Source organism: Limnohabitans sp. (genome assembly GCF_040400975.1).
Classification (GTDB): domain Bacteria; phylum Pseudomonadota; class Gammaproteobacteria; order Burkholderiales; family Burkholderiaceae_C; genus Limnohabitans_A.
Map to the genome: position 1 here is coordinate 57,077 of NZ_JBBAPF010000012.1, position 41,544 is coordinate 98,620.

At 58.7% G+C, this 41,544-nt stretch carries 40 protein-coding genes (1 of these 40 running past the window's edge); 21 read left to right on the forward strand and 19 right to left on the reverse strand.

Annotation, left to right across the window (positions count from 1 at the left end):
* The 6 genes from ABWQ00_RS08975 to ABWQ00_RS09000 form a co-directional block, all read right to left on the reverse strand.
* Positions 1-582, reverse strand: the beginning of a protein-coding gene (locus ABWQ00_RS08975; RefSeq protein ID WP_353238328.1) for a phosphoglycerate kinase. The gene continues 612 nt to the left of window position 1, outside the view; the window shows 582 of its 1,194 coding nt (coding positions 1-582); the start codon lies at positions 580-582; its stop codon lies beyond the left edge, outside the window.
* A gap of 129 nt (positions 583-711) precedes the next feature.
* Positions 712-1,047, reverse strand: a complete 336-nt coding sequence (locus tag ABWQ00_RS08980; protein WP_353238329.1) for an AzlD domain-containing protein — start codon at positions 1,045-1,047, stop codon at positions 712-714.
* Positions 1,044-1,775, reverse strand: coding sequence for an AzlC family ABC transporter permease (locus ABWQ00_RS08985; RefSeq protein ID WP_353238330.1), 732 nt, complete (start codon positions 1,773-1,775; stop codon positions 1,044-1,046). The genes ABWQ00_RS08980 and ABWQ00_RS08985 overlap by 4 nt, the downstream gene beginning before the upstream one ends.
* On the reverse strand, positions 1,775-2,746 hold the full coding sequence (gene fmt, locus ABWQ00_RS08990) for a methionyl-tRNA formyltransferase (RefSeq protein ID WP_353238331.1): 972 nt from the start codon (positions 2,744-2,746) through the stop codon (positions 1,775-1,777). The genes ABWQ00_RS08985 and fmt overlap by 1 nt, the downstream gene beginning before the upstream one ends.
* Positions 2,747-2,767: 21 nt before the next feature.
* Positions 2,768-3,274, reverse strand: coding sequence for a peptide deformylase (def, locus tag ABWQ00_RS08995; protein WP_353238332.1), 507 nt, complete (start codon positions 3,272-3,274; stop codon positions 2,768-2,770).
* Positions 3,275-3,285: 11 nt separating this feature from the next.
* On the reverse strand, positions 3,286-4,092 hold the full coding sequence (locus tag ABWQ00_RS09000; RefSeq protein ID WP_353238333.1) for a glutamine amidotransferase-related protein: 807 nt from the start codon (positions 4,090-4,092) through the stop codon (positions 3,286-3,288).
* Between the two features lie 95 nt (positions 4,093-4,187).
* On the opposite strand from ABWQ00_RS09000, the gene dprA reads away from it, so the two are divergent.
* Positions 4,188-5,357: a DNA-processing protein DprA gene (gene dprA / locus ABWQ00_RS09005; protein ID WP_353238334.1), complete on the forward strand. Its 1,170-nt coding sequence runs from the start codon at positions 4,188-4,190 to the stop codon at positions 5,355-5,357.
* A gap of 95 nt (positions 5,358-5,452) precedes the next feature.
* Here the strand turns inward: dprA and secF are convergent, their stop codons facing one another.
* The 3 genes from secF to yajC are packed head-to-tail and all read right to left on the reverse strand — an operon-like array spanning position 5,453 to position 8,666.
* A complete protein-coding gene (secF, locus tag ABWQ00_RS09010; protein ID WP_353238335.1) occupies positions 5,453-6,403 on the reverse strand; it encodes a protein translocase subunit SecF in 951 nt (316 codons plus the stop codon).
* Between the two features lie 12 nt (positions 6,404-6,415).
* The gene (secD, locus tag ABWQ00_RS09015; protein ID WP_353238336.1) at positions 6,416-8,293 is read right to left on the reverse strand and encodes a protein translocase subunit SecD; all 1,878 of its coding nucleotides are present in this window, start codon (positions 8,291-8,293) and stop codon (positions 6,416-6,418) included.
* Between the two features lie 40 nt (positions 8,294-8,333).
* Complete coding sequence (yajC, locus tag ABWQ00_RS09020) at positions 8,334-8,666, reverse strand: preprotein translocase subunit YajC (protein ID WP_353238337.1); 333 nt, start codon at positions 8,664-8,666, stop codon at positions 8,334-8,336.
* 179 nt (positions 8,667-8,845) lie between these two features.
* Here yajC and nthA point away from each other — a divergent pair, with 179 nt between their 5' ends.
* The 4 genes from nthA to ABWQ00_RS09040 are packed head-to-tail and all read left to right on the forward strand — an operon-like array spanning position 8,846 to position 11,449.
* A complete protein-coding gene (nthA, locus tag ABWQ00_RS09025) occupies positions 8,846-9,511 on the forward strand; it encodes a nitrile hydratase subunit alpha (RefSeq protein ID WP_353238338.1) in 666 nt (221 codons plus the stop codon).
* Positions 9,508-10,185, forward strand: coding sequence for a nitrile hydratase subunit beta (gene nthB, locus ABWQ00_RS09030; protein WP_353238339.1), 678 nt, complete (start codon positions 9,508-9,510; stop codon positions 10,183-10,185). The genes nthA and nthB overlap by 4 nt, the downstream gene beginning before the upstream one ends.
* 11 nt (positions 10,186-10,196) lie before the next feature.
* Positions 10,197-10,583, forward strand: a complete 387-nt coding sequence (locus tag ABWQ00_RS09035) for a nitrile hydratase accessory protein (RefSeq protein ID WP_353238340.1) — start codon at positions 10,197-10,199, stop codon at positions 10,581-10,583.
* A 32-nt stretch (positions 10,584-10,615) separates the two neighbouring features.
* On the forward strand, positions 10,616-11,449 hold the full coding sequence (locus ABWQ00_RS09040) for an EamA family transporter (RefSeq protein ID WP_353238365.1): 834 nt from the start codon (positions 10,616-10,618) through the stop codon (positions 11,447-11,449).
* A 23-nt stretch (positions 11,450-11,472) separates the two neighbouring features.
* Here ABWQ00_RS09040 and ABWQ00_RS09045 read toward each other — a convergent pair whose 3' ends face one another.
* From ABWQ00_RS09045 to ABWQ00_RS09055, 3 genes are all read right to left on the reverse strand, one after another.
* Positions 11,473-12,690 (reverse strand): hypothetical protein, encoded by a 1,218-nt coding sequence (locus ABWQ00_RS09045; protein ID WP_353238341.1) that lies wholly within the window; start codon positions 12,688-12,690, stop codon positions 11,473-11,475.
* Positions 12,691-12,760: 70 nt separating this feature from the next.
* Entirely contained in the window at positions 12,761-13,549 is a 789-nt protein-coding gene (locus ABWQ00_RS09050; RefSeq protein ID WP_353238342.1) for an enoyl-CoA hydratase/isomerase family protein, read from the reverse strand.
* 97 nt (positions 13,550-13,646) lie between these two features.
* Positions 13,647-14,204 (reverse strand): phasin family protein, encoded by a 558-nt coding sequence (locus tag ABWQ00_RS09055; RefSeq protein ID WP_353238343.1) that lies wholly within the window; start codon positions 14,202-14,204, stop codon positions 13,647-13,649.
* Between the two features lie 240 nt (positions 14,205-14,444).
* On the opposite strand from ABWQ00_RS09055, the gene ABWQ00_RS09060 reads away from it, so the two are divergent.
* Positions 14,445-15,050 (forward strand): hypothetical protein, encoded by a 606-nt coding sequence (locus ABWQ00_RS09060; RefSeq protein ID WP_353238344.1) that lies wholly within the window; start codon positions 14,445-14,447, stop codon positions 15,048-15,050.
* A 5-nt stretch (positions 15,051-15,055) separates the two neighbouring features.
* On the opposite strand, the gene ABWQ00_RS09065 is transcribed toward ABWQ00_RS09060, so the two are convergent.
* Entirely contained in the window at positions 15,056-15,577 is a 522-nt protein-coding gene (locus ABWQ00_RS09065) for a Spy/CpxP family protein refolding chaperone (RefSeq protein ID WP_353238345.1), read from the reverse strand.
* A gap of 186 nt (positions 15,578-15,763) precedes the next feature.
* Between ABWQ00_RS09065 and ABWQ00_RS09070 the strand changes: the two genes are divergently transcribed.
* Positions 15,764-16,501 carry a response regulator gene (locus ABWQ00_RS09070; protein ID WP_353238346.1) on the forward strand — a complete coding sequence of 246 codons (738 nt, stop codon included), beginning with the start codon at positions 15,764-15,766 and terminating at the stop codon, positions 16,499-16,501.
* Positions 16,498-17,910: an ATP-binding protein gene (locus ABWQ00_RS09075; protein WP_353238347.1), complete on the forward strand. Its 1,413-nt coding sequence runs from the start codon at positions 16,498-16,500 to the stop codon at positions 17,908-17,910. Before ABWQ00_RS09070 ends, ABWQ00_RS09075 begins: the two co-directional genes overlap by 4 nt.
* A gap of 4 nt (positions 17,911-17,914) precedes the next feature.
* Here ABWQ00_RS09075 and mdeB read toward each other — a convergent pair whose 3' ends face one another.
* Positions 17,915-20,521 (reverse strand): alpha-ketoglutarate dehydrogenase, encoded by a 2,607-nt coding sequence (mdeB, locus tag ABWQ00_RS09080; protein ID WP_353238348.1) that lies wholly within the window; start codon positions 20,519-20,521, stop codon positions 17,915-17,917.
* 102 nt (positions 20,522-20,623) lie between these two features.
* Here mdeB and ABWQ00_RS09085 point away from each other — a divergent pair, with 102 nt between their 5' ends.
* The gene (locus ABWQ00_RS09085) at positions 20,624-21,091 is read left to right on the forward strand and encodes an Lrp/AsnC family transcriptional regulator (protein WP_026039502.1); all 468 of its coding nucleotides are present in this window, start codon (positions 20,624-20,626) and stop codon (positions 21,089-21,091) included.
* Positions 21,092-21,233: 142 nt separating this feature from the next.
* On the opposite strand, the gene ABWQ00_RS09090 is transcribed toward ABWQ00_RS09085, so the two are convergent.
* Positions 21,234-21,845, reverse strand: coding sequence for a 3'-5' exonuclease (locus ABWQ00_RS09090; protein ID WP_353238349.1), 612 nt, complete (start codon positions 21,843-21,845; stop codon positions 21,234-21,236).
* A 101-nt stretch (positions 21,846-21,946) separates the two neighbouring features.
* Here ABWQ00_RS09090 and ABWQ00_RS09095 point away from each other — a divergent pair, with 101 nt between their 5' ends.
* The 4 genes from ABWQ00_RS09095 to ABWQ00_RS09110 all read left to right on the forward strand — a co-directional run bounded on the left by ABWQ00_RS09095 (position 21,947) and on the right by ABWQ00_RS09110 (position 24,781).
* Positions 21,947-23,128 carry an ATP-binding protein gene (locus ABWQ00_RS09095; protein WP_353238350.1) on the forward strand — a complete coding sequence of 394 codons (1,182 nt, stop codon included), beginning with the start codon at positions 21,947-21,949 and terminating at the stop codon, positions 23,126-23,128.
* 230 nt (positions 23,129-23,358) lie between these two features.
* Complete coding sequence (locus tag ABWQ00_RS09100) at positions 23,359-23,643, forward strand: antitoxin (RefSeq protein WP_353238351.1); 285 nt, start codon at positions 23,359-23,361, stop codon at positions 23,641-23,643.
* Between the two features lie 15 nt (positions 23,644-23,658).
* On the forward strand, positions 23,659-24,057 hold the full coding sequence (locus tag ABWQ00_RS09105; RefSeq protein ID WP_353238352.1) for a type II toxin-antitoxin system VapC family toxin: 399 nt from the start codon (positions 23,659-23,661) through the stop codon (positions 24,055-24,057).
* Between the two features lie 46 nt (positions 24,058-24,103).
* Positions 24,104-24,781: a metallophosphoesterase family protein gene (locus ABWQ00_RS09110; RefSeq protein ID WP_353238353.1), complete on the forward strand. Its 678-nt coding sequence runs from the start codon at positions 24,104-24,106 to the stop codon at positions 24,779-24,781.
* A gap of 27 nt (positions 24,782-24,808) precedes the next feature.
* Here ABWQ00_RS09110 and ABWQ00_RS09115 read toward each other — a convergent pair whose 3' ends face one another.
* From ABWQ00_RS09115 to ABWQ00_RS09125, 3 genes are all read right to left on the reverse strand, one after another.
* Positions 24,809-25,141 (reverse strand): type II toxin-antitoxin system RelE/ParE family toxin, encoded by a 333-nt coding sequence (locus ABWQ00_RS09115; protein WP_353238354.1) that lies wholly within the window; start codon positions 25,139-25,141, stop codon positions 24,809-24,811.
* Complete coding sequence (locus ABWQ00_RS09120) at positions 25,138-25,419, reverse strand: type II toxin-antitoxin system ParD family antitoxin (RefSeq protein ID WP_108312397.1); 282 nt, start codon at positions 25,417-25,419, stop codon at positions 25,138-25,140. The genes ABWQ00_RS09115 and ABWQ00_RS09120 overlap by 4 nt, the downstream gene beginning before the upstream one ends.
* Positions 25,420-25,506: 87 nt before the next feature.
* Positions 25,507-25,707: a hypothetical protein gene (locus tag ABWQ00_RS09125; RefSeq protein ID WP_353238355.1), complete on the reverse strand. Its 201-nt coding sequence runs from the start codon at positions 25,705-25,707 to the stop codon at positions 25,507-25,509.
* Positions 25,708-25,868: 161 nt separating this feature from the next.
* Here ABWQ00_RS09125 and ABWQ00_RS09130 point away from each other — a divergent pair, with 161 nt between their 5' ends.
* Positions 25,869-26,153 carry a hypothetical protein gene (locus tag ABWQ00_RS09130; RefSeq protein ID WP_353238356.1) on the forward strand — a complete coding sequence of 95 codons (285 nt, stop codon included), beginning with the start codon at positions 25,869-25,871 and terminating at the stop codon, positions 26,151-26,153.
* 269 nt (positions 26,154-26,422) lie between these two features.
* Entirely contained in the window at positions 26,423-27,955 is a 1,533-nt protein-coding gene (locus ABWQ00_RS09135; RefSeq protein WP_353238357.1) for a DNA cytosine methyltransferase, read from the forward strand.
* Positions 27,956-28,062: 107 nt separating this feature from the next.
* Here ABWQ00_RS09135 and ABWQ00_RS09140 read toward each other — a convergent pair whose 3' ends face one another.
* Complete coding sequence (locus ABWQ00_RS09140; protein WP_353238358.1) at positions 28,063-30,132, reverse strand: AIPR family protein; 2,070 nt, start codon at positions 30,130-30,132, stop codon at positions 28,063-28,065.
* Positions 30,133-30,310: 178 nt separating this feature from the next.
* Here ABWQ00_RS09140 and ABWQ00_RS09145 point away from each other — a divergent pair, with 178 nt between their 5' ends.
* The 6 genes from ABWQ00_RS09145 (at position 30,311) to ABWQ00_RS09170 (ending at position 41,384) form a co-directional block, all read left to right on the forward strand.
* Entirely contained in the window at positions 30,311-31,267 is a 957-nt protein-coding gene (locus ABWQ00_RS09145) for a hypothetical protein (protein WP_353238359.1), read from the forward strand.
* Between the two features lie 467 nt (positions 31,268-31,734).
* A complete protein-coding gene (locus ABWQ00_RS09150; protein ID WP_353238360.1) occupies positions 31,735-32,952 on the forward strand; it encodes a DISARM anti-phage system protein DrmE domain-containing protein in 1,218 nt (405 codons plus the stop codon).
* Positions 32,949-34,721, forward strand: a complete 1,773-nt coding sequence (locus tag ABWQ00_RS09155) for a nuclease-related domain-containing DEAD/DEAH box helicase (protein WP_353238366.1) — start codon at positions 32,949-32,951, stop codon at positions 34,719-34,721. The genes ABWQ00_RS09150 and ABWQ00_RS09155 overlap by 4 nt, the downstream gene beginning before the upstream one ends.
* Positions 34,721-38,407, forward strand: a complete 3,687-nt coding sequence (locus tag ABWQ00_RS09160; protein ID WP_353238361.1) for a helicase-related protein — start codon at positions 34,721-34,723, stop codon at positions 38,405-38,407. Before ABWQ00_RS09155 ends, ABWQ00_RS09160 begins: the two co-directional genes overlap by 1 nt.
* The gene (drmB, locus tag ABWQ00_RS09165; protein ID WP_502908105.1) at positions 38,404-40,521 is read left to right on the forward strand and encodes a DrmB family protein; all 2,118 of its coding nucleotides are present in this window, start codon (positions 38,404-38,406) and stop codon (positions 40,519-40,521) included. The genes ABWQ00_RS09160 and drmB overlap by 4 nt, the downstream gene beginning before the upstream one ends.
* A 236-nt stretch (positions 40,522-40,757) precedes the next feature.
* Positions 40,758-41,384: a DUF3427 domain-containing protein gene (locus ABWQ00_RS09170; RefSeq protein WP_353238363.1), complete on the forward strand. Its 627-nt coding sequence runs from the start codon at positions 40,758-40,760 to the stop codon at positions 41,382-41,384.
* The last annotated feature ends 160 nt before the right edge of the window (positions 41,385-41,544 follow it).

Consider the following 41,544-nt stretch of genomic DNA (forward strand, 5'->3'; position numbering starts at 1 on the left):
CACGATGGCCACCAAGGGCCTTTGCGGGGCCTCCAGGGCTTGGCCAATCGCGTCAATTTCTGCGGCCAACAAGGGGCCTGCACAGGCAATGGGCGCGAACTGGGCGATGCCATAGGTCGTGCCCTCAGCGCGGTGCGCGGTGCCAAAGGCATCGTTCACGTAGATGTCGCACAAGGCGGCCATTTTGCGAGCCAGCGCCTCGTTGTTTTTCTTCTCACCCTTGTTGACGCGACAGTTTTCCAGCAAGACGACCTGACCGGGTTCGACCTTCACGCCATCAACCCAGTTGGACAACAGCGGCACATCACGGCCCAGCAACTCGCCCAGACGTTGGGCCACTGGGGCCAAAGAATCTTCGGCTCTGAAGGCCCCCTCGATCGGGCGACCCAAATGCGAGGTGACCATCACCGCCGCGCCCGCCTCCAAGGCCATCTGAATGCAAGGAACGCTGGCACGAATGCGCGTGTCTTCGGTGATGCTGCCGTCATGGGCTTGCGGCACATTCAGATCGGCGCGAATGAACACACGTTGTCCAGCCACTTGACCTCTGGCGCACAGATCTGAAAAACGAATGACATTCATGGGAAAACTTGACCTCTACCTGTTAATTCGGGAGACATTTTAAAAGCAGCGCCTGACAAGGACTGACAGCGCCGCCGCCAGCGGCAATCGCAGACATCCAAAAGCATGTGCAAAGCATTTGATGGCGGCCTACCAGCCAAGGCCCAAACGCAATGGCAGGTACACCGCCATGCCTGCGAGGATGGTGATCAGCACATCACGCCGCCAAAAGTAAGCAGCCACACCCACCACAGCCGCGTACAACCGGGCATCTTGCCAAGTACTGACCAACTCACCTTGGACGGTGATGACTTCGGGAATGACCACCGCCGAGAGCGCTGCAATCGGGGCGTACTGCAAACCGCGTTGCGCCCAGTTGGGCAATTGCCAAGACTGGCTGGAGATGAAAAAGAAACTTCGAGCCACCACCGTCACCACGGCCAAACCCACGATGACAGCCAAGGTCCACAGGTCGGTTTCGTTCATGCCGCCGCCTTGGGTGTTGGTCGGATTTTTTCGACCGTCAAGCACAGGATCACCGCCACGGCGATCGCCACCACGATGTTGAGTTTCAAAGGCAAGTGGTAGGCCACCACCGCCGCTACACCTGCCACCGCCGCTGACAAAATGCGCATGCGCGAACTGGCCAGCGAACATTGGATGCCCAGCAGACACAAAATACCCGCAAAGCCCAAGCCCCATTCGGGTGGGATCAGGTTGGCCAAGCCAACACCCAACAGGCTGGCCACGATCCAACTGCTCCAGTTCAAAAAGTAGTTGCCCGCCAAATAAGCCTCTTGCGCTGTGCGCTCGGCGTCGGTGTCACCGGGCTGCGCGTAGCGCCGGGTGAACAACACATAGCTGATGTCAGCGGTGAAGTAGCCGTGGCACATGCGCTGCCAGCGCGGCAAGTGCATGAGATAAGGCCGCAAATGCAGGCTGAACACCACAAAACGCAGGTTCACGCAAAAACCGGTGGCCAAAATCACCCAAGCCGGAGCGCCTGCGACCAACAGCGGAATGGCCGCCAGCTGCGAGCTGCCCGCAAACACCAGCAGGGTCATGGCCACCGCCTCGAACACACTCATGCCCGACTTGACCATGGCCACACCCGTCATCAGGCCCCAAGCGGCCACGCCCGGTGCTTGCGGGGCCAGGTCGCGCAGGCCTTGCCAAAACTCGGCATGCCGGTAAAGCGTGGGCCGAAAAAACATCAGGCCACCAGCCGTTGACCGGGCTGCAAGGGGCAGCCGCGCAAAAAGTCGGCTGCCGTCAAGCGTTTGCCACCAGGGCGCTGCAATTGCGTCAGGCACAGCAGGCCCTCACCACAGGCCACGCGCACGCCCGTCGCATCGGCGCTGATCACGGTGCCCGGCGCGGTGGCTTGAGCATCGTGTGCCGCAGGTTCGACCGCCGCTTGCCAGATCTTCAAGCTTTCCACACCCGTGGCGGTGGCCAGCGGCGCGGTCATGCCCGGAAAGGGGTCAAAGGCCCGAATACGCCGCGCCAGCACTTCCGCGCTCAAGGCCCAGTCCAGTGCGGCCTCGGCTTTGTCGATCTTGTGCGCGTAGGTCACGCCTTCGGCGGGCTGGGGCTGGTGCGGCAAGGCATCGAGTTTGGCCAGCGCCTGCACGATGGCCTGTCCGCCCAGCTCGGCCAAGCGGTCGTGCAGAACGGCGGTGGTGTCACTGGGCGCAATGGCGCAGGGCAAGACCAGCAACATGTCGCCGGTGTCCAAGCCTGCGTCCATCTGCATGATGGTGATGCCGGTTTGCGCATCGCCCGCCTCGATGGCGCGGTGGATCGGCGCTGCCCCGCGCCAGCGTGGCAACAAAGAAGCGTGGATGTTGAGGCACCCTTTGGGCGGCAAGTCCAGCACCCATTGCGGCAGGATCAGGCCGTAAGCGGCCACGATCATGGCGTCGGCATTTGCGTCCATGAGGGTCTGGCGGGCAGCGGCTGCGTCTTCGGGGTATTTGCCGTCGAGTCGCAAACTGCGCGGCTGGGCCACTGGGACCGCATGGTCCAAAGCCCACTGCTTGACGGGCGACGCCTGGAGTTTCATGCCACGACCAGCAGGGCGGTCGGGTTGGGTCAGGACCAACACCACGTCATGGCCAGCGGCGTGCAGGGCCGCCAGGGCCACCTGGGCAAATTCGGGCGTGCCCGCAAAAATCAGACGCATGGGGGAGATTTCAAAAGCGCTTCAGCGCTCAGCTTTTTGGGCTTTGACCAGTTTGGTCTTGATGCGGCCTTGTTTGAGAGGGGACAGGTATTCGACAAATACCTTGCCCATCAGGTGGTCCATCTCATGCTGGATGCAAATGGCCAACATGCCCTCGGCCTCGATGCTGCGACTTTGGCCATCGCGGTCCAACGCAGTGACCTTCACTTTGGTCGCGCGCTCCACACCGTCGTAGATGCCGGGCACCGACAAACAACCCTCTTCGCCCTTGACCCGCTCATCGCCCATCCAGTTGATTTCGGGGTTGATCAGCACCATGGGCTGGTTGCGCTCTTCTGAGGTGTCGATCACCACCAAGCGCTCGTGCACATCGATTTGCGTGGCCGCCAGGCCAATGCCACCGGCCTCGTACATGGTTTCGACCATGTCATCGATCAGGGCGTGGATGCGGGCGTCCACCGCTTGCACAGGCTTGGCCACTTTGTGCAGGCGAGGGTCGGGGTAGCAAAGGATGGGAAGCAGGGCCATGGTTCTCAAACTCAAATGGAATGCGGGTATTTTCTGTCATTTCGGCCCGAAGCTTGCGCGGCTTGGCCCGAGAGACCGTATTGCACAAAACGGATCATGAACCGTGCCAAGGCCAAGCCATCGTGGGGCTCAGCCAAACTGCCCATGCTTTGCTCGTAAAGCGGCTCCCCCATCAAGGCCCTGCGCTTGCTCAACAAAAAGGCCGACACCTCGGGCGTGAACTCCGGATGGGGCTGAATGCAAAACACCTGGTCACCCAGCGCATAGGCTGCCACCGGACAATCGGGCTGTGTCGCCAACAAGGACGCGCCATGCGGCAAAGCCAACACCTGGTCCTGGTGGCTGGCCAGCAAGGCCATGCGGACGGCCTGGCCTGGCGCCAGCCCCAAGTGCTCGGACTGACCCAGCCAGTCATAGGCCTGCCGTCCGACCCGCCACCCTCGGGGTGCCCGCTGCACGGGCGCACCCAAACAATGCGCGATCAACTGGTGGCCAAAGCAAACCCCCAGCAACTTGTGTTGGTCCTGCAGCAAACGCGTGACGCACTCACGCAAGGCCACCACCCACGGCTCATCCGAAAAAGAATCGGCCCGGCTGCCGGTCAAGAGCACCGCGTCGTAGCCCTCAAAAGTGGCCGGGTATTCCCCGTGCCGGGCACTGAAGGTGTCGATCCGCCCCTCGTAACCCACCTGTGCAAAAAGCCGCTCAAACATCGTCGCCACCCGCGTGTATTGCGGCACCAAGGGGGGATCCAAGTCGTCGTTTTCGAGGATGCACAGGTGCATGTGCGCGGTTGGCTCTTGAATGAAGAACGTCATGGGGTGATTTTATGGACTTGGCGTCTTCTTGGCTTTCAACCACAATGCCAAGCAACAAGCCATCGACAGCCATCAAGGCTGCACAGGGAGACCGCATGACACACACACCCCACGAATTGGGCGCTTGGTTGCGCCTGAGCCTCACACCCGGCGTTGGCCCCGAAAGCGCCCGGCGACTGCTCGCGGCCTTTGGCGAGCCCCAAGCCATTTTTGCGCAAACCGAAACCGCCTTGAGCCAAGTGGTCAGTGCCAACCAAGCACGCGCGCTGGGCTCTGAGCCCGATGGCTGCGCCGCCCTCACGCAAGAGACCTTGGACTGGCTGCAAGCCCATGCCCCGATGGGTTGCTGCGTGCTCACCCTCGGGGACAGTGATTACCCAGCCCCCTTGCTGGACATTCCCGACCCACCGCTGATGCTCTACGCCATGGGGCAAACAGCGCACTTGGCGACACAGCAAGCCGAACAAGCCTTGGCCATCGTGGGCAGCCGCAACCCCACACCCCAAGGCGCAGACAATGCGCGTGAATTTGCCCGCAGTCTGGCGGCCAATGGGCTCACGATCGTCTCAGGCCTGGCCCTGGGTGTGGACGGTGCGGCGCATGAAGGCGCCTTGCTGGGCCACGCCGGAAAAGGCCTGGCCACCATCGCCATCGTGGGCACCGGACTGGACCGGGTGTATCCACGCCAGCACCGCGACTTGGCGCACCGAATCACCCAAAACGGTTTGATCCTGAGCGAGTACCCGCTGGGCACACCGCCCTTGGCCCCCAACTTCCCGCGCCGCAACCGCCTGATCTCAGGCCTGTCGCAGGCCACGCTGGTGGTCGAAGCCGCCTTGCAATCGGGCTCCCTCATCACCGCCAAGCAAGCCCTTGAACAAGGCCGTGATGTGATGGCCATTCCCGGCTCGATCCACGCCACCCAATCCAAGGGCTGTCACGCGCTCATCAAACAGGGGGCCAAACTGGTGGAGTCGGCGCAGGATGTGCTCGAAGAACTGCGCATGCCTTCCGCGATGACGCAACAGGCGCTGGACCTGTCGACCGACACGAATGCAGACAGCAAGCCGCCAACAGGCCAAGAGGACGATCCAGAGCGGGCCTTGCTGCGCGCCCTGGGGCACGACCCTGTGGGCTTGGACGCCCTGCAAGCGCGCTGCGGTTGGCCCACAGCACAACTCCAGGCCCAACTGCTGGAGCTGGAGCTGATGGGGCAAGTGAGTCGTTTGCCGGGCGGGCTGTTCCAGCGCATCGGTTCAGCTTAGGCCAACGCCAAAGCGGTGGCCTACAACCAAGTGTCAACCTCAAAGCAAAGGGCACCCGAAGGTGCCCTTGTGCAACAACCAAGCCTGGTGATCTGTCAGACCACGGCGCCCGAATTTTCGTCGTTCGGGTCGTGGTCTTTCTTGACCGGCTTGACCATGTCTTCGCGGCTGATGCCCAGCCACATGGCCACGGCAGCACCCACAAACACCGACGAGTAAATGCCAAAGCAAATGCCAATCGTCAGCGCCAAGGCAAAGTAGTACAGCGTCTCACCCCCAAACAGCAGCATGGACAGCACCATGATCTGCGTCGAGCCGTGGGTGATGATGGTGCGGCTGATGGTCGAGGTGATTGCGTTGTCGATGATCTCTACCGTGTTCATCTTGCGGTAACGGCGGAAATTCTCGCGAATCCGGTCAAAGATCACCACCGACTCGTTCACCGAATAACCCAGCACCGCCAACACCGCGGCCAACACCGCCAGCGAAAACTCCCACTGGAAGAACGCAAAAAAACCCAAGATGATGATCACATCGTGCAAGTTGGCAATGATGGCCGAGACGGCAAACTTCCACTCGAAACGGATGGCCAAATAAATCATGATGCCGCCCACCACAAAGGCCAGCGCCATCAGCCCGTCCTTGACCAGCTCATCCCCCACCTGCGGGCCCACAAACTCGGTGCGGCGCAGGGTCACATCGGGGTTGGCCGCTTTCAGGGCGTTGAGCACGGTCTCGCTTTGCTGGGCGGTGGTCACGCCTTTTTGCACCGGCAGGCGGATCAGCACTTCACGCGCCGAGCCAAAGTTCTGCACCTGCACCTCGGCATAACCCAAGCCTGAAATCACGCCGCGCACTTTGGGCAAATCAGCCGGTTGGCTGTAACTCACTTCCATCAGGGTGCCGCCGGTGAATTCCACCGACAAATGCAAGCCCCTGCTGAACAAAAAGAACACGGCCAAGAAGAACGTGATGAATGACACCGCGTTCAGCACCAAGGCATGGCGCATGAAGGGGATATCTTTTCTGATTTTGAACAATTCCATGGTCTTTTCCCCTTAGTCGGCTTTCACCGCAGTGCCAGCCTCTGGGCGCCAAACGGTACCAATGGACACCGATTTGAGTTTCTTCTTGCCGCCATACCAAAGATTGACCAAGCCGCGCGAAAAGAGAACCGCTGAAAACATGCTCGTCAAAATGCCGATGCAATGCACCACGGCAAAACCACGCACCGGACCAGAACCAAAGGCCAGCAAGGCCACGCCCGCGATCAAGGTGGTGATGTTGGAGTCCAAAATCGTGGACCAGGCGCGGTCATAGCCCGCGTGGATGGCCGCTTGCGGGCTGGCGCCGTTGCGCAGCTCTTCGCGCACACGCTCATTGATCAGCACGTTCGAGTCAATCGCCATGCCCAAAGCCAGTGCCATGGCGGCCATGCCGGGCAAAGTGAGCGTGGCTTGCAGCAAGGACAGCACGGCCACCAACAACAGCAAGTTGACCCCCAGTGCGATGCCGGAGAACACGCCGAACATGGCGTAATAAATCGCCATGAAAGCCACGATCACCACAAAGCCCCAGGTCACGCTGTTGAAGCCCTTGGCGATGTTCTCTGCACCCAGGCTCGGGCCAATGGTGCGCTCTTCGATGATCTCCATCGGCGCTGCCAGCGAGCCTGCACGCAACAGCAGCGCGGTGTCGTTGGCTTCGGCCGTGGTCATGCGGCCCGAAATCTGCACCCGACCGCCACCGATTTCGGCACGGATCACGGGGGCAGTGACCACTTCGCCCTTGCCCTTTTCGAACAAGATGATGGCCATGCGCTTGCCCACGTTGTCACGCGTCACATCCTTGAAGATGCGGGCGCCCTTACCGTCCAAGGTCAGATTGACCACGGGCTCTTGCGTCTGACTGTCAAATCCAGGCTGGGCATCGGTCAGGTTGTCACCCGTGAGCACCACTTGCTTTTTGACAATCAAAGGGCGGCCATCGCGCTCCAGATAGCGCTCAGCACCAAAAGGCACCATGCCGCCTTGTTCGGCAGCACGGGCTTCGGTGCTTTCGTCCACCATGCGCACCTCTAGGGTGGCGGTACGGCCCAAAATGTCTTTGGCCTTGGCCGTGTCTTGCACGCCGGGCAGCTGCACCACAATGCGGTCCAGGCCTTGCTGCTGAATCACCGGCTCGGCCACACCCAACTCGTTGATGCGGTTGTGCAAGGTGGTGATGTTTTGCTTGAGGGCCTGCGCCTGCACCAAGCGAGCCGCCTCGGGTTTGATGGTGGCCGTCAAACGGAACTCATTGCCATCGGCCACTGAATTGATTTGCAAGTCTGCAAACTGAGCGGCGATCAGGTCTTGGGCTGCCTGCAACTGCTTGGCGTCGCGCAAACGCATCTCGATGGTTTGGCCGCTTCGGCTCATGCCGCCATGGCGCAAGTCTTTCTCACGGAAGGTGGTGCGCAAGTCACCCACCAAGGCTTCGACACGCTGGGTCAAAGCCGCCTGCATGTCCACTTGCAGCATGAAGTGCACGCCACCACGCAAGTCCAGGCCCAAATACATGGGCGCCGCACCCAGCGAAGTCAACCAAGCCGGGGACCTTGTCACCAGGTTCAAAGCCACCACAAAAGAAGGGTTGCTCGCGTCTGGAATCAAGGCCTTTTCAATCGCGTCTTTGGCCTTGATCTGGTTGTCGGTGGTGTCAAAGCGGGCGCGGATCGAGGCACCATCCAGCGCCAAGGTCTGCGGGCTCAGGCCTGCCGTCTTGAGGGCCTCTTCGACGCGCTGCAAAGTGGTGTTGTCCACCTTGACCGTGGCCTTGCCCGAAGACACCTGCACCGCAGGGGCCTCACCAAAAAAGTTGGGCAGCGTGTACACCGTCCCCAACAACAAGGCAATCACAAGGATCGCGTACTTCCAGATCGGGTAACGGTTCATGGTGACTCGCGTGCAGGCAGGGTATCAGTGGGAAGGCAGATTACTTGATCGTGCCTTTGGGCAGCACTTGAATCACGGCGCTGCGCTGCATTTGCACTTCAACGCCAGTGGCCATCTCGATGCCGATGTAGGCATCACCGATCTTGCTGACTTTGCCCAGCAAACCACCCGCAGTCACCACCTCATCGCCCTTGGCCAAGGCATCGATCATGGCGCGGTGTTCTTTTTGCTTCTTCATCTGGGGGCGGATCATGACGAAGTAAAGGACCACAAACATCAGCAACAAAGGCAGCATGCTCATCAAAGTGGACTGAAAGTCACCACCCGAGGCGGCGGCAGGAGCAGTTTGGGCAAAAGCTGAAGAGATGAACATGGGGTCTCCAAAAATCAAATTCGGTTTGAAACAGTTGTCGCCAGCGTCTGCCGCAGGCGAAGCCGCCATTGTATGCGGCGCTATGATCACCTCTAAAAGCCCGGCCCACACAGGGCCAGCCCTTCAAAGACCGCTGAAGCCAGCCCATGAGTGCGGCTCAAATCAGCCAGGAGACACGCATGCAACCCGCTCACGGACATTCGCCCGAGCCCCAGCCAGGCCACCCCCACGGTCACTCACATGACCACGCGCACAGCACCTTGGGCGAAATGGACCTGCGGGTGCGGGCCCTGGAGACCCTGCTGACGCAAAAAGGCTACTTGGACCCGGCCGCCGTGGACCGCATCATCGAAACCTACGAGGTGCATGTGGGTCCGCACAACGGCGCCAAAGTGGTGGCCCGCGCTTGGGCTGACCCCAGTTTTAGAGACTGGCTGCTCCAAGACGCCACCGCCGCCATCGCCTCGATGGACTACACCGGCCGCCAAGGCGAGCACATGGTGGCCGTGCCCAACACCCCCGAAACGCACAACATGGTGGTCTGCACCCTGTGCAGCTGCTACCCCTGGCCCGTGTTGGGCCTGCCCCCAGTTTGGTACAAAAGCGCCGCTTACCGTTCGCGCGCCGTGATCGAGCCGCGTGCCGTTCTGGCCGACTTTGGCGTCACCCTGCCGCCGGGCCAAAACATCCGTGTCTGGGACTCCACCGCCGAAGTGCGCTACTTGGTGCTGCCGGAGCGCCCCGCAGGCACCGAGGGCTGGAGCGAAGAACAACTGGCCCAACTGGTGACCCGCGACGCCATGATCGGCACCGGCCTGGCCTTAAACCCAAAGGAACTGGCATGAACGGCCTGCACGACATGGGCGGCCTGCAAGGCTTCGGCCCGGTTCAGATTGAGGCCAACGAGCCGCTGTTCCATGGGGAGTGGGAGCGCAGAGCCTTGGGCGTGACGGTGGCCATGGGCGCCAGCGGCCTGTGGAACATCGACCTGGCCCGCTCGGCCCGCGAATCTTTGCCCCCGCTGGACTATGTGCAAGGTCCTTACTACGCCATCTGGATCAAGGCGCTGCAAAAGTTGTTGGTCGAGCGCGGCCTGATCACTGAACAAGAACTGACCCAGGGCCAACCGATCACGCCGACTTTGGCGGGCGTGCGGGTGCTCCAAGCCGCCGAGGTCGATGCGGCACTGGCCAAAGGCAGCCCGGCAGACCGTCCCAGCACCCAAGCCCCCCGCTTTGCCGTGGGCCAGCGCGTGCGCGCCCTGAACCTCAACCCCCAAGGCCACACCCGGCTGCCGCGGTATGTGCGTGGCCATGTGGGCACGGTGGTGCTGCACCACGGCAGCCACGTCTTGCCCGATCAGCATGTGAACCAGATGCTGCCGCCTTTTGACGGAACAGCCGAGCACCTCTACACCGTGGTGTTTGACGGCACCGAACTGTGGGGTCAGCAAGCCGAGGCCGGGCACCAAGTGAGCGTGGACGCCTGGGAGTCTTATCTGGAAGCAGTCCCCTCGTGATCGCCGCCCCCATGAACAACGCCATCCAAGACCTGAACGACCTGGCCCGGGCTTGCGGCGACGGCTTTCCCATGCCCGCCACCGCCAACAACGGCGCGGTGTTTGAAGAACCCTGGCAGGCCCACGCCTTTGCCATGACCTTGCAGTTGCACGAAAAAGGCGTCTTCACTTGGCCGCAGTGGGCCGATGCCCTGACCCGCGAGATCCGCGCGGGCCAAACCCGCGGCGAAGCCAGCGACGGCAGCCTCTACTACACCCACTGGCTCAACGCGCTGGAGCAACTGGTCATCGAGCGCCAACTGGGCACGCCCGATGAAATCCATGATTTGGAACACGCCTGGGAAGCGGCAGCCAAGCGCACGCCGCATGGCCAGCCCATCGTTCTGAACGCCGAATAAAGAGGCCTTGTTTGAATCTTCGTTTGTGGGCCATGCTGGCCTTGATGGGCAGTTTGTTGTCCTTGGCATTTGGCACTTCGTTTGCCAAGAGCTTGTTCCCGGCCTTGGGCGCTGAGGGCACCACCGCCTACCGCATCGTGTTTGCCACGTTGATCCTGATGGCGGTGTTCCGACCTTGGCGCAGAAAATGGGTCTGGGCCGATGCCTTGCCACTGGGCCTTTATGGCGTCACGCTGGGTGTGATGAACCTGCTGTTTTACAGCGCGATCAAGACCATTCCCTTTGGCGTGGCCATTGCCATCGAATTCACCGGGCCCTTGGCCGTGGCGGTCTGGACCTCCAAAAAAGCCAGCGACTGGCTCTGGGTGGCGCTGGCCATCGCGGGCCTGGCCTTGCTGCTGCCCCTGCCCGGGGGCGATGCAGCCACAGCGCTCGACCCCATGGGCATGTTTTTCGCCTTCACGGCGGGCATTTGCTGGGCGCTTTACATCGTGTTTGGCCAACGCGTGGCACTGCGCTATGGCAGCATGGCGACCCCCATGGGCATGCTGGCCGCCGCCATCGTGGTGGCCCCCATCGGTGTTTTCCATGCGGGCACAGCCATGCTGGACCCGCAATGGCTGGTGGCAGGCTTGGCCGTGGCCTTGCTGTCCAGCGCCATTCCTTATGCGCTGGAAATGTTCTCGCTCAACCACCTGCCCAAAAACACCTTCAGCATCCTGCTCAGCCTGGAGCCCGCTGTCGGGGCGCTGGCGGGCTGGCTGGTGTTGGCCGAACACCTGAGCCTGTCTCAAGGGCTGGCCATTGCACTCGTCATGGCGGCCTCGATGGGCACGGCTTGGTCAGCAGGACGCACCAAGCCCTGATCACCCAAGGCTTGACCGAGGCCTTACTTCGTTGGTGCGGTCGCAGGGGCCGGAGCCGGAGCGGCAGCAGCGGCACTGGTAGGAGCAGGCGCCGGTACCGGGGTCGGGACAGGGACTGCGACAGGCGCCACGACAGGCGCGGCTGCAGGCGCGGCTGCAGGCGCGGCTGCAGGCGCGGCTGCAGGTGCCACGGCGGGCGCTGCAGCACCCGCGGGTGGGCTTGGCTTGGCTTCTTCGGTGGGTGCGGGTTGGTTTTTGCCCGTCAGCTTGTCCACCTGTTTGAGCAACCAATTGCGGTTTTCAATCCGCTCTTTCTCTTTGCGGATTTTTTCTTCCGCAATTTGCGCCTTCAGCGCGTCGATCTTGTCTTGGATGGCGCGCTGCTCGGCCAACTTGGCCTCTTCGGCCTGCTTTTCTGCCAACAGGCGCGCGTCTTCAATGGCTTTGATCTTAGCCGCCTCTTCGGCTTCCAAGCGCGCCACCCGCTCTTTCTCCAGTTGGATGCGCTTGTTTTTGGCGCCCGCGATCTCTCGCACACCCGTTGTCCAAGGCTGGTTGCTCATTTGTCTTTGAATGGCCACCTCTTGGGTAATGACTTGGGTCTTGCCGTTGATCTGTGCGCTGAAGAAACCCTCGCAACGGGTTTGGATGCCGCCAGCCAATGTGCAAGCATGACCCGCAGGGTTCTGCGCCCCCCAAGCTTTGGGTCGGGCCAAGAAGGCATCGCATTGGCTGAACACCTGCTGAATCCGAAGGTCTTCCGCGCTGGGTCTGGCGTCATTGAAGTCAAACCACTCAGGACGCACTTTTTCATGGGCCATGCCCACGCGCACGCACTCGGCTTTGGCGGGCGACAGCTGGGCCAACATGGCCGACCACACGGCCTGCGTCAAGGCATTGTCACGGACCACCTTGAAAGCCAAATCACCTTGTGTGGGGCAGGCGTTGATCACCCCTTCTGGCGTTCGACGCGACAGGCCACGCCATTGAACAAGCACAGAGGTTTCATTGCCGGGTGTGATCGCGATGCGGGTGTCAAAAAAGGGCGCACGCACGACACGCTCAAAAGGGGGCTGACCGGGGACGGTGATTTCCAGGTTGCACACCTGCTCGCCATTGAGCACCCGCGCTGACACGGGCACGGTGTTGGCCTGGCCAGCCACCAGCACATATTGACCCGCCCACGCCACAGGCGCGAGCCACAGGCTCAGCAGCACCCCATACCAACGACTTGCACCCATTGCGCACCCATTCCAAGAAAGAAGCATCCACCAACAGTATCGGCAGCAGTGGGCTTGACTTGATAGCGGGTCAGCGCCCCACAAAAACAGGCTGGCGGCGCTGGGCAAATGCCGCGCGGCCCTCGGCAAAGTCCAGGCTTTGGCTGCTGGTTTGCTCGCGTTCGCGTAAAACGGTCTCGTCGGCCTGCCCGGCTTCGATTTCGCGCAAAGACTTTTTGGTCTCTTGCACCGCCACAGGGGCCAAGGCCAACACATCGTCGACCAGCGTCTGCAGTGTTGGCGCCCAGTCTTCGGGCCCCACCAGCGCCTCCAACAAGCCCATGGCATCGAGTTGCTGGGCTGTGAAAGGCCGCGCCGTCAGAAAAGCCCTTTTGGCACCGGCCAAGCCAAATCTGCTCACATAGCGCTGCAAACCACTCGGGTAGTAATGCAGGCCCAGGGCTGTGGCGGGCATGCGCCACTCGATGCCCTGCAAGCCCATACGCAAGTCACACGCCAGCACCACATCGGTGGCCCCGCCATACACACTGCCGTTCAATGCGCCAATGGTCACCGGGCGCAGGGCCGCCAGCGTATCCGGAATTTCTTCGAAAAAAGTGGACCCGTGGCCCGGCTCGTCAAAGCCCCCAATGTCATAACCCGAGCAAAACACCGGCTTGGGCTGGCCCGCCGTGTTGGCGGTCAACACCAACACGCGCACCTCGGGATCGCGGTTGACGGTGTCAAAGTGCAGCAACAAAGCCTTGAGGTCGGCATTTTCCAAGCGGTTGCGCTGGGCCGGGCGGTTCAAGGTGATGGTGGCCACACCGCCTTCGGTGTGCAAAACGGGGACCGAAGGCTGGGCAAATGCTGCGTGCATGGGGGGCGTCCAAAACAAAAAGGGTGTCCGAAGACACCCTGATTGTAGGAAGCAGGCGACCAGCGCCCGCTGTTTGAGCGGAGGTTTAAGCGGCGGATCAGGCCTTGGCTTTGGCCTTGGACATGGCAGCCTTGACCGAAGCTTCGGCTTGGGCTTGAGCGGCTTTGATGCTGGACTCAGCGCTGTCGGCGGCTTGCTTGGCCACTTTTTTCAGGGTTTCAGCAGCCGTCTGGCTGGCTTCGAAAGCAGTCTTGATGGCGGCTACAGCGGCGTCGGAGCCAGCAGGTGCGTTCTTCAGGCTGTTCTCGACCAAGCTTTTGACAGCCTTTTCGGACTCGGCCATCTTGCCTTCGACGGCTTTGGTGAACACGGCGCTGGTGCTGTTGGCGATGTCAGCGATGTGACGGCCATAAGACACCGACTTTTCGATGGCGGGCTGAACCAAAGCAGCTTGCACAGCCATCAGGTCTTGTGGGCTCTTGGCAGCCATCAGGGCTTGCATGTTGGCGAAAGACTCACCCACAGCGGCTTTGCCAGCGGCCATGTTCAGTTCAACCAAACGCTCGAAACCGGCAAATGCGGTTTGCGACAGGTCTGCAGCGGCAGCGATGTTGGCTTTTTGTGTGGCGGCGAATTGATCGACGTTGAAGTTCATGGTGTGTTCCTTGAAAGGTTTTGTTGCAATGCAGCAATTTGAACACCACCCAGAGACCAGAGCAAGGGAAAACCCGCTCTTTAGAGTCCGCTCTCCAATTGGACAAATGGTTGTTCCAAGTCGCAGAAAGTCAGGCCTCAGCCCTGAGCCATCTCTTGCGCAGGGCCATTGCCACTGTGGGCGCATCCACTCACTACACTTGGCGCTCCAGCAAATCAGGCCGACAACTTTTTTATCTTTATGGAATTCATCAGTCTTTTGTTCATTTCGGCCATGGGCATTCACTGGCTCAATCTGCAGAGTCAGCGCAAACGCACCGCTTTGTTGGCCGAACAGCTGCGTCCCTTCCAGATTGAAAAGCTCATGTCGCAGCTGACCACCGCCTATATGCGGGCCTTGGGAGAAAGCGACCCAGAGCGCCAACGGCACATTTTTCAACTGCAAGAACAAGCCGAACAACAATTGGCCGCTGATTTTCTGCTCTTGGCCCGCGAATTTGCCAAACTGCCCGCCCCTGTGTCGCGCGGTCTCAAGCTGGCCCTGCCTTTCATTGACCAGCTCTCGCCCAAGGTCTGTTTTGACATGCGCCGCCTGCTCGAGGTGCACGCACAAGGCATCGAGCGCGCCGTGGACAACCGTGAAGGCCTGTCCGACAAGGCGCGCTCATTTCGCATGATGGGCGAGATGTTTTTGATGCAGCACAGCTGCCACTGGTTTTGCCGCTCCAAAACCATCGCCTCGGCCCGCATGCTGGCCCAGCACCAAACACGATACGAGCAAGCGCTCGACGCTGTCAGCCCCGAAACGCGGCAGGCCTACTTGGCAGTGGTACAGGCCACAAGCTGAAGAACTCAGCTTTTGCAGGCTTCTCGCTGGTCTCTTTTGCCGGCATGGCCATGGTGTTGACGGCCGTAGTGTCCGACCGCGTCTGACCACTCGGCATTGAAAACGGTTTGTTGCGCCGTGTTGAGCTGAGGCAACAGGGTTTGTGTGATCTGTTTCATTTTGGCCAATTGCGCTTGTTGGACCTGCATCATTTGACCCATCGCCTCCATGCGCTCGGTCGCACCCATGGTCTTATCGTCCTTGGCTTTTCTCATGGCATCGTGCATTGCGCCGCGCTGCTTCGCACGAGCCTCGGACAATTCTTTCATGCCATTGGCAAAGGCGTTCCAAGCGGGGCGCTGTGCATCCTCTAATTTCAAAGCCCCTTCTAGCTTGGCCAATCGGGCCTCGAGGTGATGGCCACCTGAGCGTTTGCCAAGGCTGCGGTGCTCATGGTGTTTGTCCATGCCGTGGTGAGAGGCCATGGCCGTCATGCTGGCGCCGCCGAGCAGCGCAGCCGACAAAATCCAGATCCATTGCTTTTTCATTTCAAACTCCTTGAAGGTGTGAATCCGCTCTTGGCGGTCTCTGACGAACGTCAGATCGGTGTATTGAAAGGCGTTTGGACCCCAAAGAAATGTCTCAGGCACAACATTTTGCAAGCGCATGTGTCTGCGAGGTCTCCAGACATCTTTTGATACAAAAAACCTTCAGGGCGCCCGTATCATGACCACATGACACCCACCCCAGACCATGTTTTGCTGGTTGATGACGACCCCGAAATCCGGCAATTGACAGCGAAATACCTGGAGCAAAACAGCATCCAGTGCAGCACCGCGGCCAACAGCCATGAGATGCGCCGCATGCTGCAGATGCAGCGTGTGGATCTGTTGGTCCTCGATGTGATGATGCCCGGCGAAGACGGCCTGACGATTTGCCGCAACTTGCGCGCCGACGGCAGCGCATATGCACAGCTGCCCATCCTCATGCTCACTGCACGCACCGACGACGCCGACCGCATTTTGGGCTTGGAAATGGGCGCCGACGATTACTTGGGCAAGCCGTTTGTCCCGCGCGAATTGTTGGCTCGCATTCGTGCCATCTTGCGTCGCTCGCGCGCTTTACCCGCCAATTTACAAACCACTAACAGCCCCAACCGATGGCGTTTTTCGGGTTACACACTCGATGCCTTGTCACGCCAGGTGCGCAACCCCGATGGGATTTTGTTGGTGCTGACTTCGGGCGAATACCGTGTGTTGCACGTCTTGCTCAACCATGCCAACAAGGTGCTGTCTCGAGAGCAGCTGCTTGAACTGACCCAAGGGCGATCGGGCGATGCGTTTGACCGCTCCATCGACCTGCTCATCAGCCGCCTCCGCTTGCGCTTGGGCGAGCCCGCACGCAGATTGGGCTTGATCAAAACTGTACGCAGCGAAGGGTATGTGCTGGCCACCGAGGTGCACGTCGAATGATGGCGGTGCTGAAAAAAATCTGGCCGCAAAGCCTGTTTGCCCGCTTGTTGTGGGTGTGGCTGATGGGTTTGACTCTGGTGCTGGCTGCGGCAGCTTGGCTCGCGCTGGACGAACGCACGACTCGTGGACAAGTCGTGTTGCATGCGAAGCTCACGCAAGAGCTGGCCGCATCGGCCGATTGGCTCGACACCTTGAGCCCTGGCCAACGAGAACAGTGGCTAGAAGACAAGGATCAGGGCAAGCGCCGCGAGCGTTGGCGTCTTGAACCACCCAAGGCGTGGTCACCAAACGCCAACCCACTGCCGCCCCATATTCGACCTTTGGCGATTTATTTGGCCAGCGAATTGGCGCCGCGCCAGCCACTTGTGCAGCACTTCACGCCACTGCACGATAGACAAAGACATGGCGATGCTGATGGCCACCACCCAGAACGTTCGCGCGGACAAACCTGGGTGTCGCTGCTGTTGGCCGATGGCGCACAGGTTTATGTCCGATTGCCCGCAACTTACCCCCCACATGGGGCCATGGGCAGGCCAGGCTTTGGCAGCGACACGCACTGGGGCTTGGTGGCGCTGACCGTGCTGGTGGGTCTGGCGCTGTTGACTTGGCTGGCGGTGGTGTACGCCACGCGCCCGCTCAAGCGCATGACACAAGCTGCCAAGGACTTGGCCGATCACCCCAACCAAGCCCCATTGCCCGAAGACGGACCCTTGGAGGTGCGCCAAGCCGCGCAGGCCTTCAACCACATGCAAGCCCAATTGCAGCGGCACATGGCGCAGCAAACCCAGGTGCTCGCGGCGATCGCCCACGACTTGCAAACACCGCTGACGCGCTTGCGCCTGAAAACCGAATGGGTCAGCGATGAGGCGCTGCGCCAACGCATGCAAGCCGACCTGAGCGAAATGCAAGATTTGGTGCAAGACGGCTTGGCGCTGGCCCGCAGCTGGCATGCCCAGCCACAGCGCCAGCCGGTGCACCTGAACCAGCTGTTGCAAACCCAGCTCAACGAATGGGAAGACCTGGGCTGGGCGGTGCAAATACAGGGCGCTGACAGCGATTGTTTGGTCAACACCGATGTGGCCGCCCTGCGCCGGGTGTTGGGCAATGTGGTGCACAACGCCATCACCTACGGCCACCGCGCCACGGTCACCTTGTTGTGCAAAGACCCCAGCCAGCCCGATCACTGGTGCATCGTGGTGGAGGACGAGGGGCCAGGCCTGCCCGAGCCCGACTTGCAAACGGTGTTGCAACCGTTTGTGCGCCAAGAAAGCTCGCGCAACCGACAAACCGGCGGCACGGGCTTGGGTTTGTCGATCGCGCTGAACCTGATGACCGCCTTGGGCGGGCGCTTGGTCTTGGCCAACCGAGCGCAAGGTGGCTTGCGCGTCACCCTCAGCGCACCGCGTTAAGCCTTCACTTCAGCGCCCGCAGCGCCGCTTGCGCGATGCTGTCCGCGTCCACCGCAAAGAAGCGGCGCAGCGCGGCGCGGGTGTCGCTTCGGCCGAAGCCATCGGTGCCCAGCGTGCGGTAGCGGCGGCCTTTGGGTACGAAGGCGCGCACGCTCTCGGGCACGGCGCGCACATAGTCGGTGGCGGCGATCACGGGGCCTTGGGTGGCGTTCAGCAGTTGCGCCAGGTGCCCAGCGCCCACAACGCCACTAGCTTCTTGCGCCATGCCATCGCGCGCCAGTTCGCTCCAGCTGGTGATGCTCAACACCTCCACGCCCACGCCTTGTGCGGCCAGTTGCTGCGCGGCTTTGACCACTTCGGTCAGGATCGCGCCGGAGCCGAGCAAGGTCACGCGCTGGGAGGCATCGCTCGGGCCGTACACGCCAAATCGGTAGCCCCCGCGCAGCACATCGGCCTCCACGCCCGCAGGCAAGTCGGGCTGGGCGTAGTTCTCGTTCATCAGGGTCACGTAATAAAAAACATCGGCCTGCTGCTCGACCATCTCGCGCGTGCCCGCGTCCAGAATCACCGCCAGCTCGCCCGCAAAGGCCGGATCGTAGGCCTTGCAGTTGGGGATGGTGGCCGCCACCAAATGGCTGCTGCCGTCCTGGTGTTGCAAGCCCTCGCCGCCCAAGGTGGTGCGCCCGGATGTCGCACCCAGCAAAAAGCCCCGCGCCCGCTGGTCGGCAGCAGCCCAGATGGCGTCACCCACACGCTGAAAGCCGAACATCGAGTAGTAAATGTAGAAAGGCAGCATGGCCAGGCCGTGCACGCTGTAGCTGGTGGCCGCGGCTGTCCAGCTGGCGATCGCGCCGGCTTCGCTGATGCCTTCTTCCAAGATCTGGCCGTCGGTGGCTTCGCGGTAGCTCAGCACCGAGCCGATGTCTTCGGGCGCGTAGCGCTGGCCGACGCTGCTGTAAATGCCCACCTGTTTGAACAGGTTGGCCATGCCAAAGGTACGCGCCTCGTCGGCCACGATGGGCACGATGCGCGGGCCCAAGGTGCTGTCTTTGAGCAGGTTGCCCAGCATGCGTACAAAGGCCATGGTGGTGCTCATCTCTTTGCCGTCGGCCTGCAACGCAAACTGTCCGTAACTGGTGAGGGCAGGCACAGGCAAGCGGTCGCAAGTCGTCTCGCGCTTGGGCAAGCTGCCACCCAAGCGGGCGCGGTGCTCGCGCAGGTAGCGCATCTCGGCGCTGTCGCCGGCAGGTTTGTAAAACGCCAAGCCCTTGGCCTGCTCGTCGCTCAGCGGCAGGTCAAAGCGGTTGCGGTAGTCGATCAGGTCTTGTTCGTCGAACTTCTTTTGGCTGTGCGTGGTCATCTTGCCCTGCCCCGCGCTGCCCATGCCAAAGCCTTTTTTGGTGTGCGCCAGGATCACCGTGGGCTGGCCACGGTGCGCTGCGGCGGCGGCATAAGCGGCGTGGATTTTCACGATGTCGTGCCCACCGCGTTTGAGCCGGTCGATCTGCTCGTCGGTCATGCCCTGCGCCAGCCGCGCCAGTTCTTCGTTTTGGCCGAAGAAGTTGTCGCGGTTGTAGCGCCCGTCCTTGGCCGCAAAGGTCTGCATTTGGCCGTCCACCGTGTTGGCGAAGGCCCGCAGCAAAGCGCCCGAGGTGTCGCGTGCCAGCAGGCCGTCCCAGTCGCTGCCCCAGACCAGCTTGATCACGTTCCAGCCCGCGCCGGCAAACAGCTTTTCCAGCTCGTCGATGATGCGGCCGTTGCCGCGCACTGGGCCGTCCAGGCGCTGCAAATTGCAGTTGACCACCCACACCAGGTTGTCGAGTTTTTCGCGTGCGGCCAAGGTCAGGGCGCTCATGCTCTCGGGCTCGTCCATCTCGCCGTCGCCAAACACGCCCCACACCTTGCGGGCGCTGCAGTCTTGCAGCTGGCGGTGCGTCAGGTAGCGCATGAAGCGCGCGTGGTAGATCGAGCTGATCGGCCCCAAGCCCATGGAACCGGTGGGGAACTGCCAAAAGTCGGGCATCAGCCAAGGGTGCGGGTAGCTCGACAAACCGCGTGCACCGCTGTCGGGTGCGGTGATCTCTTGGCGGTAGTGCATCAGGTCCGCCTCGCTCAAGCGGCCTTCCAGAAAAGCGCGGGCATACACCCCGGGAGCACTGTGCGGCTGAAAGAACACCAAGTCGCCTTTGTGTTGCTCGGTGCGCGCATGAAAGAAATGGTGGAAGCCGGTCTCGAACAAATCGGCCACGCTGGCGTAACTGGCGATGTGCCCGCCCAACTCGCCATAGGCTTGGTTGGCGCGCACCACCATGGCCAACGCGTTCCAACGCATGATGGCCACCAGCCGCTCTTCGGTGGCCAAGTCGCCGGGGAAGTCGGGCTGGTCTTGCACCGCAATGGTGTTCATGTAAGGCGTGTTCAGCTCGGGCTGCCAGCCGGTGCGCTGCTGGCGTGCCACGACGGCCAGCTCATCCAAAATTTGGCGGGCACGCGCTGGGCCTTGGGTGCCGATCAGCGCCAGCAAAGCATCGCGCCACTCGGCGGTTTCTTCGGGGTCGATGTCTTGGGCGTTCAACATCGCTTGCAAATGGGGTTCGATGGGTGCGTTCATGCGCTTAACTTTACAGAGGCATGCGGCGCATGTGCTGCGTATTTGAACCAACTTATTCGCCTTTTAAAGCACAATATGCTGAAATTTTAAGGAATTCAGCACATGATTCTTGACAACGTGGATTTGAAGATACTGGACGAACTGCAGCGCGACGGCTCGCTGTCCAACGTGACCCTGGCCAAACGCATTGGCCTGTCGCCCTCGCCGTGCTTGGCCCGCGTCAAGGCACTGGAGTCTGGCGGCGTGATCCAGCGCTACGTGGCGCTGGCCAGCGCGGCAGCGCTGGGCTTGGGCCTCACGGTGTTCATCTCCATCAGCCTCAAGACCCAAAGCAAGGAAACCCTGGCCGACTTTGAGGCGCACATCGCCCGGCACGACGAAGTGATGGAGTGCTATTTGATGACCGGCGACAGCGACTATTTGCTGCGCGTGGCCGTGCGCGACATGGCGGCGCTGGAGCGCTTCATTCTGGAGCAGCTCTCACCGATCCCGGGGGTGGAAAAAATCCGCTCCAGCTTTGCGCTCAAGCAGGTGCGCTACAAAACGGCGCTGCCGCTGGGTTTGGGGTGAAATGTGCGCCAATTTTTGCGGGTATTTTTGCGACTTTGAGAATTCACCCAAGTCTTTGTCGCATATGGATTTTTCAAGGGTTTCCTCGATCTTTTTGCGACTTTAAATGCGAGTTCAAATGCGACTTGAAATGCGCTTTTATTCAGGCTTGCGCCCGCTGCTTCAAATACGGCCCCACCATGTGGCGGCTGGTGCGTTGCAGGCCCATCAGCAAAGCGTGGTCGGCATGCTGGCAGCCGTAGCGGGTTTTCAGGTCGTGCTGCATCTGCGCCAGCAAATGCGCGGCCATCTCGGCATCGGCCAGCGCCCGGTGGGCGCGGCCTGAAGAAGGCAAATGGTGCAGCGCCGCCAGCGTGCCCAGCTTGTGGTTGGGCGCTTGCGGGTACAAGCGGCGCGACAGCAGCAAAGTGCAGGCGAAGGCGTGCGAGCCTTCTTGCCCGCAGCGGGCCAGCTCGGCCTGCCAAAACTTTTTGTCAAAGGCCGCGTTGTGCGCCACCATGGGCCGCCCGCCCACAAAGCGGGCCGCCTCGCGCATCACCTGCTCAGCAGCTGGCGCGGCCTGCACCATCTCGTTGGTGATGCCCGTGAGCTGGGTGATGAAAGGGTTCACCCGCACCCCGGCGTTCATCAGGCTTTGGTAGCGGTCCACCACCTGCCCGCCTTCGAGCATGACGATGGCCACCTCGGTGGCGCGGTCGCCCATATTGGGCGAGATGCCTGTGGTTTCGAAGTCGATGATGGCGATGGGGTTCATGGGTAGAAATACAGGTGTTTGGATCAAAGCTAGCGTGTCTCACGCCATCGCCAAAATAAATTAACCCCGTAAATCAAACATCTGATGTATGATTTACGGGAATGATTAATCGACAAATCGCCTCCATTGTCCACCAAAGGCTCAGCTCCGGCGTGCCCGCTGCGGTATTGCTCGGGCCCCGTCAGGTGGGGAAAACCACGCTTGCGCGTCAACTTGCGGCCGATTGGCCCCAGGGCGCGGTGTACCTGGATCTGGAACTTCCCTCAGATCGCCGCCGCTTGGAAGACCCCGAAACCTATTTGAGGGCACAAGCCCCCAAACTCGTCGTCATCGATGAAATCCACCGCGTGCCAGAACTTTTTGCCGTCCTTCGCGGGCTCATTGACGAAAGGCGTGCAGCTGGTCAGCGTTACGGCCATTTTTTGCTCTTGGGCTCGGCCGCTATGGAGCTGATGCAGCAATCTTCCGAAACCCTGGCCGGTCGAGTGGCCTATCTGGACATGCATGCCATCAACTTGAGCGAAGCCATCCCTGCAGGCCTGACTGAATCTGTTTTGTGGAACCGCGGCGGCTTTCCAGACAGTTTGCTGGCGCAAGACGATGCACACAGCATGGCATGGCGGCAAGACTTCATACGCTCTTATTTAGAACGTGACGTGCCCATGTTTGCCCCCCCCCGGATGCCTGCCGAAACATTGGGCCGCCTGTGGACCATGCTGGCGCACCAACAAGGCAGCCAAATCAATCAAGCGCAATTGGCAGCCAGCCTGGGTGTCAGTGCCCCGACCGTAGGCCGCTACATCGACCTGCTCACCGACCTGCACTTGGTGCGCCGACTTCAGCCCTGGTTTGCCAATGTGGGCAAGCGCTTGGTCAAGACACCCAAAGTGTTTGTGCGCGACAGCGGCTTGGTGCATGCTTTGCTGGGCCTGAAAAACGAAAACGACGTGCTGGGTCACCCCGTTGCAGGAGCCAGCTACGAGGGCTTTGTGTTGGAAACACTGATCACGCAAGCAGGCCCATCGCTCAAACCCTACTTTTATCGCACCCACGATGGTGCTGAAATTGACCTGCTGTTTGAACGCGGCGGGCAACCCGACATCGCGATCGAGGTCAAACGATCCAGTGCGCCATCCCCCGAGCGAGGGTTCAAACAAGCGTGTGATGATCTGGGCATCACCCAGCGCTTCGTGGTCTACCCGGGTAACGAGCGTTTCAGCCTGCGACAAGGCGCACAGGCCATTGGCTTGCAAGGCATGCTCGAATTGCTCAACCCCAACTGAACCACAAGGCACGGACTTCGCCCATGCGCCCCGACCCCCTCCTCTTCTGTACCGACCTGCACGGCCTCCAACACGACAACATTGACAGCAGCGCCCACTGTGACGCGGAAGGCTTTTAGAATTTTTGGGAGGGGCTGCGGGTGGGCATGGCGTTGGATGTGCCCCTTGGGTAGCGCCCAATCAAAATGCGTCATATACTTTGGTATATGTCCGCGCCCAAGGAGGCCCCCATGTCACAAACTGCCAAACTTTTTGCCAACGGCCGAAGCCAGGCTGTGCGCCTGCCAGCCGCATTTCGGTTTGACACCCAAGAAGTCTTCATCCGACAAGACCCCGCCACGGGCGATGTGATCTTGTCTCGGCGGCCTGAAGACTGGCAAGGTTTTTTAACCGCCGCTCAAGCAGCCCAAGTGCCCGATGACTTTTTGGGCAGCGAAGAACGCCAAGCACAAGGCCACACGCCAGCCCCGGAGCGAGATCCGTTTGAAGACATGCCCCCTTCACTCAATCACTGACCAGCGAGCACGCCCATGTCACCGCGCTACATGCTGGACACCAACACCGTCAGCCACATCATCAAACGACACCCTCAAGTCATCCAGCGCTTGCTGGCTGTGCCCATGCACACCGTTTGCATCTCGGCCATCACGGCGGGCGAATTGTCATTTGGTCTGGCCAAGCGCCCCGAGGCCGTGGCCTTGAAAGCAGCTGTCACAGAGTTTTTGCGTCGTGTCGAAGTGCTACCTTGGGATGCCGCCGTGGCCCACACCTACGGCACCGTTCGCGCACAGTTGCAAAGCATGGGCACACCATTGGCAGCGCTGGACACCCAAATTGCATCCCATGCACTGCATGCCCAAGCCACGTTGGTGAGCAGCGACAAAGCCTTTGTGCAAGTCGCGGGTCTGCAGCTTGAAAACTGGACTTGATCAACTCCTGAACAGCTCAATACTGACCGCCCCAAGCTGCGCACACATGACCGGCCCCATCCTCTTCTGCGGCGACCCGCACGGCCAGTGGCAGCACATCATTGATGCTGCCGAGCAAACCCACGCCCGCGCCGTGATCTTGCTCGGCGACTTGGAGCCTGCACGTCCGCTGCACATCGAGCTGGAAGCGATTTGGGAGCGGGTCTGGTTCATCCACGGCAACCACGACACCGACCATGCGGGCATCTTTGGCAACGTGTGGCACGACGAAGTGAGCGAGCGCAGCCTGCACGGCCGCGTCGTCAAGCTGCCCTGCGGCACGCGCATCGCCGGGCTGGGCGGTGTGTTTCGCGGTGCGGTGTGGTACCCCAAAGACCAGCAAGCGCCCAAGTTTCGCAACCGCGAAGCGCACGCCCGAGTGACGCCGCGCCAAGACCGCTGGCAAGGTGGCGTGCACCTCAAACACTGGTCCACCATCTACCCCGACGAACTGGAACAACTGGCCTCGCTGCAAGCCGACATCCTCATCACGCACGAAGCGCCCGGCTACCACGACCACGGATTCAAAGAACTGGACACCCTGGCCCGCCGCATGGGCGTGCGCATGACGGTGCACGGCCACCAGCACGACAACATCGACAGCAGCGCCCACTGGGACGGGCAAGGGTTTCAGAGCTTTGGGGTGGGACTGCGGGGGGTGATGGCGGTGGATGGGCTGGATTGATCGTCACCCGACATCAACAGTCGCCATTCAATCCGGCAAATGCTTGGCCAAATCCATGCTGTCATGCAGCAAGCGGATGACATCGATAACTTGTCCGTCCGCAAACCTGAAAACCACCAAATGGCGGCCTTTTCTGCCCAGTCGTGCGACATGCAGTGTACGGATACCCAGCTCGATATCGTCGCGCACTTTGCTGCCCACAATGTTGGGGCCATCGGTCAGCGCCTCCAATGCAAGCGTCAGCGTCTCAAGATAGTCATCCGCCTGAAGTGCACCGAACTGATCGGTTGTCCAAACAAGCGCGTCAAGCAAATCGTGCTCGGCCTTTTCTGCCAACCGAACTGCCCATACCGCACTCATTGGACAGTGCGCACTTTGGCTGCAATGCCCTGCATGTGATCGCGCAAGCCTTGCTTGGATTCAAAAGTCTTGAAACGCCCCGCGTCAATATCGGCAATGCCCTCTTGGGCTGCTTTTCGCAAAGCCGCAAGTCGATAAGCGTCCTCAGCGTCTCTCTGCTCCACCATGCGCAGCCCCTCACGCAGAACTTCGCTGGCATTTTGATAGCGGCCACTTTGGACCAGCTGCTCGACCAACGCAGCTTGGTGATCAGTCAGCACGACATTTCGGGTAGGCATGGGAGGGCTTTTTGTTGAAACAGGATTGGCATATTATGCCAATAAGGTCCTGTTGGTCGAGGTTGTAGCAATCAGAGTACCGAAAGCTTATTCGTCCTCGTCTTCGGGGACAGGGTGAAAACAGTACGTACACAACTCTGCAGCATCGACTGGAACTTCGATATCGCAGTGCTCGCAAAAATCAAATCGTGCAACCGCTGTTGTTGCATCAAATTTGTTGACGCTTGTTAGTCCGCCGCGCTCAAAAACATGCGCGCCAGCAACTGCTGATTGATCCGTGTAGCTCATGCGCAACTCCCTATTAAAAGATACTCATAATTTTACTGTATTTATATACATGTACTGTATTTTTATACACAATAGATGAACTAATTCGCAAATCGGTGTACGCAGCGACTGCGGATACAACACGAAACTGCTGCACAACTCAAAAGATCATTGGAGATAGCATGAACAAGCCAAATCGCATCCCTGCAATCCCGGGCAAAAGCCGCTTCGCTTTGGAGCGCTGGTTCAACAAGTTACATCTGGAGGGCCTGATATTTCATCCTGATGATCAGCCTGAGGACATTGTTTCAATTGCCACTGGCGAAAAGGTCTTTACTCCCTTTGAGTGCCAAACATTACGTGAAGGCATTCAACTCCTATTCGAGTGCCATGGTGATTTGGTTTACGAAGTAGCTCTCGAATATTTCCAGAAGACCATGGAAGTCAAGCAAGCTGGCTTCCACTAAAAAAACCTGTGTAGCGTGAAATTACTCACGTTGCTGCCTGCATACTCTAAAAGTTGCAGGCATTTCGCGGCCACGAAGACAGCGACATGCTGCCGATTGGCCGGAAAATCTTCACTCACCACTTCCAGTCAGATAATGACCGAACCCCAAAACTGATCCTCTTGACAGAAGGCCTCAGACACAAGTGGCAGTTGCACTCCTCCACGGGACGGAGTGCAACCAGTCTGACAACCTCAACATAAGTGGACGTACGGGGCCATATCCAAAAAATGACATACAAAATCATCGATCTCTTTGCAGGGCCCGGCGGTCTCGGGGAGGGCTTTGCAGCCTACAAGAATGGATCCATTTTTGACATTGCACTGTCCGCTGAAATGGAATCCAGTGCTTACAAAACACTCACCTTGCGCAGCTTCTTTCGCAAAATACGTGGGGATCAGAAAGCGCTAAATGCTTATTACAGTTTCTGCGAGTCAGCAGATTCACCCCACCCTGGTGAGCTTTTTCCACTTGCGTGGAAAGCCGCGCAAGCAGAAGCACATCAGCTGACTCTGGGCGATCCCGGTCACAACAAGCAACTGGATGAACTTCTAAATCAATCAAAGCTGCATGAAGATGAAACTGTACTGATTGGCGGCCCCCCCTGTCAGGCTTACTCGCTTGTAGGGCGCGCCCGCAACATGGGCAAACAAGACTATGTTGCGGAAAACGATCACCGACACTTTCTCTACAAAGAATATCTGCGGATCTTGCATCGCAGCCGTCCAGCTGTTTTCGTGATGGAAAACGTGAAGGGGATTCTTTCAGCGCAAGTGGGGGGCAAACTGGTATTTCACGACATCCTCCGCGACCTTACTGATCCCGGCAAAGCACTAGGCAAAAGAAGCGGCGCTCGTTACACCATTCACTCACTTGTTTCACGCGTGAAGTTCGCGCCAGGGGACAACCCCGAAGAGCTGGATGCAAGTGAATTCATCATCAAAGCAGAAAAGTTTGGAATCCCACAGGCTAGGCACCGCGTGATACTGCTTGGCGTCCGTGAGGACCTTGCCTACGACGGAAGAAAATTACTGCGTGAATCCGAGCCACTGTTTGTTGAGGATGCATTTAAGGGCATGCCGCTATTACGAAGCAAACTAAGCACGGGCGATACCGATACAAAGTGGCACGAAGCAATACTTGGTCACGCCAACACTCTCTTCAGAGATGCCAAGGAAAACGGAAAGGGTACGCTGGCGGAGGAACTCAAAGCATGCATGATCCGAATGAATGGGAGTATGGAAACAGGTGCACTTAGATTTGGCCGCAAATACTCTTCACATGGGCAAACTCCATTCCACAAGTGGGTGCAAGATCCTAGGCTCAACGTTTGGTTAAACCACGAGACACGGTCACACATGTCCAGTGACCTTGCCCGCTACTATTTCACCGCTGTTTACGGCCAAACTTTCAACCGTTCACCCAAGGGCCATCATGAGTTTTCACTTAAAGGTCTAGCACCTGAACATGCCAACTGGGAATCAGGCAAGTTCGCTGACCGATTTCGGGTGCAGCTCCTTAATGCACCGAGCACCACAGTGACTAGTCATATCGCTAAAGACGGCCACTACTTTATCCACCCTGATCCCCGTCAATGTCGCAGCCTCACGGTGAGAGAGGCGGCAAGACTGCAGACATTCCCAGACAACTATTTCTTCCAAGGAAATCGTACACAGCAATACCACCAAGTAGGCAATGCCGTGCCGTCGTTACTTGCCAACCAGATTGCTCATGTTGTTAACTTGATAGTTTCAGACACGTAACTAAAGAATGTTGAACGAAGCGACACTCAGCGCTTAGCGTCTAAATCAGCATCTAGAACTCAATTTGCACAAGTGCCAAGTGCGACCATTGCCTGAGACATGCGCGGCTAACTACCCTGGTAGCCCGCCTGCTCTAGACGTTTGCGAATCAGGAGAATTGCCACTGCTTGCTTGGAAGTTGGAACCCGACCTGATGTGCCAGCCAGCATCAAAAGTTGGTCTTCCTTTGGGGTCAGCTCCTTGCACTTAATTCCCCAATCTCGAAGCTTTCGCCAATTCGAGTATTTGTAGTTAACCACCTCAGTGATTGCTGCAATGTCAGTGTCAATACGTGCAACCCCAACGGCGTCCTCCAAGCGATGTTGCACCTCTATCAGAGACACAAGCTCTGCTGCAAACGCCGGCTGCAGCTGAGCCGGCTTCTGCTGTGCACGCTGCCAAGCCAGTTCTTTCTTGCACCATTCCGTGATATTTTCAATCCCATGTTCAGGGGATGTAATCACTTCATACATGGTTTTCGCAATCACTTTCAGCTGGTCGGTTAGTGCTGGTGAAATTGCCTGCGCCCGCCAGATGGATTGAAGGTTCAAAACCCTTCCCGCCCCCTGCTCTGATATAACTTGGACCAGCTTCGCAATAGTGAATGTAATGATGTTTGCCCGGTAGCCACCGTCGTACCAATCAGTCTGTGTTGGAATGAGTTGCTCCAGATCGCGGAAAACAATCGCATGTGCAACTACTGCCTTGAAAAACTCATCGTTGAACTGGAGTTGATTGCTAAGCCATTCAGCAACAATAAATCGGCTGTAGATATCAAAGTTCTTCTGTGCACCTTTACTGACCTCATGTGGCAGCTGTCGCCAAGAATTTTCAATTTTGGCCAAATCTGTCTTTGTGATGAGCTGGCGTCTAGGATTATCGGCTTCAAATCGAAGCTTTTCAGACGGACTCATCTTTGTCGTCTCGATGCGATACTGGCCTTTTGCGCGTTCGTAGAACCAAGTCGTTGGCCTCTGGGATCCCGCCTTTGGTGGCGCCTTGATCCGTCTCGACAACTCTTCCATCTTTCGATGAAAAGCGTGATTAGAGAAGAGGTCCGAGTCGGCCACCTTGGTTTGCCTGTTTGCAAACTCAGCGATTTTGGGAATCATCTCATCTGATCTTGATGCATCTACAACAGAAAGCTTCATTGGGACAAAGATCCCACCAAGCTCTGCTCCGTCTTTTCGACGTGCATGTGCCAAAGATGCAGTGGTCTGGCCGCCATTCACGATTTGCAGGTCAGTTGCAGAAATAAGCCTCATGCCATCAGGCGTGAGCATGGTTTCGACCGAAGTGGCAGTAGCTGCGATTCCGTTGTTGAAGGCAAAGAACATCTCGGGGCTACGCAGGGTGGTCTCACGAATAGCCTTGTTCACCTTCACCGCCTTCCCTAAGAAACTTCTGACATTTCCTTCAAGAAGACGGCTACCATATTCCTCGTACATGCGAGCAAGGGCATCGCCGGGAAGAACACAAAGATAGCCGTTGTATTCAGACTGATTCAGGCTGGCTTTAAGACACGGGATACCATCATCGACGAGGCTTTTGAAGTTGACGGTCAAGACCTCACGCCCTGAACTCGATGTGAATGCGTCATGGAAACGGGCAATGTCCCAGATATGGAACTCGGCAGGGATTCCACCGATAGGCTCTTCTGGCCAGCTTCGGATATGGTCGCTCATGAGCGCATCAGTCGCCAGATAGATCCGTAACCTCGTGATATTTGCCCTATGTAGATGCATTAGAGCTGACAGATCTGTGGCGGGATCTTCGTCTGCTGGAAGGTGATCATCGTTACCTGACAATGCTTCGTCGACAAATGCAATAACCCTCCCAAAGATGGTCTTTGCCATCGTCTGCGTAAGAGTGACCGGAAGCTTGTCCCCTTTGAACTCGACAATGACCAGTCGTAAGGAGCCATCCACCTCATCGAAGGCATATCCGTCTATTCCGAGACTCCTGCGCCTAGTTCCCATGCCACGGTATGGACTGGCCACGAAATCAGTCAGTTCCTCAGCATCTTCCAACAATTCTCCCGCAACAACGCCGAATCCAGCCTCGGGGTCTCGGCCGCCGAATTCTTCTATCGAACGCTTAATTACTCCATCACGGAATGATGCCAAGTTCTCTTCCATCTCTACCTCTCCATGTATGTCGACGTTGCCAGAAGCGATTCATTCGAAAAACTAGCATGTCCGGTTTAGCAGGAACTAAGTCCCACGATAATTCATCAATAATAGAATAAAACAGAGGAGAGGTTGTACTGTGTGCACTGACATCGATGTAGTCATTCACGCCCTAAAGCGCGAAGACTTGAGCCTCTCAGATGGCAAGGGACCAATTGCACCCCCGCCCTGGGCCGACTGGCTTGTCTGGCTTGGTCAGTGGATGAGGATCCAGAGCACTCTTGAAGGCCGGCGAATTGCCGTCGTGCGCTTGCCGAATAGAAGGCTCTCCGCTGCATTCACGGCCTTGGGCTCCGCCTTCGCATCAGCACGGCTCTATGACGACTCTCTCGACTGGGAAGGGTTGAAAAATCTCGCACCCGGCTGCAAGGTATTCTGGCGGGAATATGCGTCGGGCAAGCCCATGCGTTGGTCAGGGTCTGTCGTCGGCGTTAGACAGATCGCAGGGGGCGACTTTCTGGAAGTTGTCATGGAGGGAAAGAGGAAGGCTCATCAGGGCAACCGCCTTTTCGCCAAGTCTGCAGCACTGTCCCATGGAATAACCCTCGGTTCGGTGAGCGCCACCACTGATACCCGACTGACTGGTGCGGAGCGTGTCTTCGAGGCGGCACTGAAAGACGCACCCAAGGGCTGGCATCGGTCGCCCACAATCGAATGCACTGTCATCACGGAGAGAACATCCTTTCTGGGAGATCTTGAAGGTCTGGTCATCCGCGTTGCTGAAACAGCCGAGGCCGAATGCTCGGACATTCTGGCAATAGCCGACCCGGGGGGGAGGACACATGGCAAGACAAGGGTGGCTCCCGCCCGGAGCGATGGTGTCCTCGATGAGCCCGGGGGGGGGCTGACAATTCTCGACGGTGCCGCCGCAGTGCGGCGCATGAGCGATACCACCGCTAGGAGCGTCGTGGTCCTGCTTGATCAGGCGGAATACGACGAGGAAGTAGAGCAGCTGCTCCAGACCTACTTGGACCATGCCGTCGATGCTGGCATCCACCCGCCGTCGGGAGGGGTCATGACCCCTCCCGACGGCGTTCAACCCTTCATCTTCGGTCTGCAACTGCAAGCTGGGTTAACCACATGACGCGCCCCATGAATGCGAACGGCAACCAGCTAATTCGACCATACCAGACGGAGTCGGACGTGCCTTGTGCTGCCGTCGCACCGGTGTCTGTCCTGGATCTGGTGTCCGCTTGCCATGCAAATGTGGCCGGATCCAGACCGAGGAAGGTGGTCATCGAATTTCAGCCGATGCAGCACATTGCCAGGGTCTGCTCATCGATATTCTCAAGTGTTGACCGAGAAGATCCACTTCAACGCGAAGCGGCACGAGACGCATGGCTGGTGAAGTCTTCGCTCGCGCTCACAGCACTGCCATTCGATGATCCACGCTTGGGAGTGGACGAGCTCCTAGACAGGCTACAGCACGCGTCCGTGAGCATCCCGGGCATCCGCACTGCAGTGGATGACTTGGCCAGAGCGGTCGGGCAGCTAGTTTCGGGAGCAGCCAATCCGAAACGGGACGCCCTGCTTACACTGCTTCACGAGTCAATGCGCAGCGACCTTCCTCTGGCTGTTCTCGCCAACGTCTGCGGCTCACCGACTCCTGGGTGGCCAGCATCCATTGATCCGGAATCAGACTTCGGTCTTGCGGCGTTGAAGCTCATCAGACGGAGGCGCCAGACAAGGGATTCACTGTACGCACGATTGATCATCCCCGGAAATCCCTGGTTCGCGCCGAGGAGCCTTCTCTTCGACCTGCTTTATGGTGGACGGACGTCGGATGTTGTCGTGGTCGGCTATCGATCAGAACACCCTTCTTTGCCTGTCCCAAAGGAACTTCCAAAGAACCACTGCTTCCAGCTAACTACTGGGAATTCTCGACAGACGCAGGAGCCAGAAGAGCTTAGCGAAGGTGCCCAGGCCGACGACAAATGGGCCCACGAATCGCTCTGGGCGTCCATCAACGCCCAGCACGGTGACCTGACCCCGATCTCGGACAGCGATGTCACAGTAGATGCAAAGTTCGTCCTGTTCGCGGACGGCAGCGGCACTTTTCTCCCTGCATATGGACGAGTCGTGGAGGTCTCGGATCTGTTCGAAACGGGCGACAAATTCGATATCACGGAAGACAAGCTTCCCCGAACCCCGGTTAGAGATCTGAATGAGGGCGACCTCGTAATGCTCAGGCTGTCTGGAAGCGGCGACTATTTAGACGATGTTGTTGATACCCTGATGCGGCAGGCCGGCGAAGCAGGATTGCGCCGAAGTGCCCTCCAATGGAAGGAACGGCTTAAGCAGGCAATCAAGCGCCATGGGGAAGGTGTGGTGGCAATGAACATGCGAGGTCTCGGCGTCAGGCTCCGATCACCACAGTACCTTTGGGAATGGGCGGGGGATGCCGTGATGGCACCTCATGATCGTCAGACATTCCTGCATCTGATTGCCACCACTTGGCAGTTGGAGGGCTTGGGCGTTGATGATGTATCCGAAATCTATGCAAATGCACGGTGGGATGAGATGGAGCGCCTGAAGGCATACCATCACAAAGCAGGGGCTGTCATACGCGCGGCATTGCTCGCCCGGGTCCGTGAACTCGTTGCTGAGCGTCGTCACATAGAGACGGTCGAGTCGATTGAATTGCCGGGCGCAGCAGCCGGCCGGATGGGACTGCTTCGAGTGGCCGCCATCGACACCAAGACAAGACGGGTTCCGACGTCGACATTGTTCCATCTGGCCAAGGTAAAGGTGACTCCATGGCAAGGATGATTCCCCCTCAGGTAGCCGCTGATGCACCCAGGGGCGAAAGGCAGCTGTTTTCCAAGTTGCGGGATGATCCCATGACCAGGGATTGGCTGGTACTTCACTCCTTCGACATACGTCGCCATGTAGTTAGGGCTGAAGGTGAAGCCGACATGCTGATCATTGCGCCTGGCCTGGGCGTTCTCTGCATCGAAGTCAAGGGCTGCAATGTTGTCAGAGAGGGAGGGCTCTGGAAGTACTCCTATGACCCACCGAAGACAACCACCGTTGGCCCATTCCGTCAAGCGAGTCAGGCTGCGCACTCGATTCGGCAGTACCTATCGCACAAGGATCCTTCGCTCGGTTCCATCCTTTTCCACTCCGCCGTTCTCTTCACGGAAATCGACTTTGCAGACAAGTCGCTCGAGTGGGAGCCTTGGCAGATCATCGGAAGAACTGACTTTTTCCGACAGCCAATCTCAACAGTCGTCACCCGAGCACTCGAAGCTGCTCATTCCCAGTGTCGGGCCCGCAGGCCGATCCCGACTTGGTACGGCAACCAGAGCCGCCCCACCGCCCGGCAGCTTGAATCCATGCTCCGGCTCCTTCGACCCGACTTCGAATACATTGCATCCACCCGCAATAACGTGGAACTCGCCGAGGAAGCAATACGCAGGTTCACGGAGGAGCAGTTCGACGCACTGGATCACCTCGAGGACAACCGTAGAGTCATCTTCAAGGGTCCAGCCGGCACTGGCAAGACGTTCCTCGCGATCGAGGCTGCACGACGAGCCGTGCTCGATGGTCGCAGCGTCGCCCTGTTGTGTTTCAACGGTCTGCTGGGTGCGTGGCTGAGGCGAGAGACTGCCGCGATTAGAGATGAGGCAGAGGAGCGATCCATCCCCTTTTTTACTGGGAACCTTTCAGGGCTCATGCGCCAAGTTGCTGGTGCCGATGTACCGGCAACTGCCGACAGTAGGTTCTGGGAAATTGAGCTGCCAGAGCGTGCCGTCGAAACATTGCTGGACGACAGTCGCGAAACACCGACCTTCGATCTGCTGCTCGTGGATGAAGCGCAGGACCTGCTATCCGACCCGTTTCTTGACGTCATGGAGCTGCTGCTTAGCGGCGGTCTTGCAAGCGGACGCTGGGCGATGTTCGGCGACTTCGAAAGACAGGCTATCTATGCCGACAACAGAGCGAACACCGGACTTGAGCGACTGCAGAGTCGCACCGCTGACAGCATTTCAACGTACCGGTTGCGCATCAATTGCCGGAATGCCACGAGGATCGCGGAGGCTGTAACGATCACCTGCGGGTTATCGCCTGGCTACAGCAGGATCCTCAGCACCACAGATTCAGCAGATGTCGAACCAGTCTTCTACCGTAGCACCACCCATCAGGCAGAAGTCCTGCTCGCGACCATCGCAAAGCTCCTGAAATCCTTTGCTCCGGCAGAGATTGTCGTCCTATCAATGCGTTCCGACGCCTCTTCATGCGTCTCCCGACTCGATCGAGAACAAGACAGCTGGCAATTCAATTCCTATCGCGAAATGCCCGAGGGCGGGGCTTCGGTCCGATACGCCAGTGTCCATGCGTTCAAGGGACTGGAAGCACCAGCCATAGTTCTGACGGACATAGAAGGCGTCGATGACGAGCAAGCCAAGGCACTGCTCTACGTCGGCATGTCTCGAGCAAGGGTTCGGCTCCATGTTTTCATGCATGAGCGCCTGCGCTCAGGATACGACGCAATGGTAGATGCTGGCCTCAAAGCCGCACTCAAAAGGAATCACTGATGTCATCACTCGACACGAACCTTGCCAACAGAGAGCAGATGCTCACTCGCCTTCGGGCTGAGGTCGTGGGGCCGGATCCCTCCGGCAAGCCAGTCTCGCTGGTTGACAAACAGACCATGACCTGGGAAGAGTACCGGATTCCACGGGTGCAGGCGGACGGACAGGAAATAGTTTGGCAGGATCCTCCAACCAAGCGATTTGGTGCAGGCATTCTTTTCCCACTTGGCGCCACTGAAGAGACTGTGGTCAACGCGACAGAGGGCGAGGAGTCAATACCTGACAATGTGCCGGAAGTGCCCCTCCCGGGCCTGCTGACCGACCAAGTGCCATCGGCATGGGAGCATGCATCGTCATTCGGATCAACGGCCGACGATCAGGAAGAGGAAGACGTCACTCTGGCCAATGCGTTCCGTCCTTCTGCCATCGGCGTCAGCTTCTTGGCCGACTTAGCCTCAGAAACCGCAGGGATCTCCATCGAGCTTGTGAACGTCGGTCGGGTCGGGCTTGAGAAAACCATCGAACAACCATGCGGCGTATATGCGCCATTGACTATCCAGCTGGGCGGGAGTATTGGCAAGCAATCGATAGCGCGCAAGGTTTGGCTGCGAAAGGCGGTGGTTGACGACCATGGCAAGGTGCCAGTCATTCACTTGGCGACAGCAGATTTGCTCAACGCACGTCATCCGTTGCGGTGCTTGATCGGGCCTGCAGCACTCGGTCTGGAACTGGTCGTCGTTTCACGCACTTGGCATTCAGCGCCGAGCAGTATGCACAGGCTACTGACCATTTCGGTTGCCAACAAGAAGCAGGCAAATGAAGCCGAGTTTGAAACTCAGTGTCTCTTCCAGGCTGGAATCCGGGTCAGCGGTCAGAGCAGCAGACAATGGATCGATCCATATCCAGACAGTCTAGTCGCCGATTTCCATAGTTCGGATCCGATGGCGGATGAGAACGTCAACCGTGTCCTTTACAGGGAGAACCGGACCTTTGCTATCGGCCACGGCTGCGGTGCTGATTGGATAAGCGGGCGCCCGAAACGGGTCGATGCAGTGTGGTCGGATGTGCTGCCGGTTTTCGAGACGCCGGCAACAAGCGCCGATCTACAAATCAGAGGTCCAGAAGGCAGACTGCAGCCCCTGCGCGTCAGCATGCGATTGCTGGCGGGCCTACAGCCCAATGACGACGGATTGGCCGACGTCGACCACCTGCTGAAGGAGTATCACGACTGGATTGCCTCACTTGACTCAAAGGTTGCGACGATAGCAGAGCTGTATCGGCCCACTGCAACTGAACTCATAGACAAATGCCGCCAATGCGCCGATCGGATTGCGGATGGGCTGTCGATTCTGCGGCAGTCTGACTCCCTTGGAGATGTTGCACGCAAGGCTTTTAGGCTGGCAAATCAGGCCATGCTGGTAGCCCAGCTAAGAGCCCGACAGGAATTGAGACTGCCTGGGCACGACACTAGTGGGAAGCTGACTTGGTCACGTCCAGTTGCGGAGCTGGACCCATCGGTACCGAACGAGAGGCAGGGCTATTGGCGGCCGTTTCAGATTGCCTTCCTGCTCATGTCGTTGCGGGGAATCTGTGACCCTTCTCACCGCGACCGGACTGAAGTCGACCTCATCTGGTTTCCGACTGGCGGGGGTAAGACCGAAGCATATCTGGGACTAACCGCCTTTACGGTCTTTTTCAATGCGCTAACCGGAGTTTCCAACGGCGGTGTCGATGTGCTTATGCGTTACACGCTGCGACTGCTAACCGCACAACAGTTCCAACGTGCTGCAACACTCTTCTGCGCGATGGAACAATTGAGGCGCGGGGATGCAGTAGCCTTGGGAGATCGGCCTTTCCGCATCGGGCTGTGGGTGGGCAGTTCCGCCACGCCAAACAAGCGCGATGACGCAGTTGCCAAGCTACAGAAACTCGGGCGAGATCCCGACGCAGAAAATCCCTACGTCCTTCTCAGATGCCCGTGGTGCGCAGCAAAGTTTGGTCCTCACGAAGACACTCCCTCCGCAGCTCAGCGCGGGAGAGGCAGAGGTGGTCGGCAGGCAGCAGGTGTCCAAGTGTATGGGTATAAGAGGGAACGCGGCCCTTCCGGAGACACTGTCGTATTCCGATGCCACGATGCCGACTGTGAGTTCGGTGGCCTGGCCGGACCTGGAAATCCCCCACTGCCGATTGTTGTCATTGACGAGGATCTGCTCGATTCGCCACCCAATCTCCTTATCGGGACAGTGGACAAGTTCGCGATGCTGGCTTGGTCACCTGCGGCACGGAGCATCTTCGGGCTGGATGAATCGGGCCGCCATCGTGGTGTCCCGCCAACCTTGATCATCCAGGACGAGTTGCACCTGATCTCTGGTCCGCTGGGTTCGATGGTGGGTGCCTATGAAACCGTCATAGAAGCTCTGTGCATTGATCCGCTCGGCGGAATGATCCTTCCCAAGATAGTTGCATCGACTGCAACTATCAGCCGTGCCCGCGAACAAATTGTCGGTCTGTATGCGCGGTCAGGGGTCATGCTTTTCCCGCCCTCAGGGCTCGATGCTGCCGATTCATTCTTTGCGCGTGAAGCATGCGATGAACAAGGAAGGCCTAAACCCGGAAGACTCTATGCAGGAGTGCTTGCCCCCGCACACACATCACTCCAAACGTCAGAAGCCAGAGTTTTCGCAACCCTGATGCAACATGCTTCCCTTCTAGAGGGGGATGCTCGCGATCTTGATCCATGGTGGACCCTGCTCGTATTCTTCAACTCATTGCGGGAACTGGGTGGTGCTGCCACCCTTTTCACCGCTGACACACGTGAATATCTCAAGGTAATCCTGAACCGCCATGGTCTCGATTACTCAAGAATCCGCCAGCTATTTCACGTCGAGGAATTAACCAGCCGTATCCGCGGCGATCACATTCCACGCCTGTTGGAGCGCCTAGAAGTATCCGTCACGGTCCGCGAAGGGAAAGGCGCGTCAGTCCCCAGCCCGGCACCCATTGATGCGTGCCTAGCGTCCAACATCATCGAAGTGGGCGTGGACGTCCCGAGGCTGTCTCTAATGGCGATCGTGGGGCAGCCCAAGACAACCTCTCAGTACATCCAAGTCTCCAGTCGCGTCGGCCGGGATCTGGAGCGCCCTGGAATGGTGGTCGTGATCTATGGCCAGACGAAACCTAGGGACCGAAGCCACTACGAACGCTTTCGGTCATACCACCAGCGGCTCTACGCCCAAGTCGAGCCGACCAGCGTCACCCCGTTCAGTCCGCCGGCGGTCGACCGGGCTCTGCATGGACTGGTCGTTGCATTGGTTCGGCAGCTCGGTCACCGGGGACGCGAGGCAGATACACCGGACCCCTTTCCGCTCGCGCCTGGCACTGAGCTTAGACTTCGAATCGAGGAGATCATCCGCGATCGTGTAAAAACCGTCGCACCTGATGAGGAGATGTCCGTGATGGACAGGCTCAGACTTCGACTAGACCAGTGGAAGGCCTGGAATCCGGCCGAGTATGGGGATTTCGCAAGATCGCCAGAACACCCGCCGCTGATGCATCCTGCAGGCAGAACGGAACTTGCCCAGTGGGATGGGCGCAGCTGGGCAACGATGTCTTCACTCCGCAATGTCGATGCGAGCTGCGAGGCAGATCTAACGATGCAGTACAACAATATTCCAGGGGGAAATCCATGACCCGCCCCATCAGACGATCGCAGGCCGTGTCACCGTTCGGTGTAGGGGCCATGGTGGACTTCCCAGGGCCTGTCTCCCTGATCCATGCTGGCCTGGACGCATGGCCCTTCGATGATAGGAACCCGGACCATCGTGAATTCCGTGTGGACGATGAGCCAAGACTCGCCAAACGCCTTGGTGTCGATTTTTTCGTCCAGCCTCCAGACTATCGGCAGGTCGAAGGTGGCGGCACGGGAAGCGCCGTCAACCTTGGGCTAAAGCTACCTTTCCTTCGATTCCCGCTGTGGCACTCGTGTCCTCGCTGCGGTCGCATGTTCGAGGCAAAGTATCACCACCGATCCGCTCCGGAGTGTCAGGGACCCATTGGAAGCGGGGCAGAAAAAGGCCGGACTCACTCTAAGAGGCGAACTATCCAAGTTCGTTTTGTCAGTGCCTGCCAGTCGGGTCACCTGCGTGATTTCCCTTGGATCGAGTGGCTGGGCCTTGATCGCTCTGAGTGGGACGGGATCAGGACTGACCGCTGGCTGCGTCTCATTTCTACTGGTTCTGCGTCAATTGCTGGCGTGGTGATCGTTGCCGAGCGACAGGACGGCACAGGAATTATCGAAGTAGCTCGCAAGTCGCTCGCCGGCGCGTTCAGCGTCGAACCCAATGGGACGACGGCCCTCACCTCCATGAAGATCATGTGCGATGGTCAGAACCCTGCGCTCGGCCTTGGCGATGGCGGCGACGACCCTACCGACCCCTGCGGTCAGAACCTGAGGGCGGTGCTTCGGGGAGCAAGCAACCTCTACTTCGGCGATGTCCGAAGCTCAATCTATGTTCCGGATATTGAAGACAACGGTCTACCCCAGCCGGTGCTTGATCTACTCGACGATCACACATTCAAGCAAGAACTCCTCAACGGAGCACTGGCAGCAGAAAACGGAACTCTGGGGCCAAAGGCAGCCGGCGTTATCTTGCGTCGACGCCATCCTGAGTCTGATGTGAAGCCGGAGGTGCTCGCTACGGCGGTCAACACGCACATCCTGCACGAGATACTGACCCACCCACGACTAACTGCCAGTGCCTTGGTGCAAAAGGTCAAGGCAGCAGCTGACGGAAAGGTTTCTTCCAAGATTCTCTCCGATATCATTCGGACCGCTAATCCAGACTGGTCCATCGATCCGGAACTACTGGTGGAATCCGTGACCACCTGGCTCAAGCGCCGTGAAGGTTTTGATTCGGAAGGCGATCCACAACTTACTGAGGACGTCTCGGACAACACTTATCGCGCAGAAGAATATCGCGCCTTCTGCCGGGATGGCCAAGATGGTGTGCCAAAAGTAAATCTGCTGGTGCGAAGTAAGGCCATTGAAAATTACAGCGACCTAGTGCGCAGAAACTTCTCCCGTATTGCGCTGCTCGACAAGCTGCGGGAAACCCGGGCCTTTGTCGGTTTCAGCAGGATCTACGCCAGCTCGAACATACCGCCTGCTCAGCGCTGGAAGCTCATCTCTAGGACTCAACGCAACTGGCTTCCTGCCGCTGTCGTTCGCGGCGAGGGCATCTTTCTCAGGTTTGACCAAGAGCGACTTGCCCAGTGGGACAGAGAATTCGGAGCGCTGCACAGGGAGCGGCTACGCCAAGTCAATCGGAACCTGCAGGCACAGGCATCAAGACGACAGATACACGTCGACGATGCATCTCCTGTTCTCGTTCTGATGCACACATTTGCACATGTGCTGATCAGCCAGCTAGTGTTTGACTGCGGATATGGCTCATCCTCGCTTCGTGAACGAATTTACTTCTCTGATACTGAACCGCAAATGACGGGGATTCTGATTTACACCGCCGCAGGAGATTCGGAAGGCACAATGGGCGGACTCGTTCGAATGGGTGAGCCAGAACAACTCGACCGCACCATTGCCCGGGCACTCGATCGGGCTCGCTGGTGTTCAAGTGATCCTGTCTGCATCGAGAGCACTGGCCAAGGACCTGACAACTGCAACCTTGCAGCATGCCATTCATGTGGTCTGTTACCTGAGACCTCATGTGAGATGCAGAATCGGCTACTGGATCGAGGCATGCTGATCGGGGACCTGAACCGGCCAGAAATAGGCTTTTTCTCATAGTACGAAACTGATAAAGACATGTACACGGCAAACATTGACGTCCAGCACGAAAATACCGAAACCGGATAATTACGTAATGATCAAAGAAATCAGATTGCAGAGATGGCGGTTTTCCGATACCTGCTCGCCGCTATATGCAGGAGTTTAGGGAGTCCGCTAGTGAAACTGACGTACCACATAGCCGTCATCGTATCTACTCTAGTCTGAAGCGGGACTCTCCATTTTGATCAAAGGAGTTGATCACTCTCCGTCGTGCAGGCTCGATCACGGGCAACGTGGTGGACATCGAGCGGCAAGACGACAGCGGCGACAACCAATACCTGCTGCGGGTAGTCACCAAGGGCCGCGATGGCCAATACATTCTGAAAGCCAACAACCCGGACTACGAAGACCTGACGGCCACCGACGACATGCGCACGCTCGCTCGCCTGCGCAACATCATCGATCCACTGGATCTGGCGCTCGGTGAGCCTTTCATGCGCGAAGACATTCCGGCGCTGTTTGGCGAGGCTTACAACCCCGGCAATTGGAATGTCGGCCATGTGGTGCTGGCCCAGAAAAAGGCGCACATCCTGCTGGTCACGCTCAACAAACAAGGCCGGGCTGACGAGCACAAGTACATGGACCACTGGATCGATGACACGCACTTTCATTGGCAAAGCCAGAACGCCACCGACCCGGCCAGTAAACGCGGCGACGAAATCATCCGCCACGCCGCTTTAGGCATCGACATCCATCTCTTTGTGCGCGACACCAAGCTGGCTGTCGGCAAGGCCGCACCCTTCACGTACCACGGCCGGGTGCGCTACCAGTCGCACCAGGGCAGCAGGCCCATGAGCATTGTGTTTGGACTGACCGCCTAGGAGTCTGGGCGGCAGAAACCAGGGTTGACCCCAGCAACCGATGATGGGTCGGTGCGTTTAAGGGGTATGAGTACAAGTTACATCCCCTACGTGCCAGAACAGCAGCAGCTCTTGCCCTGTGCCTTGCAGGAGTGGCTGCCGGCCGGTCATCTGGCGTACT

Excerpts from the sequence above, each read along its gene's own strand:
- ABWQ00_RS08980 (WP_353238329.1), bottom strand. The coding sequence starts at position 1,047 with ATGAACGAAACCGACCTGTGGACCTTGGCTGTCATCGTGGGTTTGGCC.
- ABWQ00_RS08985 (WP_353238330.1), bottom strand. The coding sequence starts at position 1,775 with ATGTTTTTTCGGCCCACGCTTTACCGGCATGCCGAGTTTTGGCAAGGC.
- fmt (WP_353238331.1), bottom strand. The coding sequence starts at position 2,746 with ATGCGTCTGATTTTTGCGGGCACGCCCGAATTTGCCCAGGTGGCCCTG.
- def (WP_353238332.1), bottom strand. The coding sequence starts at position 3,274 with ATGGCCCTGCTTCCCATCCTTTGCTACCCCGACCCTCGCCTGCACAAA.
- ABWQ00_RS09000 (WP_353238333.1), bottom strand. The coding sequence starts at position 4,092 with ATGACGTTCTTCATTCAAGAGCCAACCGCGCACATGCACCTGTGCATC.
- dprA (WP_353238334.1), top strand. The coding sequence starts at position 4,188 with ATGACACACACACCCCACGAATTGGGCGCTTGGTTGCGCCTGAGCCTC.
- secF (WP_353238335.1), bottom strand. The coding sequence starts at position 6,403 with ATGGAATTGTTCAAAATCAGAAAAGATATCCCCTTCATGCGCCATGCC.
- secD (WP_353238336.1), bottom strand. The coding sequence starts at position 8,293 with ATGAACCGTTACCCGATCTGGAAGTACGCGATCCTTGTGATTGCCTTG.
- yajC (WP_353238337.1), bottom strand. The coding sequence starts at position 8,666 with ATGTTCATCTCTTCAGCTTTTGCCCAAACTGCTCCTGCCGCCGCCTCG.
- nthA (WP_353238338.1), top strand. The coding sequence starts at position 8,846 with ATGCAACCCGCTCACGGACATTCGCCCGAGCCCCAGCCAGGCCACCCC.
- nthB (WP_353238339.1), top strand. The coding sequence starts at position 9,508 with ATGAACGGCCTGCACGACATGGGCGGCCTGCAAGGCTTCGGCCCGGTT.
- ABWQ00_RS09035 (WP_353238340.1), top strand. The coding sequence starts at position 10,197 with ATGAACAACGCCATCCAAGACCTGAACGACCTGGCCCGGGCTTGCGGC.
- ABWQ00_RS09040 (WP_353238365.1), top strand. The coding sequence starts at position 10,616 with ATGCTGGCCTTGATGGGCAGTTTGTTGTCCTTGGCATTTGGCACTTCG.
- ABWQ00_RS09045 (WP_353238341.1), bottom strand. The coding sequence starts at position 12,690 with ATGGGTGCAAGTCGTTGGTATGGGGTGCTGCTGAGCCTGTGGCTCGCG.
- ABWQ00_RS09050 (WP_353238342.1), bottom strand. The coding sequence starts at position 13,549 with ATGCACGCAGCATTTGCCCAGCCTTCGGTCCCCGTTTTGCACACCGAA.
- ABWQ00_RS09055 (WP_353238343.1), bottom strand. The coding sequence starts at position 14,204 with ATGAACTTCAACGTCGATCAATTCGCCGCCACACAAAAAGCCAACATC.
- ABWQ00_RS09060 (WP_353238344.1), top strand. The coding sequence starts at position 14,445 with ATGGAATTCATCAGTCTTTTGTTCATTTCGGCCATGGGCATTCACTGG.
- ABWQ00_RS09065 (WP_353238345.1), bottom strand. The coding sequence starts at position 15,577 with ATGAAAAAGCAATGGATCTGGATTTTGTCGGCTGCGCTGCTCGGCGGC.
- ABWQ00_RS09070 (WP_353238346.1), top strand. The coding sequence starts at position 15,764 with ATGACACCCACCCCAGACCATGTTTTGCTGGTTGATGACGACCCCGAA.
- ABWQ00_RS09075 (WP_353238347.1), top strand. The coding sequence starts at position 16,498 with ATGATGGCGGTGCTGAAAAAAATCTGGCCGCAAAGCCTGTTTGCCCGC.
- mdeB (WP_353238348.1), bottom strand. The coding sequence starts at position 20,521 with ATGAACGCACCCATCGAACCCCATTTGCAAGCGATGTTGAACGCCCAA.
- ABWQ00_RS09085 (WP_026039502.1), top strand. The coding sequence starts at position 20,624 with ATGATTCTTGACAACGTGGATTTGAAGATACTGGACGAACTGCAGCGC.
- ABWQ00_RS09090 (WP_353238349.1), bottom strand. The coding sequence starts at position 21,845 with ATGAACCCCATCGCCATCATCGACTTCGAAACCACAGGCATCTCGCCC.
- ABWQ00_RS09095 (WP_353238350.1), top strand. The coding sequence starts at position 21,947 with ATGATTAATCGACAAATCGCCTCCATTGTCCACCAAAGGCTCAGCTCC.
- ABWQ00_RS09100 (WP_353238351.1), top strand. The coding sequence starts at position 23,359 with ATGTCACAAACTGCCAAACTTTTTGCCAACGGCCGAAGCCAGGCTGTG.
- ABWQ00_RS09105 (WP_353238352.1), top strand. The coding sequence starts at position 23,659 with ATGTCACCGCGCTACATGCTGGACACCAACACCGTCAGCCACATCATC.
- ABWQ00_RS09110 (WP_353238353.1), top strand. The coding sequence starts at position 24,104 with ATGACCGGCCCCATCCTCTTCTGCGGCGACCCGCACGGCCAGTGGCAG.
- ABWQ00_RS09115 (WP_353238354.1), bottom strand. The coding sequence starts at position 25,141 with ATGAGTGCGGTATGGGCAGTTCGGTTGGCAGAAAAGGCCGAGCACGAT.
- ABWQ00_RS09120 (WP_108312397.1), bottom strand. The coding sequence starts at position 25,419 with ATGCCTACCCGAAATGTCGTGCTGACTGATCACCAAGCTGCGTTGGTC.
- ABWQ00_RS09125 (WP_353238355.1), bottom strand. The coding sequence starts at position 25,707 with ATGAGCTACACGGATCAATCAGCAGTTGCTGGCGCGCATGTTTTTGAG.
- ABWQ00_RS09130 (WP_353238356.1), top strand. The coding sequence starts at position 25,869 with ATGAACAAGCCAAATCGCATCCCTGCAATCCCGGGCAAAAGCCGCTTC.
- ABWQ00_RS09135 (WP_353238357.1), top strand. The coding sequence starts at position 26,423 with ATGACATACAAAATCATCGATCTCTTTGCAGGGCCCGGCGGTCTCGGG.
- ABWQ00_RS09140 (WP_353238358.1), bottom strand. The coding sequence starts at position 30,132 with ATGGAAGAGAACTTGGCATCATTCCGTGATGGAGTAATTAAGCGTTCG.
- ABWQ00_RS09150 (WP_353238360.1), top strand. The coding sequence starts at position 31,735 with ATGCGCAGCGACCTTCCTCTGGCTGTTCTCGCCAACGTCTGCGGCTCA.
- ABWQ00_RS09155 (WP_353238366.1), top strand. The coding sequence starts at position 32,949 with ATGATTCCCCCTCAGGTAGCCGCTGATGCACCCAGGGGCGAAAGGCAG.
- ABWQ00_RS09160 (WP_353238361.1), top strand. The coding sequence starts at position 34,721 with ATGTCATCACTCGACACGAACCTTGCCAACAGAGAGCAGATGCTCACT.
- drmB (WP_502908105.1), top strand. The coding sequence starts at position 38,404 with ATGACCCGCCCCATCAGACGATCGCAGGCCGTGTCACCGTTCGGTGTA.